Origin of the sequence: Pectobacterium carotovorum (genome assembly GCF_033898505.1) — a bacterium.
Taxonomy (GTDB): domain Bacteria; phylum Pseudomonadota; class Gammaproteobacteria; order Enterobacterales; family Enterobacteriaceae; genus Pectobacterium; species Pectobacterium carotovorum_J.
Genome location: NZ_JAXAFK010000009.1, coordinates 1 through 57,671, shown reverse-complemented (window position 1 = coordinate 57,671; position 57,671 = coordinate 1). Strand labels below are relative to the sequence as shown.

Genomic DNA, 57,671 nt, shown 5'->3' with positions numbered 1-57,671 from the left:
GCACAGACCGAGCCCCCCGTGCAGCAAACTCGCAGCCAGACGCAGGACACCGATATCATGACGGTAACGGCGGCCCGCTCGGTGAAAAACATTGCCGACATCGCCGGAACGGTTTACAGCATCGAACGCGAAGATATCGCCAGACAATCCTCAGCAGGCAGGTCTACTGCCGATATTCTCGGTCAGTTAGTACCTGGCCTGGCTACCGCTTCCGGGACCACCAGTAACTACGGTATGACCATGCGCGGGCGCACGGTACAGGTCATGATCGACGGCGTACCGCTGACCGGTTCGCGTGACGGTTCGCGGCAGCTCAACAGCATCTCACCGACAATGATCGAACGTGTCGAAGTCGTATCTGGCGCCACAAGCCTCTACGGCGCAGGCGCTACGGGCGGTATTATCAATATCATCACCCGTAATGCCGATGATGAACCTTATGCTTTCAGCAGCCAATTTGGCTTGAAAAGCGCAGATAGGCCGTCTAAATCAGGTATGGCCTACAGCGGTACGCAAACCGCTTCTTTCCATAACGATGACATCAGCGGCTTTGCCGGGCTGAACTATACCGCGCAAGGGGACATACGCGATGCCCACGGGAATCGGATCGGGCCGGAAATCGCCCAAACCGATCGCCAGGACACGACCAGTCTCGATTTCAATAGCCGACTGACATGGAATCTGGATGATAACCAGCAGTTGAGTGGCGCGTTCAGGTATTACAATGATGAGCAAGACAGCGACTACGGCCCTGATTATGGCCCCGGACTGGCCGCGCTGTTTACTCCGGCGACTTTTCAGCCCAGCCTCAAGGGCATCAAAGGGTTACAGCTTGACGACCAGCCCCGTACCCGGCATTACGGCTTCAATACCCAATACCAGAATCGGGACATACTGGGCGGCCAGCAGTTGACGGCCGAAGCCTATTACCGCAAAGAGCAATCACGCTGGTTCCCTTCTGTCTCCGCAGTAACGCACTCAGCGCTGCCTGGCGGCAGCACCTATGTGGCAATGCAATCCAATACGGATATTGATGTCTGGGGAGTGCGTACCGCATTGCAAAAAAACATGAGCCTGGCAGGACGAGATCTACAGTTAACCTATGGTCTTGACTACGAACAGGAAAAAGACAGCCAGAGTGGGCAATCCTACGGCCTCAACACCTTCATCGCCAGTAACGGCTTGCGCTATCAAGCCGAAAACCGTTACGCCATGGGCCCAGATGTTAAGGTGGACAAAACTGGTCTATTCCTGCAATCGGACTATGCGCTGACTCAACGTCTTAACCTACAGGCAGGTCTGCGCCACGAGACCATCCGCAACAAGGTTTCCACCTCAACGCCCTACAGCGAGGCCATCACTGCGGATAGGGTAGCCGGCTATCAGGCCAGGCAGCTCGAAGGTGGTCAAGTGAAGCATGGGGAAACGTTGTATAACCTGGGGCTGGTGTTCCAGTTGACCGATACCCATCAGTTATTCACCAACTTTTCCCAAGGCTTCAGCCTGCCCGACACACAGCGCATGTTGCGCGACGTACCGGCGACCTTCACCATTAACGGCGACAGTATCGATTCCATCAAGGTCAACAACTATGAACTTGGTTGGCGCATGAGGGATAACCGTGGCCTGAATGCTGGCGTTACCGCGTTCTACAACACGTCCGATAAGGTGGTGCAGTTCAACCGTGACTATAGCGTGTCAGTAGCCGACACCGACGAACGTATTTGGGGCATGGAAGGCAACCTGCAATACCCGCTGTCCGAAAGCTGGAACGTTGGCGGCACGCTTGCCTATACCCGGGGCGAATATAAAGACGCCGCTGGCGAATGGCGCGAACTGAATGCGTTCCGTGTCTCACCGCTGAAAGCCACGTTATACAGCGACTGGACATTCGCCAATGGATACGGAGTACGTCTGCAATCCCTGACCGTCGGCGGAACTGACCGCGCTTATAATGACGCCAAATCCGCTGCCGTCAGCTCGAGCATCCGCTCCACACCAGCAGCAAAAATTCAGGGCTATACCGTGTTCGACCTCATCGCTCACGCTCCGTTGCTGGGCGGCCAAGTCGGCTTTGGCATCTACAATCTGGCCAATCGTGACTATAAAACCGTCTACAGCCAACAGGCCGAAGCCACCTATGGCAAGCTCTCCAGCCTGCCAGCGCAAGGCCGCACGTTCGCTCTGACTTACTCGATTGACTATTGAAGCACAAGGTAGCCGATACGGCAGCGTGATGTTCTGCGCTGCCATTTCCTCCTCTCACACATCAACGACATGATGGGGGTTAAAACGCTCATCTACCGTTAGCCCGCCGCAATCGCGGTGCTATGCTTATTCTGCATTTATCATGTTCACGTAATTTTTTGACAGAAAATATCAAATTTATTGGTTTTCTATTCAGCCCCTAAATCGACGACACTGCCGCATTATCAATAAGCTCTTTTTGCTCACTTATGAGGTTGTCTATTATGATTTCTCAGTTGAATCAGTGGTTCACGCGTTTAACCGATCATCCTGATGCAGGTAAACTTTTACTGCGTTTAACCGTGGGTATTCTGCTGCTGTTTCACGGCGTAGCAAAAATTGAGCACGGTGTAGGCTGGATCGTACAGATGCTGCAAGGCGCAGGCCTGCCAGGTTTTATCGCTTACGGTGTCTACGTGGGCGAAGTCGTTGCTCCGATTCTGATTATTCTGGGCGTATTTACCCGCATTTCCGGCCTGATTGCCGCGCTGACGCTGGTTGTGGCTACGCTGATGGTTGGCACGGGTAAATTCTTCACCCTAACTAACGTTGGCGCCTGGGCACTGGAAGTAGAAGCACTCTATTTCTTCGCTGGCATTATCATCATGCTGGTGGGCAGCGGCCGCTACTCTGTTGCCTCTAATCCCGCTTATCGCTAATCCTTGCCATACGGCGAGCCTTTCCGATAAAAGCAAAAACCCGCGAATTTCGCGGGTTTTTTGTTTCAATCATCGACCGATCAGATTTCCCAATCGTGACTATAGCGCTTGGGTTTGAACTGAATCACATCGCCTTTCTGTAGTCCTTGCAGGCTTGCATCGTCTTTTGCGACTTCCGCTTCAATCAGTTCCGACTGTTCACCCAGCTTCAACGACAGGCGCGTTAACGCACCGAGTGGGCGAATATCGCGTACCGTCACCGCCTGATAACCTTCCTGCGCCTGAACGGATAACGACACTTCATGAGGACGGAACAGAATCGTCTCTTCCGTCTGCGCCACTTTCAACCGGTTGCTGTCGCCAAGGAAATGGTAAACAAATTCGCTGGCCGGGTTGTTATACACTTCCGCTGGCGTGCCAATTTGTTCAATCACCCCTTTGTTCATCAGCACGATGCGGTCGGCCACTTCCATCGCTTCTTCCTGATCGTGCGTAACAAATACCGATGTCAGATCGATATCTTCATGCAGCTGAGACAGCCAGCGGCGCAGTTCCTTACGCACCTTGGCATCCAGTGCGCCAAAAGGTTCATCCAGCAGCAGAATGCTAGGTTCAACAATCAGCGCACGCGCCAGCGCAATACGCTGCCGCTGACCGCCGGAAAGCTGCTCAGGATAGCGATCCCCCAACCAGTCCAGTTGCACCAGATTCAGTAGCTCATGCACTTTCTTTTCGATATCACTCTTCGACGGCCGGATATTTTTCGGCTTCATTCGCAGCCCAAACGCGACGTTATCGAACACCGTCATATGGCGGAACAGCGCGTAGTGCTGGAATACAAACCCCACGTTGCGCTTGCGCACGTCGTGGACGGACACATCCTGACCGTGGAAAATAATACTGCCGCTATCCGGCTGTTCCAGCCCGGCGATAATGCGCAGCAGCGTTGTCTTACCGCAGCCCGATGGCCCCAGCAAGGCCACTAGCTCACCGCTGTGGATCGACAAATTAATCTCGTTCAGCGCCCGAAACTGGCCAAATTGTTTATTAATATTGCGAATCTCAATGCTCATTTTTGGCCAACTCCTGTTGTTTCTGTATTTGCTTCGTCAAACGACCTTCACTCCACTGGCGCAGTAACAGCACCACCAGCGACATGATCAGCAGCAGAATCGCCACGCTGAAGGCCGCAACGATGTTGTACTCGTTATAAAGAATTTCGATATGCAGCGGCAGCGTGTTCGTCAGGCCGCGAATATGGCCGGAAATGACGGAAACGGCGCCAAACTCCCCCATCGCGCGTGCGGTACACAGCACCACGCCGTAGATCAGCGCCCACTTCACATTCGGCAGCGTGATATGCCAGAACATTTGCCAGCCGTTCGCCCCTAGCAGACGTGCGGCTTCTTCTTCCTGCGAACCCTGTTCTTCCATCAGCGGAATCAACTCACGGGCAACATAAGGCAGCGTGACGAAAATTGTCGCCAGCACGATGCCCGGCACGGCGTAAACAATTTGCAGATCGTGTTCAAGCAGGAAGGGATAAATCTTGCTTTGCGCCCCAAACAGCAGCACATACACCAGCCCCGCGACCACGGGGGAAACGGAAAACGGCAAATCGATCAGCGCTAGCAGAAAGCTCTTGCCGCGAAACTCGAATTTCGTCACGCACCACGCCGTCGCTAGCCCGAACACCACGTTTAACGGCACGGAAATGACGGTCGCAAGCAGCGTCAGCTTAAGTGCGGAAATCGCATCCGGTTCGGTAATCGCATCCCAAAATGCGCCGACGCCTTTATCCAGCCCCTGAGTGACTACCATCATCAGCGGCAGCACCAGAATCAGGAAAAAGACGACCCACGCGAGTGAAACCAGAATGTAATAGGCGGCGGGCTGTTTTTTTCTTTTAGCCGCGTTGGCCTGAGTGGAAATAACCTGTTCCATGACGACCAGCCCTTACAGTTTCGGTTGAATGCGGCGCTGCAACACGTTAATCAGCAGCAGCATAATGAAAGAAACCAGCAGCATGAACACGCCGATCCCGGTTGCTCCTTTGTAGTCATACTGATCGAGCTTGGAGACGATCAGCAGCGGCAGGATTTCGGTTTTAAACGGAATGTTCCCCGCGATGAATACCACGGAGCCGTATTCGCCAACGCCGCGGGCAAAGGCTAGCGCAAAGCCCGTCAGCCACGCCGGTAACAGCGCAGGAAGCAAGACATGGCGGAAAACCTGAAGCGGACGTGCGCCCAGGCAGGCGGCGGCCTCTTCGACTTCTTTGGGAATATCGGCCAGTACCGGTTGCAGCGTTCTGACCACAAAAGGCAGCGTGACGAAAATAAGCGCCAGCGTGATGCCAATGCCGGTGTAGGCAATTTTGAACGGAAACAGCGAGCCAATCAGGCCATTCGGCGCATACAACGCCGTCAGGGCTATCCCCGCGACTGCGGTTGGCAGCGCGAAGGGCATATCGATCATGGCATCGATCACTTTACGGCCGGGAAAGGTATAGCGCACGAGCACCCAGGCCAGCAACGTCCCGAGAATACCGTTAATAAACGCCGCCGCCAGCGCCGTACCAAACGAAAGCCGCAGGGAGAAAAGCACCTGACGGCTGGTTATCAGATCCCAAAACTGGCCGAACGTTAGTTGGCTGGCATATAAAAACATCCCCGCCAACGGAATGAGGACAATTAATCCTAAATAGCTCAGGCTAAACCCTAACGTTAGCCCGAAACCGGGAATCACTGAGGAAGAACGCTGTGACATACCGTGCCTTTAATTTTCATACTCACTACCCAGCCAACAACTGCTTGCCGACACGCGCTACCTGACGGAAGGTTTAAGGCTGCTATCCACTAATGCCGATCGTTTAAGCATCGAGATACATGAGCTTAAGTGACCAGTATTACGCTGTCGCCAGCCTTTGAACCTGAAAAAAGCCGCTAGGTGATAGCGGCCTTAATCCGTCAGACGTTAAAACTTACTTATTGATCTCTTTAAAGATTGCGTCGAACACGCCGCCATCGTTAAAGAATTTGTCCTGTGCCGCTTTCCAGCCGCCGAAATCCTTATCGATCGTCACCAGATTCACTGGGGCAAACTGATCTTTAAACTCTTCGGCAATCTTGGCGTTGCGTGGACGGTAGAAATTTTTACCGATGATGCGCTGCGCTTCATCGCTGTAGAGATATTGCAGATAAGCTTCAGCCTGTTTCTGCGTTCCCTTGCGCTCAACGACTTTGTCGACAACGGCAACCGGCGGTTCCGCCAGAATCGACAGAGATGGTGTGACGATCTCAAGCTGATCGCCACCCTGCTCTTGCAGAGACAGGTACGCTTCGTTTTCCCATGCCAGCAGCACATCGCCTAACTGACGTTGTACAAAGCTAATGGTTGCCCCACGCGCACCGGTGTCCAGTACTGGTGCATGACGATATAGCTCAGTCACAAATTTCAGCGCAGTTTCATCATTGCCGCCCGGTTGCGCTTTGGCATACGCCCACGCGGCCAGGAAGTTCCAACGCGCGCCACCAGAGGTTTTCGGGTTTGGCGTGATCACTTCAACGCCCGGCTTCACCAGGTCGTTCCAGTCTTTAATTTGCTTTGGATTACCTTTACGCACCAGAAAAACGATGGTGGAGGTATAAGGCGTGCTGTTGTCAGGCAAACGCGCCTGCCACTTAGGATCGATCAGCTGTTGATTCAGGTTTAATGCATCAATATCACCGGCCAGCGCTAGCGTCACCACATCAGCCTGCAAGCCGTCAATCACCGAACGCGCCTGCTTTCCAGAGCCACCGTGCGAGTTTTTGATGGTGATATCTTCACCGGTGGTCGCTTTCCAATGCTTAATAAACGCCGCATTGTATTGCTGATACAGTTCACGCGTCGGATCGTAAGACACGTTTAATAATTCGGTAGCCGCCGAGGCCACACCGGAAAACAACAGTGCTGCCGTAGCAACAGATAACCCCAGACGACGTATTGACATTCTTATCACTCCCTAATGCTCGAAAGTATCAGATAAAATCATGACGGATGTGACTGATTAATAACTTAAATAATTCGGCTTGCAGGGCAAAACGCGATCGTTTTGCACCGCACACATGCAGCTTGAAATAGGACGGATATATCAGGCTGACAACATGGAAGTGACAATAGTGGATATAGGGAGGGGGCAAAAATATTGTTTCGCGATAATTTATGCTATCGCGTTATATTGTTAATGGTTATGTAATAGTTTTCAATCTAAGCAATTTTATTGCAGCGGAAATATTTTTACGACGGGATATGAGGTAACCCTGATGCCGTGCGGCATCAGGTAATACGGGAAGAGGATAGACTCAGAAGTATAGCCTTAAGCAGGCAGGCACCTTTCTGCTCTATTCTTCTTCATCAAGTTGCAAAGCCACGTACAGCAGCAAACGATCGTCGAAATTCCCCAGATCTAACCCCGTCAGCTCGGAGATGCGGTTGAGACGATACTCTAGCGTATTACGGTGAATAAACAGCGCTTTCGCCGTCGCACCGGGCTGAACGTTATTACGGAACCAAGCCCCCAGAGTCCGACGCAGCAGACCATTGCCGTCCATTGCTTTAAGCTTTGAGAGTGGCCGCACCAGCTCGTTTGCCTGCCAGCCGCCGCGCAGGCTATCCAGCAGTACGGGCAGCATCAGATCCTGATAGTAATAACAGCGCTGAGCGGGCATACGCTGTTTGCCCACGCTCATGGTCGTGCGCGCCGTGCGGTAAGAACGCGCAATACTGCCGGGGCCGGCAAAATAGTTCCCCAGCGCCAGCCGCACCCGCAGCCGGCTGCTTTCCGCCATGCGCGACATCAGCGTGTCCACTCGACGCCGGTGTTCTTCTGCATCCCAGCGCCCGTGGCTGTTCAACGCCGGTTTTAGCACCACCATTTCCGTCAGCGAAACGATAGCGATCAGGTTGTCACGTTCCGGCGTGGTCAGCAGCGTCTGCAACTGCTGTAGTTCCGCCATGGCGGAATCCACCCCAAGCTGCCCGCTGTCCACCTCGATCACCGCCGCGACGCGTGGCTTATTCAGATCGATACCTAAGCGCTGCGCCCACTCCATGAGGGCGGGAGAAAGGTCGTCGGTGCGAATCAGGTTCAGTACCAGCTCTTCACGCAGGCGGCTATCCTGCGCCAGCATATGCAGCAGCCTCGCCTGTTCCAGCATCATTTCCGCCGTCATGCAGACCAGTTCGCCGTATTGCCGTAGCTGGCTGGGGTTCCCCGTCAGGCCGATGACGCCAACGATTTCACCGTCGATGCGCAAAGGTAAATTGATGCCCGGACGCACGCCGTGCAGGTGGCGCGCCACAGCGTCATCAATATCGACGACCCGTCCCTGCGAGAGCGCCAGCAGCGCTCCTTCGTGCAACTCCCCCAATCGTTCCTGATCGCCACTGCCGATAATCTTACCGCGAGCATCCATCACGTTGATATTGCTATCAATGATCTGCATGGTTCGCGCGACAATATCCTGTGCCATCTTGGCATTGAGATGATACGACGCCATTTTTACCTCTGAGAGGAACATTGACAATTGCACCAGCATACCGCCACACGGTGCGCCACACATTGTGCAAATTAACAAAGAAACGGGAATTAGGTTAAATCTGTGGAAGAACTCACAAAAGCACTTTCATAGAGAGGCGAGAAGTGGCCGATCACCTGAGTACCCGGCCAGATAAGCAACGTAACAACTTGTCTTAAAAGGTAATTATTAACTTAAACTCTGAACAATTCGATTACTGAGCCAGTAGATAAATCGTGCTTTCACCGCGACGAACGTTCAAGGCCAGAACGGCGGGTTTACTGTCCAGAATTTTACGCAGTTCGCCAATATTCTGTACCGGCTGTTGGTTAACCCCCAGAATAATGTCGTCCTTCTTCAGGCCAATTTTAGCCGCCGCGGAACCGGGTTTAACGTTATCCACCTTGACGCCTTTTGCGCCGTCCACCTGCGTATTGCTCAGCTCGGCACCTTCAATGCCAGAGTAGAGATTACCGGAAGCTACCTGAGCCTGATTGCTCTGTTGCAGCGTCACCTCAACCGTCAGCGGTTTACCCTCACGCAGCAGCCCAAGTGCCACTTTGCTGCCCACCGGCAGCGAGCCAACCTGCGCACGCAGTGCAGAGAAGCTGCTGACCGCCTTACCATTCAGCGTGACGATCACATCGCCCGCCTTGATGCCCGCCTCATCGGCTGCCGACTTCGGCCGAACCTGACTCACAAACGCACCGCGCTGTGCATCGACCTTCATCGCCTGCGCCAGTTCGGAGTTCAGCTCCGTCCCGGTAATACCCAGCTCGCCGCGCTTCACTTCGCCAAATTCGACAATTTGTGCCACGACGCTTTTCACCATATTGCTGGGGATAGCAAAACCAATCCCGATATTGCCGCCATCTGGGGCAAGAATCGCGGTATTCAGGCCAACCAGCTCTCCATTCAGGTTCACCAGCGCCCCACCGGAATTCCCTCGGTTGATCGCCGCATCGGTCTGAATAAAGTTCTCGTAGTTTTCAATATTCAACCCGCTACGCCCCAGCGCAGACACAATGCCTGATGTCGCCGTTTCGCCCAGGCCATACGGGTTACCAATCGCCACCGTATAGTCACCGACCCGCAACTGGTCGGAATCTGCAACCTTGATAGCCGTCAGATTTTTGAAGTCTTTCAACTGCACCAGTGCGATATCTGAACGCGGGTCTTTGCCTAACACTTTGCCGTCATACTTGCGGCCATCGCTGAGTCGAACCTGAATCTTATCAGCGTTATCCACCACATGGCTGTTGGTCACCACATAGCCTTTCTCCGCATTAATCACGACACCCGCACCCAGCGCCTGGAAGTTTTCCTGTTTTGGTTGCTGTTGGCCGCTGCCATCATCGTCCCCTTCTCCCTGACACATCGGCGATGACTGGAACGGCGATCCGTCCTGGCAGAAAGGCGAGTTTTCACCAAAAAATGGCTGAAGCTGCGGGGGGATACCTTCTTTTCCCGCATTGCCCGCATTGGTGGTATGCCCTTCCACGTAGATGCTCACCACGGAAGGCATGACCGTTTCCAGCATAGGGGCCAGGCTAGGGAGTTGACCCGATGACGCGGCAGACGCCGCTGACTCAGCCGCATTCGCCGTGGTGGAGCCCATCGCCATCGCCAGACTTAACGCCAGCGCACTCAGAACCAGTGATTTTCTTTTCATAGGAGTATGTCTCATAGTAATCAACACGCGAGTCTTACGGCCCGTGTACCCGACACCGGGTACACTCAGTGGTCGTGCTGTATGAGATAAATATGGACCAACAATGTTCCCGAGGGGAAGATCGTGAAGCGTAAGGAAATATTGAACGGCTTTACAAAACTCGCGATTTCCATTGCCGTCTGTTCATCGCTAATCTGCCGCCATCAGCTTGCGGTATTCGTCGTAAGCGTACAAATCCGTCATACCGCTGATGTAATCCTGAATCAGACGCGCCCGATAGTAATACTCACGGACGATTCGCTCGTTTTCGGGTAAGGCTTCCAACGCGGCAACCGCTTCGCAATAGGCCAGACAGTGCTTGCTGGACAGCTTGTGATAAAGCCGCGTTTCAATCGGATAGCGCCTGTGCGTATCATCGAGGACAAGCTGGCTGAAATCCTGATAGGGCATCTCAAGCAGCGGGCTGTAAATATCCAGCAGGCCGCGAATCACGCGATCTCCCTGTAGCTCCAGCTGTTCAACCTCATGATGGTTAAAAACGTGCTTTAAGGCGACGTGTTTGAAAATGCCTAGCAGGTGATTCTGCGGGCTGTCGTCCTCAAGCAACGCCTGATTAAACGATCCGGCATAGATCGCTGGCAGGTTATCGATAAAACGCTTCGCGGCATGCGGCACCATCTGCTGCACGGTATTAACGCGAAGATTCATGAAGAACTGATCGTCGTGACTACGCCATTTTAAACGTTCACGCTCTTTGTAGGCATGTTCAATCGTCTTGGCGAAAATGTCTTTCTCCGTTCCTTCTCCCCAATTTTCACGCAACAGGCCGTACAGTTCTTCAATCGTGAGAATCTCTTTCTCAACGGCATCTTCCAGATCCGCAATACAGTAGGAAACATCATCCGCTGCTTCCATGATGTAGCTCAGCGGATGACGATGAAATTCGCCCATATCCAGCTCTTCACGCAGTCTGGCGACAAACGCTTCTTCTGCCAGATAGTAGCCCGGCTTCTTCATCAAATAGTGGTAATCCGCCGGCAGTTCGCCGTGCCAATATGCGGGACGGGTATATTTCAAAATACAGGCAACTTGCCCGTAGGTCAGATTGAGCTTCAGCAACGTGTGTACCAGCCTGATCGCCTGTGCGTTGCCTTCAAAGTGACTCAGATCCTGTCGGATTTGCCCACGCAATTCGTCCAGCCCATCCTGCTGCATCCGCAGTGTAGGAACTTTACAATCATCGACACGTTCCGGGGATGCATTGTCCAGATAATGGCTATCCAGCAATTTTCTGAACCATTGGTTAATCGCAGATTCGCCAAAATGCCCAAACGGCGGATTGCCGATGTCATGCATCAAACACGCCATTTCGACCATGCTTTCAAACGGCGTTTGTCTGTCTTCCAGACCCAGCGACGCCAGCCGTCCATCGGCTTGCAGGCGGTGCAAAATATCTTTGGCGATATAGCGCCCCACCTGCTGAACTTCCATCGAATGGGTCAGACGGGAACGGACAGCTGCGTTACGTTCCAGCGGAAAGACCTGCGTTTTTTGCTGTAAGCGGCGGATGGCGGCGGAGTTAATAATACGACCACGATCGCTCTCAAACTGGCGCACAATCGCATAGCCATTATCAGCCGTTTTAGGTCGGCTGAAATGTCGCTGAAAGCTCATTTTTTTGGCGAAATCGATATCAGACATACGGTTCTCCCTATCATCCCGCTACAGCACAATGATGGACACTCCATCTCCTCCCGCTAGCCATGATAGACTAACGTCCGCGATATACACCTAATGCTGGTCATTTAACGATCGAGATACACGGTGCGACCACAGGGGGAGGCATCCCTGCGGGAACCTCTCCCTGTGTTTCCCCTAAAATGGGACTTCAGTGACCAGCATTAGGTATACGCCTTCCATTTATAACAGAATTTGCGGGGAACCTTATGAAAGTCGGTATTATCGGCGCGATGGAACAAGAAGTAACGCTGCTGCGCGATCGGATTGAAAACCATCAGACCTTCCAGCGTGCGGGTTGCGAAATCTACACCGGACAAATCAATGGCGTAGATGTCGCCCTGCTGAAATCCGGTATCGGCAAAGTTTCCGCCGCGCTCGGCACCACGCTGCTGCTGGAGCACAGCAAGCCAGATGTCGTCATTAACACCGGTTCCGCTGGCGGATTGGCGCCAACCTTGAACGTGGGCGATATCGTCGTTTCCGATGAAGTACGCTACCACGATGCTGACGTCACAGCCTTTGGCTATGAGCCCGGCCAGATGGCGGGCTGCCCTGCCGCTTTCCCCGCCGATGACAAGCTCATCGCGCTGGCACAGGAAACCATTGCCGATTTACAGCTGAACGCCGTGCGCGGTCTGGTTGTCAGCGGTGATGCCTTCATTAACGGCGCAGAACCATTAGCCCGTATTCGCACGACCTTCCCAAAGGCGATTGCGGTAGAAATGGAAGCGACAGCAATCGCCCATGTCTGCCACCAGTTCGCAGTGCCGTTTGTGGTTGTGCGCGCCATTTCTGATGTGGCCGATAAAGAATCACACTTGAGTTTCGATGAATTCCTGAGCGTTGCGGCACAGCAGTCAACGCGGATGGTGGAAGCGATTCTGGCTAAGCTGGCCGCACGCTAATCGTGACAGTCAGGTTCTTCTGCTGGCTGACCGGGCTACTGCTCTGCACCGCCGCTTATGCCATTCCGCAGCGTGTCATTAGCCTCGCGCCACACGCGACGGAAATGGCCTATGCGGCTGGCATGGGCGAACAGCTGATTGCGGTTAGCGCCTGGTCAGATTATCCGCCAGAAGCGAAAAAGCTGGAACAAGTGGCTTCCTGGCAGGGAATCAACCTGGAGCGGATCCTCGCCCTCAAGCCCGATCTGATTCTGGCGTGGCGCGAGGGTAACCCGCAGCGCCCGCTGGAACAACTCGCCAATTTCTCGATACCCATCGTTTATCTGGATGCGAAAACGTTAGACGATATTCCCGCATCATTGCGGCAGTTGGCGACCTATAGCCGCCATCCAGAGCAAGCCGAACGGGCTGCGACAGATTTTCAGCAGGAAATAAGCAGGCTACAGCGCGCCAGCGAGAGGAAAAACGCGGCACACGCTGCTCCGCTGCGGGTATTCATTCAATTCGGAACTCAGCCGCTGTTTACCTCTTCGCAAGCGACGCTGCAAAGCCAAATCGTTTCACTGTGCGGCGCAGAAAATATCTTTAGCGACAGTCCGGTGCCCTGGCCGCAAGTTAGCCGTGAACAGGTGTTAAGGCGGCAGCCACAGGCCATTATTGTCGGTGGAGCGCCAGATAGAACTTCCAGCGTGCAGGCGTTTTGGCAACCGCAATTAGCGGTGCCGGTCATTACTGTCAATGAAGACTGGTTTAGCCGTAGTGGCCCTCGTTTGCTATTGGCAGCCCGGCAAATTTGTTCTCAATTGGCAGAGTTAAGACCCACGTTTTCGTCAGCGAAGTGATTGTTAATTAACACGGTGAAATCGCTCTGATAACAATAACTTCATTAGTATACAAGTTGTAACACTAGCAGGCTTTTATTTCGCCAATATTTGCCGATAATCTGAGCGCAACGGTGGAATTATAAGCATCATTCATGGTGTTGATTACCACCCGGCGATAAAGCCAAAGCAACACGAAATGAGAAAACTTTGAACCGACATCGGTTCCTTTAACACCAGGTAGCTTTAACTATGAAAAATGCGTTGCTTTACGCGGGCTTACTGATGGCGGCCTGTAGCACGGCATATGCAGGGAGTCAGGGTGGGCAAATTAATGCTCAACTGACGATACTACCGGCGTGCGGCGTAACGCCTCAATCCGGTCAATATCAAATGAAATGTAACCTAGCCTCTGTACCACAACCTAAAATTACTGAGTCACGTATTCAGGTCGATCAGGCAAAATTTTCGACTTCTGCGACAAAAACCGCACAAGGTACGGAAACGCGTCTGATTACAGTCGAATGGTAATCACAGTAAAAATAGGGGACGTGTTTTTTAACACTCCCTATAATTGACTTACTGTCTGCTATAAAAAATGTCTGCTATAAAAAAACCGTGTCTCGGCAACAAGACACGGTTTTTATTTTTCAGTCGGTCAATAACCGCAATGCAGGATCAGACGCTGAAAGAGGAACCACAGCCGCAGGTGGATTTCGCATTCGGATTCGTCACGACAAAGCGAGAACCTTCCAGCCCTTCGGTATAATCCACCGCACCGCCAACCAGATATTGCAGGCTCATCGGGTCAACCACCAGCGACACCCCTTGCTTCTCAATGGTCATATCGCCGTCGTTGATTTGATCATCAAAGGTAAAACCATACTGGAAGCCGCTACAGCCGCCGCCCGTGATGTACACACGCAGTTTCAGCTCTGGGTTTTCTTCATCAGCAATCAGGTTTTTCACCTTGCTTGCCGCTGCATCGGTAAATTGCAGAGGCAGTGCTGCTATATCGTCGCTCATATTTTTACTCCCAACTCAGGGCTTATCAGGTGATAAACCCATATTCATATGCTTATTATCCGGCAGTCTGCGAAAACGTTCAAGATTTGACAGAAATTGTTGAAATAATCTGCTGCTCCTGCTCAGCCAATGCCTGCCGCTGCAGCGTCCTCGCCAGAATAGAAGAATATAACGGCTTTCCTCCCAGAAACTGCGCCAACAGTGTCGCGCCCAAACACGTCACGATCATGGGTAAGATCAACTGGTAGTTGTCAGTCATTTCCAACACCAGAACGATGCCGGTGAGCGGAGCACGAACCGATGCCGCAAACAGCGCTCCCATCCCCGCCACAGCAAATGTACTTGCTCCAATGGCATAATCAGGAAACAACTGGCTGGCCACCATACCAAACGCAGCCCCGAGCAGCGTTCCCAACGCCAACATCGGTGCAAAAATCCCCCCTGGCGCGCCCGATCCGAAACAAAGCAGCGTCATAAAGACGCGGATCATAAAGATCCCAAAAAGCATACCAATGCTGTAATGCTCCGCCGCCGCAAGGGGGATAAGCGTAAATCCGCCTCCGGTTGCTTCATGAAAAACGACAGACAGCACGCCACAGAGGCCGCCCGCCAGTGCGCCAACCAGCAGGAAGCGAGACATCTGCTTACCGTGGAAGGCCAAAAATAGCGCCTGAGTACGTAAAACCAAGGCATTAAACACCACACCGACGACGCCAAAAATAATCCCAAGCACCAAATATAACCACAGCGTCTTGAGCGGTGCAGAAGGCAATTGCCCTATATCGATCACAGCCTGTTCGCCGTTGAAGAGACGAAATACGATGCTCGACATAATGACGCCGATGAAGACCGCTTTAATCGAGATGAGGCTATAGCGGAACTGAGGCCGCATTTCCTCAATGATAAAAAGTATTCCGGCCAGCGGCGCATTAAAGGCAGCGGATAGCCCGGCCGCCGCGCCAGTAGCAAGCAATGAGTGGCGCCCGTCCTGCTGCCTTTTGGGCAACATATCCGCAACCATACCACCGATATTTCCCCCCAGCTGTACCGTCGGCCCTTCTCGCCCCAGCACCATTCCCGACCCGAGCGTGCCAATACCGCCAAAAAACTTAACGGGCAATACGCGCCACCAGCGTACCGGTCTGAGTTCTTCTAACGCGCCCTCAATCTCAGGAATCCCCGACCCACCCGCTTCTGGAGCGAATCGCCGAACCAGAAAATATCCCCACACCACGAGAACAGCTGATACCGCCGCAGCAACAAGCCAGCTCACCCCGCTTTCAGGAAAATGCGCCAAGAGTGCCATTCGCTGTTGTATAACCCAGTTCACCGTACGTTCAAATGCCACGCCGACTAACCCGGTTAACGTTCCTACTATCGCCGCCAGCAGAAGAATCAACGCGGGGGTTTTATCGCGCCGCATAAATTGTGCGATGGCAGCACGGCGCTCCGCCGCAGAAGAAACGGGAGCAGAAAGTCTGATCACAATGGTCATAACCAAAAAAGAGAAATAAGAGCCACTATGTTACCCCTTAAGGATAAAACTGCCTATTTGACCAGAACAGAAGACAAAGAGACCCGCATCTGCTGAACAGCGATTTCATAACGGCCGTCAGTTCATTAGAATACCCCTACATTTTACGATCAAGACCAGTCAGGACCGCGTAATGAACAAATCTGAAAGCCTGTATGCTGCGGCACAGCAACTTATTCCCGGCGGAGTGAACTCACCCGTTCGTGCTTTTAACGGCGTCGGTGGTACCCCGCTGTTCATCGAACGGGCTGATGGCGCTTATCTCTACGATGCTGACGAGCAAGCGTACATTGATTACGTGGGTTCGTGGGGTCCAATGGTGCTGGGGCATAATCATCCAGCGATTCGTGATGCGGTGATCGCGGCCGCAGAACGCGGCCTGAGCTTTGGCGCGCCGACAGAGATGGAAGTGCAGATGGCGCGTCTGGTGACCTCGCTGGTGCCCAGCATGGATATGGTGCGGATGGTCAACTCCGGCACAGAAGCCACCATGAGCGCGATCCGTCTGGCGCGTGGTTACACGGGCCGCGATAAAATCATCAAATTTGAAGGCTGCTACCACGGCCATGCCGACTGCCTGCTGGTGAAAGCCGGCTCCGGCGCGCTGACGCTGGGCCAACCTAATTCCCCCGGCGTTCCAGCCGATTTCGCCCGGCACACGCTGACCTGCGTCTATAACGATCTGTCATCCGTTCGTGCCGCATTTGAGCAATACCCTGACGAGATCGCTGCAATCATTGTCGAACCCGTTGCGGGTAACATGAACTGCGTTCCACCGTTGCCAGATTTCCTTCCCGGCCTGCGTGCCCTGTGCGACGAATTTGGTGCCTTGTTCATCATTGATGAAGTGATGACCGGCTTCCGTGTCGCGCTGGCAGGTGCACAGTCGCACTACGGCGTGGTGCCGGATCTGACCTGTCTGGGGAAAATCATCGGCGGCGGCATGCCAGTTGGCGCATTCGGCGGCAAGCGTGAAGTCATGCAGGCGCTGGCACCGACCGGTCCGGTTTATCAGGCGGGAACACTGTCCGGCAACCCGATTGCTATGGCGGCAGGCTTTGCCTGTTTGACGGAAGTCGCGAAACCCGGTGTCCATGAAAAACTCACCGCGTTGACCAATCAGCTGGCAGAAGGCCTGCTGGCTGCCGCGAAAGCCGAAAATATTCCGCTAGTCGTGAATCAGGCGGGTGGTATGTTTGGTCTGTTCTTCACGGATGCCGAGAGCGTCACCTGCTATCAGGATGTGATGAAGTGCGACGTCGAGCGCTTTAAGCTGTTCTTCCACATGATGCTGGAAGAAGGGGTTTATCTCGCTCCATCCGCTTTTGAAGCGGGCTTTATGTCGCTGGCGCATACGCCACAGGACATCGAACGCACCATCGAAGCCGCGCAGCTCTGCTTCTCACGCCTGTAAAAGCGTATCTCGACGGCGTCATTCACTAACGCTGACGCCGTCGCATTCCCCTCTTCTCCTCCGCCCCTACTTTTTTCAGGAGTGTTCTCGTTTGAGAATGACAAGCCGTCTCAAATTGGTTATGAGTAACTCTATGTTCCTGAAAATAGCGGAGAGATTATGTTAAAGATTCTAGGACGCACGTCGTCGATCAACGTTCGGAAAGTGCTGTGGCTGTGCGATGAGTTGGCGATTCCCTTTCACCGCGAAGACTGGGGTGAAGGCTATCAGTCACCGCAGTCACCGACATTTCTGGCGCTCAACCCTAATGCCATGATACCGGTGATTCAGGATGACGATTTTGTCATGTGGGAATCAAACGCGATTATACGTTACCTCGCCAACGCGAAGGACGGAGCCTGGCTTTACCCGCAGGATCCACGCAGCCGTGCTTCGATCGATCAATGGATAGACTGGCAGGCCAACGAGCTCAATCCTTCATGGCGTTACGCCTTTATGTCGCTGGTGCGCCAGTCTCCCGCCCATCAGGATCCGCAACTGCTGGCAGCCTCCTGCAATCTTTGGTCACGCACCATGGGCATTTTAAATCAGCAGCTGGAGCGAACCGGTCACTACGTTGCAGGAGAAGCGTTTACGCTGGCCGATATTCCCATCGGGCTATCGGTAAACCGCTGGTATGAAACGCCGCTGGAGCACACGGACTATCCCGCCGTCCGCGCCTACTATGAGCGCTTAAGCGAACGCACAGGCTACCTGACCTGGGGACGAAACGGCACGCCATAAGGCTATGTTCATAAGGATAAGACTACGTTGCGCTACCCGGCCCGATACCGCTCATCTCACACGCCAGCGCCCCTGCGCGCTTAAGCGCATACGTGTAGCGTTCATCAAATGGGTAGCAGCACGAGAGCCGAAGCCCGTGCTTACAGCGACCGCTCAGCGTGTAAAGCTCGCCGGGCGTGACGCAAATCTGCTCTTGCAGCAGGCGATGGAACAATTCAACACCATCCACCCCACCCGGTAATTCCAGCCAGAAGACAAAACCGCCCTGTGGCTGCGTCGCGCGTGTCCCCTGCGGGAAATGTCGGGCAATCAACCCACGCGCCTCATCCATCTGTGCGGCATAGCGACGGCGCAGCGTACGCAGATGGTGATCGTAACCGCCGGACTCCAGAAACTGTGCCAGCGTTTCCGATAGCAGCGCCGATTCCGCCATTGACGAGACCGCTTTCAGCCGCGCCACTTTGGCACGGAAACGGCCTGACGCCATCCAGCCAATGCGAAAATCCGGTGCCAGCGTTTTCGTAAAGCTGGAGCAGTAAATCACCCAGCCTTCGCGATCGAAGGCTTTTACCGTCGGCGACAGCGGCCAGATAAACTGCAGTTCGCTGTATAACCCATCCTCAATAAGCGGAACCTGATAATCATTCACCAGCTTTGCCAGCCGCTTTTTATCCGCCAGCGTCATACTGCACCCCAGCGGATTCTGGGCATTCGGCATCGCGATAATCGCCTGTAGCCGCCCTTCTGACAGCAACAGCTCCAGCGCATCCAGCGCGAGGCCACGTTGTGGATCGGTGGGAATCTCCACCGTTTTCAATCCCAGACTGGCCAGCAGAGGAAAGAGATAAAAGTAGGTTGGCGTTTCCAGCCCGACACAGTCGCCCGGCTGCGTCACCGTGCGCAATGCCAGCTGTAGCGCCTCCATACAGCCGTGGGTGATCGTGATGTCTTCACGAGTCAATGTCATGCCCAAATCCATGGCTCGCCGCGCCACTTCGCGCCGCAGTCGCTCACTGCCCGGCGGTAACGCATAGCGACCAATCAGGTCGGGCTGCCGCCGCAGCAAGGACGCGGTAATACGGCTGATCTTTTCGGTCGGATAGAAATCGGCATGCTGTGGGCATGCTAAAGAAATGTTGGTGTAATCCGGGTGTGTCTGGGCAGCAAACACGGTATCAATCAGATCCAGTTTCTCACTGCCCGGCACAATCACCTGCGCACGATGCGGCTTACTTTCCGTCAGCGACGGCAGACGACCTCGCACAAAATAGCCCGACTGCGGCCGCGCTTCGATCAACCCGCGATCTTCGAGAATACGCCAGGCATTCAACACCGTGTTGACACTCACCTGATGCGATCCGGCGACGCGACGAATAGAAGGCAAGCGGCTTCCCGGCGCTAACGTCCCTTGATGAATCGCCGTGGCGAAGGTTTCCGCGAGCTGTTGATAGAGCGTACTTTCTTGTGAGTCGATGATGGACACAGTTCCCCCGCCAGCCGATGAGTACAGTTAACGATTAATGCAATTTGTACCCATTACAATAATCGTTTTGTGTATCTGTAACCATTTCTTTTTTCTGCCTACTATAGTGCTCTTCCCCATCACCAGGATAACACCATGCTCGACCCTTCTTTTTTCAGCTACGTCACCGTCATGTCCATCACGCCGGGACCCAATAATCTGCTGCTGGCAACCTCAGGCGTCAATTTTGGCCTGCGCCGTACGTTACCGATGATGGTGGGAATTACCGTTGGCTGTGGGGTACAAACGGCACTGATGGGTATGGCCCTGGAACTTCTGCTGAGCTGGATGAGCGTTATCCGCCTTCCTCTTACCGTGCTGGGGTGCGTCTATCTGCTGTGGCTATCGTGGAAAATCGTGCGCTCATCGGCACCGGAACTACAAGGGCGAGTACAGCCGATGACTGCACTGCAAGGGACGCTCTTTCAAGCGGTGAATCCGAAGACCTGGCTAATGGCAAGCAACATCGCGCTGCTTTATACCGCCAGCGGTGGCCTTTTCACCACGGTCATCGCCTTTATGGCACTCAATCTGCCCTGCGTTTTAGTCTGGGCAGCGCTCGGCGATCGCATCGGCAAACATCTTCAGGAACCGTGGAAACTGAAAGCCTTCAACGGCATTATGGCGTTCTCTCTGCTACTCACCACATGCTGGATGCTGGCTGAAGCCATCAATCTCTCCCGCTAATCACACGGCTGAGGCGGTTTTTTCTTCTCGCCTCAGCCTGCGTTACCGTTATTTCACCCGCTTGCGGAGCAGATAAACAAAGTAAGGCGCACCGATAAACGTCGCGAGCAGCCCCGCCGGAACCTGTGCCGGAAAGAGGATCATTCGGCCGCACCAGTCCGCAATTACCATCAGCGCGCCGCCAATCAATGCCGAACTGGCGATTTGCGGCAACACGCGGTTAAAGCCCAACATCCGCGCCATGTGAGGCGCCATTAACCCGACAAAACTCATCGGCCCAACCATCAGGGTTGCCATTGCGGTCAGCACTGATGCCAACAGCAAAACCAGCAGACGAACTGGCGTGACAGCTACGCCAAGCGATCTGGCCGTCGTGGCGCCAAGCGGCAGAATACGCAACCAGCGCTGGCACAGCGGGACAATCAACAGCAGCAGAACGGCAATCACCGCCGTGCGTATTGCGTCTGCCGGCTCGACCGCATAGGTTGAGCCCGACAGCCAGGTCAGCACGGTACCCATGCGTGGATCGCCACTGGCCAACAGCAGCGCAATCACGGTGGAGAACGCCATACTCAGTGCGATCCCCGCCAGCAGCATACGCTGCGTGGAGAAACCACCGCGTCCGGCAATAATCACCATGACCAGCAGCGTTAACGCCGCGCCCGCGCTACCGGCCGGAAGCAACCACACGAACGCATTGCCGGGAACGAAGAACAGCAAAATAATGACGCCAAACGACGCGCCGGAGCTAATCCCCAGCACTTCCGGGCTTCCCATCGGGTTGCCCGTCAGTTTCTGTATTAACGTTCCCGCCACCGCCAGCATCACCCCGGCCGTTAGCGCCGCCAGTACCCGCGGCCAGCGCCATGAGAGCAACTGCGCTAGCACATCGCCACCGCCCCACTGCCAGCCTTCGGCATCTTTCCCTACCATCAGCGCCGCGATCACGACCATTCCCAGCAGCATGATGCCGAGTACCAGCCACGCTCCCCACAGGCGACGTTCAGCCGTCGGCGTGCTGTTGCTGTCGATCATCGCGGGCTGGCCGCTATTGCGCAGGCGCGGCAGCAGCCACAGTAACAGCGGCGCGCCAATCAGCGCCGTCGCGGCCCCCGTTGGGACGTCAAGCCACACGCGGCTCAGCCAGATAACGCCCTGATCGGCAACGCCGAGCAGCAACGCCCCGAGCAACGGCGCTAATAAAAGACGATGAAGTAACCGCCGTGCGCCCAGCATTTTCGCCAGCAGCGGCGCAAACAGGCCGATAAAACCGATAATGCCCGCCGCATTCACCAACTGGGCACACAGGAAAATCCCCAACCCAAGCGCGCTCAAACGCGCCAGCGACAGCCCAAGCCCCAGATTACGCGCGACGCCGTCATCCAGCCCTAGCAGCGTTAGCGGGCGAATCAACAGCAGCGCCAGACAGAAACACGCCAGAAGACGCGGAAGCACAAACTGTACATTGCTCCAATCCTGCTGGCTCAGTACACCGCTGCTCCACAGGAACAAGCCCTGAAGCTGCTCATGATGGAAGATCACCAGCAGCTGATTGACCGCGCTACAGTAGAAACTCAGCACCAGCCCCGCCAGTATCAGCGTCACCGGCGATAAACGCTTACCCCAAGCGACGCCAAACACTAACGCACCAACCACCAGCGCGCCAATCATAGCCGCGGCCTGCTGGAGCCATGCACCACCAGGCAGCGCCCACAGCGTGACAACCGTGATCCCGAGCTGCGCCCCCGTGGCGATCCCCAGCGTTGACGGCTCGGCCAGCGGATTACGCAAGACCTGCTGGAATAACACGCCGCACAGCCCCAGCCCCGCGCCAATCAGCAGTGCCAGCACCATGCGTGGCAACAGACTGTAATGGAACAGAAGCTGTTGCATATTGTTCAAGACAGGCTGAGTCAGCCCTTCAACCCATTGTGATGCCGGTAATTGCTGCTGCAAATTGTAGCTGCCCATCCCCAGAATCACGATCAGTAGAAAACCAATCACGACCACCGGCAGCACCAGCGGATGACTCACGCGTTGATGCGCGGGTGAGGAACCAACAGACAGAGGATTAGCCATGATTTCTCGCCTCCAGAGCCTGATTCAATACGCGGCAAAAGCGCATCGCCGAGAGCGTTCCGCCATACAGCCAGACAGCGGGCACGCGCTGCACACGCTGTTGACGCACAAACGGCATCGCCTGCCAGAGCGGGTTCTTATCAAGCTGCGCGCTGATGGCGCTATCACCGTGCTCAAAACAGAGCACGTTGGCATCGCCAATTTCCGCCAGGCTTTCAATGCCCACAATCGTACTGCCCCAGAAGCTGGTTTCACCACGCCAGGCATTCTCTATCCCGATATGATCCATGACTTCCTGAAAAAGACTGTTCTTGCCAATCACCAGCACATGGCGGCTGTCGACCAGCGTGATCAGCAACAGAGGCCGCTGGGTATAGGGTTGAAGGGTGATTTTTTCCTGCTGGAGAAACTGCGCCAGTTCCGTCAGGTGTCGTTCCCCGGCCGCCTTCATATTTAGCGCATCAGCCAGTTTCATGACTGAGGACTGTGCCACCGTCAGCGGTTTTCCCTGTTCGCTGCTAAAGCCAAAGCCCAGCATAGGAGAGATGCGGGACATTTTTGCGACCGAAGGGCCGTAGCCTTCAGAGTAAAGAATCATGGACGGACGAATCTGCGTCAGCAACTCCAGATTCGGCTCGGTACGCAGCCCCACATCAATCACTGAGTCAGGCAGCGCAGGCTCTTTCACCCACAGGTTATAGTTATGTTTATCCGCGATCGCAAAGGGGGTAATGCCTAACGCCAGAAGCAGCTCAACGGGCAACCATTCCAGCGCCACGATACGGTGTAGATCGGGAAATGTGGCCGTGGCTCCTCTGCTCGCCGCCGAATACACCAGCGGCGACAGTAGCAGCGCCGTCAGCAAACGACGGCGTAGCGGATCGGGAGAGGATGGAGAAGAAAAACGTTCAGGCATCATGAGCAGAAAAACCGAGTTAACAAACGAAGCTGACCGGTGCGCCACCAGCCGGATGAGGCAAAATGCCCATGGGAATGCCGTAGATGTTTTCGAGCACATCCCCTTTCATCAGCGCGACAGGCTCACCCTGTGCAATCATCTTGCCACCGCGCAGTGCCACCAAATGATCGCAGTAGCGGGCAGCCATATTGATATCATGCAGCACCGCAATGACGGTGATGCCGCGCTCGCGGCTCATGCGCTGAATCAGCGCCAGCACCTCAACCTGATGGGCAATATCCAATGCGGAAGTTGGTTCATCCAGTAACAGACAGCGGCTATCCTGCGCCACCGTCATCGCCAGCCAGGCTCGCTGCCGTTCCCCGCCGGACAGGCTATCCACCAGACGGTTGGCGAACGGTTTCAGCCCTACCAGCGTGATGGCTTCTTCGACCTTTTCCCGATCGGCGCTGCCGAAACGGCCTAATGCGCCATGCCACGGGTAACGCCCTACGGCCACCAGCTCACGCACGGTCATCCCCTCGGCGGCGGGAAGCTGCTGCGGTAAATAAGCCACCTGACGGGCGAATAATTTGCTATCCCAGCTTTCGGTAGCCTGTTCCCCCAGCAATGCGGTTCCGCTGCTGGCGGGCTGGTGACGGCCCAGAATTTTGAGCAAGGTCGATTTGCCCGAGCCGTTATGCCCAATCAGACCGCATACTTTCCCGACAGGGAACGTGATAGAGAGCGGGTGTAGCAACGTGCGTCCGGCGACAGAAAAGCTGACGTCGTCCAGTCTGAAGGTGGTATCAGGCAGTACAGTTTGATTTTGCATAGCGTTTTTGGTTTGTAATGTCACCGAAGGAAAGGGGTGAGCAGAATTCACTATTCCCGTAATCGTCAGTCTAAAAGAGAACGATAATGATTACGATAGAGGCAGCATGATAGGCGCAACGGAATGCCAATCGCAAGACTTTTACCTGTCAGCGTTAGAGCGACGTGGCCGGAAAAGTGGTATCAGGCAGGGCGTGGTGCTCGACTCAAAATAGCAGGCACAAAAAAATACCCCCAAATTAATCCTGTCCCTTATACACAAGTCTAGAAGTATCGCGGTTTTTGCCGTGGTCAGGCGTAAAAAATTATGCTGAGGAGGTAGCTGGCTTCGGATGAGCCGCAGGACGCGGCGAAAGCTTGCGCCACGTAGGGAACGTGTCGCAAGCGGTCCGCTAAGCCAGATACCGACGAAGGTACCGCGTCAGCGGCATAATTTCCGCCGAAAGCCTGGGGTCACGGGGCGGCGGCGTTTGAGTCGCCTCGTGTCGGGCGCGTGCTACGCGGTAGCATAAAATAACCGTATTGTAAGCGCACGAAACCGTCTCTCAGTCTGCATAAGATATAGCTAAGAGACGGCAACCCGTTGAAGCAACGATAGATTATTGACCAAACATTTGTTTGATCCAGTCGGCGACGCCTTCTCCATCTTGCTGTCCCTGCTGTGCGGAAGGCTGCGGCTGGCTGGCCTGACATAGCGCCTGCGGGTTATCCGTCCAGACCGGCAATACACGTCCTGCGCTGCTGCCGTTACAGATGAAGTTACCGCTGGCATCCACCGTCATCGTCGTGATGCCTTCCGGCGGCGTCAGCATTAACGGCAGCGGCGTTTGGTTTTCCAGATAGCGACGATAAATCGTCAGCGCACCGTTCGCCCCAGTCAGCTTGGCCGGGCCGTTGTTATCGCGCCCTACCCAGCTAATCGCCACTTCTTTACCGTCGATCCCCGCAAACCAGCTGTCACGCAGGTCATTGGTGGTACCGGTTTTCGCCGCCAGGTGATAATTCGGGAATTTCACCGCCAGCGAACGCGACGTACCGCGTTCGACAACCTGCTGCATACCATACAGCGTCAGATAGGCCGCCTGCGCCGGAACCGCCCGTTCGGCCTGCGGGAAGCTCTGATACAGCACCGTACCATCTTCCGCAATCACCGAACGCAGTGAGGAAAGCGGTGCACGGTTGCCGCCGCTGGCGATCGTCTGGTATTCCTGCGCCACTTCCATCGGCGTCAGACTGATCGCCCCCAGCAGCATCGCCGGTACAGGCTGAATCACGTTTTCTGGAATCCCTAAACGCTTCAACGTTTCCGTGATCTGATTCAGCCCCACGGCCATCCCCAGATTGACGGTCGGGACGTTCAGCGAGTTCGCCAGCGCATCAACCAGCATGACGCGGCCGCGGAACTCACGATCGTAGTTCTTCGGCTGCCACAGTTGCCCGTTCGGCTGTTTGATCGACAGCGGCTCATCCGCCAGCCAGGTATTCAGACGATAGGTGTCCGGCTGGCTCAGCGCGGTCAGGTAGGTCGGCGGCTTCGCCAGCGATCCGACGGGACGACGCGCCTGTAACGCTCGGTTAAACCCGGCGTACTGCGTTTGAGAACCGCCGACCATCGCGCGAACTTCGCCGCTAAAACGATCGACAATCACCATCGCCGCTTCCAGATCGCTGACGTTACGGCCTGCGCGCAGTGCCGGCACCCCGACTTCCACTGCTTTTTCCGCCGCATCCTGCGAGACCGGATCGAGCGTGGTAAAGATCTTCACGCCGGAGAGATCGTTAACCTTGTCGCCAAGCCGCTGTTGCAGTTCCTGACGCACCAGTTGCATAAACGCAGGCTGAGGGCTGATGACACCGCCTTTCGGCTGTACGCCCAGCGGACGCGCACTCAGCATGTTGTACAGATCGGCATCAATAACCTGCTGATTCTGCAACAGACGCAGCACCAGATTGCGTCGTTCTAACGTAAGCTGCGGGTTACGCCACGGGTTATACAACGATGCCCCTTTCACCATACCCACCAGCAGCGCCTGCTGATCGAGGCTCAGTTCATTCACCGGGCGACCAAAGTAATACAGGCTGGCAAGCGGGAAGCCGCGGATCTGATCGTTACCGCTCTGACCGAGATACACTTCGTTGAGATACAGCTCAAGGATACGATCCTTGCTGTAGCGATAATCCATGATCAGCGCCATATAGGCTTCGTTGGCTTTACGCCACAGCGAACGCTCGTTAGTCAGGAACAGGTTCTTAACCAACTGCTGCGTCAGCGTACTGCCGCCTTGTACCGCACGTCCCGCTGTGATGTTGGCTAAAAACGCACGGCCAATGGAGTACAGGCTGATGCCATCGTGTTCATAAAAGTGACGGTCTTCGGTCGCAACCAGCGTATCAACAAGCAGATCGGGGAAACCGGAACGCGGCACGAATAAGCGCTGTTCGCCATTCGGCGATTGCATCATGGTGATCAGTTTCGGATCGAGACGGAAAAAGCCGAAGTTGCGCTGGTTGTCCAGATTCTGGATCTGCGACAGGCGATCGTTGGCAAACGTCAGACGCGCCTGAATCTGCCCTTCTTTCCCATCAGGGAAATCAAAAGGCCGACGCAGCATGTCGATGCTGTTGCCACGCACGCTGAATTCACCCGGACGGGTAATACGGCTCACCTGACGGTACTGCATACCTTCCAGCAGGCTGATCATCTCTTTCTGGCTATAGGCCATACCCGGCTCAAGGTTGACCATACGGCCATAAACCGCGGCAGGCAGTTGCCAGACTTTGCCTTCAATACGGCTGCGGATCTGGCTGTCGAGGTACACGCCATAGATCGCCATCGCAACGGCAAAGATCAGGAACAGCTTGATAGCCAGCCCCAGCCAGCGCCGTTTTCTCTGCGATTTACGCGTCATCGTATCATCGCCATCGTAATCATCATCGTCGTCATAGTCGTCCTGATAATCATCGTAGTCATCATCATCATAGTCGTCATCCCTGCGACGTCGTATGGCCTGTTTGCGTTCAGGCTTACGTTTTGGCGCTTTCCCTTTACGTCCGATAGGTTCGCGGTCATCCCGAGACATTACAATAACTTCTCCATCAGGTTGTTCACGGCTATCTGCTCTGCGCTCAAGCCGCCTACTCTGTTTCCAGCCCCTTTTTTGGGAAAGCGGAAACGTCTGAAATTAGTGATTCTGATATTTCTTGGTACGTCTCGTCGGAGCCGTATTCGCCGGATCGTCCGGCCAGACATGCTTGGGGTAACGCCCCTTCATCTCTTTTTGCACCTCGCGGTAAGCGCCTTGCCAGAATGCCGCTAAATCCCGCGTAATTTGTAGTGGACGCTGAGCTGGCGATAAAAGTTCCAATACCAGCGCCACACGCCCCTCTGCCAGCAGCGGACTCTGCTGCTCACCGAACATTTCCTGCATCCGCACCGACAGCACCGGGGGTTTATCGTCATAATAGGCGATAGGCAAGCGACTGCCGCCGGGTGCTGTATAGTGCGTGGGCAGCGCGCTATCCAGCCGCTGGCGCAGCGACCAGTCCAACAGTCGCAGCAGCGCATCGCTCAAATTAATCTGGTGCAGCGCCCGTAAATCACGCACGCCGGACAGTGATGGCTGTAGCCAGATTTCCAGCGTTGCCAGCAGCGTATCGTCATCCACCAGCGGCCAGTCAACCTCAGGCAGCCACTGGCGAGCGCACTGTAGCCGGGCGCGGAGCTGTAACGCCGCAGCGTCCCAGTTTAATGCCTCAATCCCCTGCTCCCGAACCCAGGATAACAGCGCCTGCTGTAGAGCTTCATCGGAAGGCTTATTCAACGGGCGCGTTCGTAGCGTCAGGCAGCCTATCTGGTCACGCTGGCTGGCGCGCAGAGTACCCTTTTCTTCGTCCCAGTGCACCACGTTACGCTCATTTATTAATCCGGGTAGCCGCCGTTCCAGCCGTTCAATATCCAGCGGCAACGCCAGCAGGATCCGCGCATCTCCGTTCTGATTGTTTTGTGCTGATCGATCGTTTTGCAGCAGTGCCGGAGCCAGCAACCACTCCGTACCTGACAGCGCTTCATCAGCCGACATCATCGCACCGCTGCCGTTAGCAAGCTGGTAGCGCCCATCCTGACTGCGCCGCCGGGCGATGCGATCGGGAAAAGCCTGTGCCAGCAGCCAGTCGGCTTCTCCGCTGTCAATACGCCCCGAAGCCGTCGATAAACGGCGTGTCAGCTGTTTTGCCCGCCGCAGCCAGTGCGGCAATGGGCGATGCAGCCAGTCGGCCAGATTAATCGACCCGCTACGCGGCGGCTCTTCGAGGATCGCCGCCAGACATCCGGCGGTCGCCAACGCATCTGAATTTTGCTGTGACGCGGCATATAACATCGTCGCCAAACGGGCATCGCTGCCTAGCGCGGCGATCTTGCGCCCCTCTGCGGTCAACCGATCCTGTTCATCGGTAATGCCAAGCTGGCGCAGTAGCTGGCGTGCGGCATACAGCGCGGGGGCAGGTGGCGTATCCAGCCAGGTTAACTGCGCCACATCGGTACAGCCCCACTGTAATAAGTCCAGCCAGACGCTGCTTAAATCGCTGTTCAGTATCTCAGCTTCGCTTTGCGCCGCTGCGCGTTCTGCCTGTTCACGCGAGCACAGATGCCAACAAATTCCGGGGCTTAAGCGCCCGGCTCGTCCGGCGCGCTGCACCATCGACGCCTGACTGATTCGCTGTGTCACCAGTCGGGTGATGCCGCTTTTCACATCAAAGCTGGCGACTCGTTCAAGACCGCTATCCATCACCAGCCGGATGCCTTCAATCGTCAGGCTCGTTTCAGCAATATTGGTGGCTAACACTACCTTACGACGACCGGGTTCAGCAGGCAGAATCGCCTTTTGCTGTTCTGCCAGCGTCAATGCGCCGTATAACGGGCAGAGATCCGTCTCGCCCGACACGCTATTTTCCAGCAGCGCCTGCACACGGCGAATCTCCGCGACGCCGGGCAAAAACAGCAGCAGCGAACCGTCTTCTTCACTGAGCAAACGTCGCACCTGTCGCGCAACGCCCTCTTCCAATCGCTCCTGATTATTCAGCGGCACATAACAGCGCTCAACCGGATAGCTGCGACCTTCGGAAACCACGCAGGCGGCTTCCGGCAGCCGCGCCGCCAGCCGCGCATTGTCGAGCGTCGCGGACATAATCAGCAGTTTTAAATCGTCACGTAGCCCTTGCTGCACATCAAGCAGCAGCGCCAGTGCCAAATCAGCCTGCACGCTGCGTTCATGAAACTCATCGAGGATAATCAGCGCCACGCCTTGCAGCTCCGCATCCTGTTGTAACAGACGGGTCAGCATCCCTTCGGTGACGACTTCTAGCTTCGTTGCGTCACTCACGCGGCTTTCTGACCGCATGCGATAACCTATCGTCTGTCCCGGTTCCTCACCGAGTTGCTGCGCCAACCGCCAGGCTACGCTCTTCGCCGCCAGACGACGCGGCTCCAGCATGATGATGCGCCCGTTTAAATTACCCTGTTGCAGCAATTGCAACGGCAGCCAGGTCGATTTTCCCGCCCCTGTTGGGGCATTAAGCAGCACCTGAGGCGCGGTATGTAGCGCCGTTATGACATCATCCAGCACGGCGCTGACGGGCGGTAAAATCACAGACATCTCCGTATAAAGTTAACTTTCAGCGACGAGCATTGTAGCATCATGATGAATGTAGCATCGGATGGAATCAGAACAGAGAGATCGCCATGTCAGCCCCCCGCCGCCTGTTTTTTGCCCTATCACTGCCGGAAACCACACAGCAAGAGATTATCCGCTGGCGTGCTGAGCGCTTCGCCCCGGAAGCGGGTCGTCCGGTCGCGGCGGCCAACCTTCATCTGACGCTGGCTTTTTTGGGTGACGTGAGTGAACAAAAAGCGCAGGCCTTACAGACATTGGCGGGCCGCATCCGTCAGCCCGCCTTTTCCCTTACGCTGGATGACGCCGGACACTGGCCGCGTCCCGGCGTGGTCTGGCTGGGCTGCCGCCGTGCACCGCGTGGGCTGCTACAGCTCGCGGAACTGCTGCGCTCTCAGGCAGCACGCAACGGCTGTTATCAAACGGCATTACCTTTTCATCCACACATTACGCTATTGCGCGGCGCGACTCGTCCCGTTGCGATTCCCCCCGCCACCTTCAGTTGGCAGGTCGACATGACGCAATTTTCGCTTTACGAATCACTTTTCGACAATGGCAAAACCCGCTATCAACAGTTAGAAAGCTGGTCATTTATTCAATAAGAGACCACGCGGATAAACAATAGAATAGGATACGCATGGACTATACCCCACGTTTACAACCTGCCCGGTTGATTAAACGTTACAAACGCTTTTTGGCCGATGTCGTGACCCCGGAAGGCGAGACACTCACGCTGCACTGTGCCAATACCGGCGCGATGACAGGCTGCGCAACGCCCGGTGATACCGTCTGGTACTCCACATCCGATAATCCCAAGCGCAAGTATGCCCAGAGCTGGGAACTGACTGAAACGCAACAAAATCACTGGATTTGTGTCAATACTCTGCGTGCCAACACATTATTGTACGAAGCCTTATTGGAGAATCGCATAGAAGAGCTGTCGGGCTATTCGGACGTAAAAAAAGAAGTGAGATACGGTACGGAAAATAGCCGAGTCGACCTGCTTTTGCAGGCGCCAGACAGGATTGACTGCTATATTGAGGTGAAATCTGTCACATTATTGCAACATGAATGTGGTTACTTTCCCGATGCAGTGACGCTCAGAGGGCAAAAGCATCTGCGTGAACTGCAACAGATGGTTTCCAATGGAAAACGCGCAGTGCTGTTTTTCGCCGTGCTCCATTCAGGAATCCAACAGGTTTCTCCCGCCCGGCATATTGATGCACGCTATGCAGAATTATTTACAGAAGCACAACGGGCAGGGGTTGAAATTTTATGTTACGGCTCCACATTATGCCCTGACGGTATTAAATTGACGCATAAGCTACCGTTGTTGGGATGACGAACAAGCATTGCATAACACGCCGAACGCACCATCAAAGGCGTAACACATTGTTTATTATTTAATGTAAGCAGGTTGTTCCTCACACTTTATCAGGCCGGTGTCAGGAAGCATTGCCAACCCCATCTTCATCTGCTATTTATAGCGGCCTGTTTTTTCCCCCCTTTGGGGGCCGATATACCCAGATAGCTGAAGTTATGGCCAACAACGCCGCAATTTCACTGCATAAAAGGGTATTATGCGTGTCGTGTTATGTAGGAGAAGCAACATGCAAGAAGGGCAAAACCGTAAGACATCTTCTCTGAGCATTCTCGCAATTGCCGGAGTAGAGCCGTACCAGGAGAAGCCGGGCGAAGAGTATATGAACGACGCTCAGCTGGCTCATTTCAAGCGTATTCTTGAAGCATGGCGCAACCAACTCATGGATGAAGTGGATCGTACGGTATCGCACATGCGCGATGAAGCCGCTAATTTTCCCGATCCCGTGGATCGCGCAGCGCAGGAAGAAGAGTTCAGTCTCGAACTGCGTAACCGTGACCGTGAGCGCAAGCTGATCAAGAAAATCGCCAAAACGCTGGTAAAAATCGAAGATGAGGATTTCGGATTCTGTGAATCCTGTGGCGTCGAGATTGGCATCCGCCGTCTGGAAGCACGTCCGACTGCCGATCTGTGTATTGACTGCAAAACACTGGCAGAAATACGCGAAAAGCAAATGGCAGGCTAATTTTCCTGCTCAGAATCGGCTCCTGCCCGTCGCAGGGGCCGACTCCAGGCACTCTACCGCTGATGAATAATGATGTTCATCACGCTATCTTCTGTCTGGATAAAACGCTGACGAGATAGCACTGACCCCCTATGTCTGGAACAGTTTGTTTTACACAAAAAAGTCGTTTTACCGAAACTAACCCTTCTCCTGAAGTGAATCCCTTTACTGAAACCGACCGCTATGTCGGGCGTTTTGCGCCCTCTCCTTCTGGTGACCTGCATTTTGGTTCACTGATTGCCGCACTGGGTAGTTATCTGCAAGCTCGTTCCCAACAAGGGCGCTGGCTGGTACGCATTGAAGACATCGACCCACCACGAGAAATTCCCGGCGCAGCCTCCCGTATCCTTGCCCAGTTAGAACACTACGGCCTGTATTGGGATGGCGAGGTGATTTATCAGTCACAGCGCCATGCACGTTACCGTGAGATTCTTCAGCAGTTGCAACAGCAGGGAATGAGTTATTACTGCACCTGTACGCGTAGCCGTATTCAGCAGCTAGGCGGGCACTATGACGGCCATTGCCGAACGCGTAACCTGCCTGCCGACAACGCCGCGCTACGCCTGCGCCAGACAACGCCAGTATTTCACTTTCACGATAGGCTGCGTGGCGAACTGTATGCCGACACGGCGCTCGCGCAGGAAGATTTTATTATCCACCGCCGTGACGGGCTGTTTGCCTATAATCTGGCCGTCGTGATCGACGATAACGATCAGGGGGTTACGGAGATCGTGCGCGGCGCCGATCTTATTGAGCCGACCGTTCGGCAAATTTCGCTTTATCAGAAGCTGGGCTACGCGATCCCTACCTATGTTCATCTGCCGCTGGTGCTGAATACAGAGGGAAATAAACTGTCCAAACAGAATCATGCACCGGCCCTGCCGAACAGCGATCCGCGTCCCGTGCTGCTTGCCGCACTGCAATTTTTGAATCAACCGCTGCCGGAAAACAGTCAGGATATGACGCTTTCCGCACTTCTGGCATGGTCTGTCGCGCACTGGTCGCTTGATATCGTTCCGTTGCAAGCGGCAATAAACGCGTCCGCGATCACATCAGCATTCTCAAAGGGGCATTGGTGAGCTATGATTAGCCGCTATTTTTAGTGACGCGCCATCCTTAGCCGTCACCTTTGCAGGCCATCGCCGGGGCGATGTCAAAAATGTCTCCCGGACGTTTTTTGCTGTGCCGTTGATTTATCCATCACTATCGAGGTGTATTATCTTTTCCCGAGTTGCTAATTTTTGCCGTAAAGTACTGAATCGTGAGAACGAAATGGTCGAATCAGAGGAACCACATCAGCATCTGACGGTGATTCCGCGTGACCAACACACTATTTCACGCAGCGACATCAGCGATAACGCGCTGAAAGTACTTTATCGCCTGAACAAAGCGGGCTACGAGGCTTATCTGGTTGGCGGCGGCGTACGCGATCTGCTGCTGGGCAAAAAGCCGAAGGATTTTGATATCACCACTAACGCCACGCCCGATCAGGTGCGCAAGTTGTTCCGCAACTGTCGTTTGGTTGGACGTCGTTTCCGTCTCGCCCACATTATGTTCGGGCCAGAGGTGATTGAAGTTGCCACGTTCCGTGGTCACCACGATCAGCATCAGGAACAGCAGGAAACCAAGAATTCTTCTCAGCAGGCCCAGAGCGGTATGCTGCTGCGCGACAATATTTTCGGCTCGGTTGAAGAAGACGCCCAGCGCCGCGATTTTTCGATCAATAGCCTCTATTACAGCATTTCTGATTTCAGCGTTCGTGACTACACCGGTGGTCTGAACGACCTGCGTCAGGGCGTCATCCGTATGATTGGCGATCCCGAAACGCGCTACCGTGAAGACCCGGTGCGTATGCTGCGCGCCGTCCGTTTCGCCGCCAAGCTGAACATGACAGTCAGCCCGGAAACCGCCGAACCGATTCCTCGTCTGGCCTCATTGCTGCACGATATTCCTGCGGCGCGCATGTTTGAAGAGTCGCTGAAGCTGCTTCAATCAGGGTATGGCTATCCAACCTATAAAATGCTGTGTGAATACCAGCTGTTCCAGCCGCTTTTCCCGCTGCTGAGCCGCTACTTCACACCAAACGGCGATTCCACGCTGGAGCGTATGGTTGCACAGGTGCTGAAAAACACCGATCAGCGCCTGCAAAATGACATGCGGGTCAATCCAGCATTTTTATTTTCCGCCATGCTGTGGTATCCGCTGGTTGAGCATGCGCAAAAGCTGGCTCAGGAAAGTGGTCTGGCTTACTTCGATGCCTTCTCGCTAGCGATGAACGATGTACTGGATGAACAGTGCCGTTCTCTGGCAATTCCTAAGCGCATTACGTCTTTAGTTCGTGATATTTGGCAGTTGCAAACGCGTCTGTCGCGTCGTCAGGGTAAACGTGCTTATAAGCTGATGGAACACCCTAAATTCCGTGCCGCGTATGACCTGCTTTGCCTGCGTGCCGAAATCGAAAATCATCAGGAGCTGCTGCGCCTGGCTCAGTGGTGGGGAGAATTCCAGGTTGCCGCACCGCCGCGTCAGCAAAACATGCTGAAATCGTTGGATGATGGCCCGACGCCACACCGACGCTCCCGCCCTCGCCGGTCGCGTAAACCGACTACGACACGCAGGGATCAAGCCTGATGGCACGAGTGTATCTGGCGCTGGGCAGCAACCTTGCCCAGCCTTTGCAACAGGTACGCGCTGCACTGGCTGCGCTGGATGCGATTCCACAAACCAGCGTCGTTCACTGCTCCTCGTTTTACCGTAGCCGCCCGCTCGGCCCGCAGGATCAGCCAGACTATCTCAACGCCGTCGTTGAACTGGAAACCGCATTAGCGGCCGAATCGCTGCTGGATCACACACAGGCTATCGAGCTGGAACAAGGTCGCGAACGCAAGGAACATCGCTGGGGCCCGCGCACGTTGGATCTGGATATTCTGCTGTTCGGCGATGTCGTCATCCAGACTGAACGTTTGACCGTGCCGCATTACGACATGAAGAATCGTGAATTCATGCTCTATCCGCTCGCGGAAATCACCCCTGAACTGACATTCCCCGACGGTGAAACACTCACCCAACGATTAACCCATGTCGACCGCAACGGTCTGACCTTATGGGACAATAAAGAGTGGGATGACGAGAAGCCGACCGGAACATTCGGTTCCCCATAGCCATCACATCTGTAACTTGAAGCGCGACGGGTATATCGCTACACGTCGGCTTACATTAGAATGTCCCCCTCAATTCTTCGCCCTATTGACATAGGAATACCGTCATGAAACCGACGACTATCTCCCATTTGCGCCAATGGAAACAAGAGCAGCGAAAATTCGCTACGATTACCGCTTACGACGCCAGCTTCTCTCGCCTATTTTTCGAACAAGGCATCCGCGTGATGCTGGTGGGTGACTCATTGGGAATGACCGTGCAAGGTCACGATTCCACCTTACCCGTGACCACCAACGACATCGTTTACCACACACAGTGTGTTCGCCGTGGCGCACCGCTGGCGTTGGTTCTCTCCGATATGCCTTTTATGACCTATGCCACGCCGGAACAAACCTTCAGCCAAGCCGCAGAACTGATGCGCGCAGGCGCAAATATGGTGAAATTGGAAGGCGGAAGCTGGCTTGCCCCAACGGTAAAAATGCTGACCGAACGCGCCGTGCCAGTTTGCGGTCATTTGGGTCTGACGCCGCAGTCCGTTAACATCTTCGGCGGCTATAAAATTCAGGGGCGGAGCGAAAGCGATGCCAATCAACTGCTGGCTGATGCCCTCGCGCTTGAAGAAGCCGGTGCGCAGCTGCTCGTGCTGGAATGCGTCCCTGTCGCACTGGCTAAACGCGTAACGGACGCGCTGTCGATTCCGGTGATCGGCATTGGCGCAGGCAACGTTACCGACGGACAGATTCTGGTCATGCATGATGCTTTCGGCATTACTGGTGACAACACGCCTAAGTTCGCCAAGAACTTTCTGGCACAAAGCGGGGGCGATATCCGCGCGGCAGTACGTTTGTATGCACAAGAAGTCGAACAGGGTATCTATCCGGCCGAAGAGCACTCGTTTCATTAAGAACAGTCATTTCATTAAAAAACGAGCATTCCGTTAATCGGGCTTATACCCTAAATAATTCGAGTTGCAGGACAAAACGTTAACGTTTTGAACAACGCAAAGCGTTGGCCCCTTTAGGGCGAGGCTCATTTATGGGCCTCGTAACGCGGCAAGAGAAAGAATCCCGATGAGCTTACTTGAGTAAGTGATTCGGGTGACTGACAAATCTGCCACAGGCAGATTTGAACGCTGCTTGCAGCGGCCCCTACGGGGCGAGGTCCACGCAAGTGGGCCGAGTATCGTAGCCAACGCACATGCAGCTTGAAGTATGACGGGTATATTTTTTAGGAGTACGAGTGTGTTAATTATCGAAACCCCTCTGCTGCTGCGCCGCGAAGTCCGCCGCTGGCGTCAGGAAGGGAAACGCATTGCTTTGGTTCCCACTATGGGTAACTTGCATGACGGACACATGACGCTGGTCGATGAAGCCAAGGCTCGCGCCGATATCGTTATTGTCAGCGTTTTTGTCAATCCCATGCAGTTTGAGCGGCCAGATGATTTAGCCCGCTACCCTCGGACATTGCAGGAAGACTGCGAGAAATTGAATCGCCGCGGTGCCGATCTGGTTTTCGCACCGAGCCCGGATGTGATATACCCCAATGGGCTGGAGTCGCAAACGTTTGTCGATGTGCCCGGCCTGTCTTCCATGCTGGAAGGCGCCAGCCGTCCCGGCCATTTCCGGGGTGTAGCCACCATCGTCAGTAAGCTGTTCAATCTGGTACAGCCGGATGTCGCCTGCTTCGGTGAGAAAGATTACCAGCAGCTAGCGCTGATTCGGCAGCTTGTCCGCGATATGGGCTATGACATTGATATCATCGGCGTCCCTATCGTGCGTGCCAACGACGGTTTGGCATTGAGTTCGCGTAATGGCTACCTCAGTGCTGAAGAACGCCAACTGGCACCAACACTTTATCAGCTCATGATGGCGCTTTCCGCGCAGTTGGACAACGGCGATCGCCAGATAGACACATTGCTGGAACAAACGGCAGAGCAGTTACGCGAAGCGGGCTTTACGCCTGATGAACTGTTTATCCGCGATGCTGATACGCTACAACCGCTGAACGCTGCCAGCACGCGTGCAGTGATTTTGATGGCTGCCTGGTTAGGCAAGGCCAGATTGATTGATAACCACCAGGTCGATTTGACTGTATGAACCGAGGTAACAAAGCGATGATACGTACCATGCTGCAAGGCAAGCTGCACCGGGTCAAAGTGACTCAGGCTGACTTGCATTATGAAGGCTCTTGCGCCATCGATCAGGATTTTATGGATGCCGCTGGCATTCTGGAATACGAAGCGATTGATATCTACAACGTTGATAACGGTCAGCGTTTCTCTACTTACGCCATTGCAGGCGAAAGAGGTTCACGCATTATCTCCGTAAACGGTGCCGCCGCTCGCTGCGCCTGCGTGGGCGACAAACTGATTATCTGTTCCTACGTACAAATGTCCGACGAGCAAGCCAGAAGTCACAACCCTAAGGTTGCCTATTTCTCTGGCGATAACGAGCTGCAACGTCAGGCCAAAGCGATTCCGGTTCAGGTTGCCTGATCGCTTTAGATAAGCAAAAGGCGGTGTTACCACCGCCTTCTCATTTACCAACTATGTCCGCAGCCCGCGTCCGCGTTCAATCAGCCACCAGACCAACAGATAAAACACCACGATAAAGGCAATCAGCACTGACATCGTAAACAGCAGCGGCACGTCCTGAATTCCGAGAAAACCGTAGCGGAAGCCACTGATCATGTACACCACCGGGTTCAGTTTAGACACCGCCTGCCAGAACGGCGGCAGCAGCGTCAGTGAGTAAAAGACTCCGCCCAGATAGGTCAACGGCGTTAACACAAACGTCGGAATCAGACTGATATCATCAAAGGTTTTCGCAAACACCGCATTCAACAGCCCCGCCAGAGAGAACAGCATTGCCGTCAGCAATAGCGTCAGAACAATGACCCACCAGGCATGAACATGAAGCGGAACAAAGAACAGCGATATTGCCGTTACCAGCACCCCCACACACAGGCCGCGTGCGATACCACCGCCAACATAGCCTGCGATGATCACGTGAGTCGGTACTGGCGCAACCAGCAGTTCCTCAATATTGCGTTGAAACTTGGCGCTGAAGAAGGAAGAGGCTACGTTGGCATACGCGTTGGTGATCACCGCCATCATGATCAAACCCGGCACGATAAACTGCATGTAGGTAAAACCGTGCATTTCACCGATACGCGAGCCAATCAGGTTACCGAAAATAATAAAATACAGCGTCATGGTGATCACTGGCGGCACCAGCGTCTGAATCCAGATACGCCCAAATCGAGTGACTTCTTTCACCCAGATACTCTGTAGCGCCACCCAATATAAATGCATCATGCTTTTTCTCCCTTACCGCCTGTCCCATTCACCAGCGTGACAAACAGCTCTTCCAACCGATTCGCTTTATTACGCATACTTAATATCGTTATCCCCTGTGCATTTAGCTGGCTGAATAGCGCATTCATGCCTTGCTCGCGCATCACATCCACTTCCAGCGTTGACGTGTCCGTCAGGCGGAACGCGTAGCCTTCAAGCTGCGGTAGCGGGCTTTTCGCCGCCAGATCGAAAATAAACGTTTCTGATTTCAGCTTGGCAAGCAGCTGCTTCATTGAGGTATTTTCCACCAGCTCTCCCCGCTGGATGATCCCGATGTTGCGGCACAGCATTTCTGCTTCTTCCAGATAGTGCGTCGTCAGGATAATCGTGGTGCCCTGCGCGTTCAGCTCCTTCAAGAAACCCCACATGGAACGGCGTAACTCGATATCCACACCGGCGGTCGGTTCATCAAGAATCAGCAGCTTAGGTTCATGCATTAACGCACGCGCAATCATCAGGCGACGCTTCATCCCACCGGACAACATCATCGCTTTTTCGTTGCGTTTCTCCCACAGATCGAGCTGTTTCAGGTATTTTTCCGCACGCTGCAAGGCATCCTGACGTTTCACGCCATAGTAGCCCGCCTGGTTAACCACAATCTGTAATACCGTCTCGAAAGGATTGAAGTTAAATTCCTGCGGGACCAGCCCTAGCTGGCGTTTCGCATTCACTTTATCCAGCTCAAGGTCATAGCCGAAGACGCGAACTTTACCGGCGGTTTTGTTCACCAGCGAGCTGATAATCCCAATCGTGGTGGATTTTCCCGCGCCATTCGGCCCCAGCAGCGCGTAGAAATCCCCCGCTTCCACGTTCAGGTCGATCCCCCGTAACGCCTTGACGCCTCCCGGATAGGTTTTGGTTAATTGCGCCAGTTCCAGTGCATATGTCATAAGAAATGGATTGCCTTATTATCAGTGAGTTCTACAGGTTCGAAGTGTGACAAATAAATACTCTAAATAATTCAAGTTTCAGGACAAAACGTTAACGTTTTGAACAACGCGAAGCGTTAGCCCTTTAGGGCGATGCTCAACCATGAGCATCGTAACGCGGCAAGAGAAGGACAAATTCGTCGGGAACGAATTTGACCAGCCAACGGCTGGCCTCCGGTGAGAGACAGGATGTCTCTCATTTCATCCCGATGAGCTTACTCAGGTAAGTGATTCGGGTGAGTGAACGCAGCCAACGTACATGCAACTTGAAGTATGACGAGTATAAACTATCGTTTTTCAAACGACGCATGTTGCCTTATATTACTCCTCACTGCCCCTTGTTTGTTACAGGTCATTTACTTTCATGAAAGAAATTGAAACGCTCATCGCGAACAACCAGCTTTGGTCTAAAACGATGGTGGAAGAGGATCCTGGCTACTTTGAACGTCTGGCGCAGGCACAACGACCCCGTTTTCTATGGATTGGATGCTCGGACAGTCGCGTACCTGCGGAAAGTCTGACCAGCCTTGAGCCTGGTGAACTGTTTGTTCACCGCAATGTCGCCAACCTGGTTATTCACACCGACCTCAATTGCCTGTCTGTCGTGCAATATGCCGTCGAAGTTCTCGAAGTCGAACACATCATCATCTGCGGCCACTACGGCTGTGGCGGTGTTCAGGCGGCGGTGGAAAACCCGGAATTGGGTTTGATTAACAACTGGCTGCTGCATATCCGTGATTTGTGGTACAAGCATAGTTCGCTGCTGGGGGAATTGCCTCCCGAACAGCGCCTGAACACGCTTTGTGAAATCAACGTTGTCGAGCAGGTATATAACCTCGGCCACTCCACTATCATGCAGTCCGCATGGAAGCGTGGACAGAAAGTCACGATCCACGGTTGGGTGTACGGTATTCAGGATGGCCGTCTGCGCGATCTGGAAGTGACAGCGACCAACCGGGAGACGCTGGAACAGCGTTATCGCCGCGCGATTTCCTCTCTGCCTTGATTCACTGCCTGACGCCCATTCGCTGGGCGTCACTCACGGCATCGGCCTTATCTTGCCATTATTCCTGCGGAACAACCTTGCCGACGTAAGGTAAGTGGCGATAGTGCTGGGCATAGTCGATGCCGTAACCCACAACGAACTCATCAGGAATCGAGAATCCAACCCACTCGACTTTTACCGCCACTTCACGGCGCTCTGGTTTGTCCAGCAGCGTACAGATAGCCAGTGATTTCGGCTCACGCAATTGCAGAATTTCCCGCACTTTGCTCAGCGTATTGCCTGAATCGATAATGTCTTCAACGATCAACACGTCTTTACCGCGGATATCCTCATCCAGATCTTTCAGGATCTTCACATCGCGCGTACTGTTCATACCGCTGCCATAGCTGGATGCCGTCATGAAATCCACTTCATGAGGAACGTCGATCGCCCGGCATAAATCGGCCATAAAGATAAACGATCCGCGTAATAGTCCCACCAGCACCATATCGCTGCCGCTATCACGGTAGTGTTCGCTGATCTGTTGCCCCAGTTCGGTAACCCGCGCCATCACTTCCTGCTCAGAAATCATGACTTCCACGGTATGTTTCATCATACTGATAACTCTTTGAAGTAAGGTATTCAGCACCATCGGCAGAATGACAGACTCATTATCGATGATGCGCCAATGCTGATGTTTAAATCAGTCTGGGCAATGCCCAGGCGCGCGAAGTATATCAGAAACCACACCATGAAGGAGACATCATGAGCACACCACCAGTGGATGTTTGCTACAAAGTGAACGCCCCGCTTTCCAGCCAGCAGTTCGTTGAGCTGTTGGCAAAAACCTCATTGGGGCCACGTCGTCCGCTGGATGATGAGACGGCGATTGCGGGTATGCTTAAGCATGCCAATCTGCTGGTTTCCGCATGGCAAGGGGAGACGCTGGTGGGTATTGCGCGCAGCGTGACGGATTTTCATTTTTGCTGCTATCTGTCCGATCTGGCGGTGTCAGAGGACTGTCAGCATGCGGGAATAGGCAAAAAACTGATTCAACAAACCGCTCAGCAGCTTGAAAAAGGCTGCAAAATCATTTTGCTGGCCGCGCCGCTGGCGGTGGATTACTACCCGAAATTAGGGTTTGAAAAGCACAATAGCACGTGGCTCATGCCAGCAGCAGACCTGCACGAGGCGTAATCATTGCTTTTCAGGGCCGTCAGCCGGAATGCTGGCGGCGGGTAAAGCAGGATACAAGACCGGTGGATCCGTCTTAATGCTTAACCGTATCTGCTGCCCTGGTTCAAACCAGTTGCCGGTCTGCACCAACAGCATCAGTTCTCCCAGCTTCACCCGATACAAGTTTGACGTGCCCATAAACAGCCGATCTTCGATCGATGCCGGGCCATCGGGATCGAGTGCCAGCGCCACGTCTGCCGGTCGTACCATCCAGTCGCACTGTGAATCGATCGGTTGATTGAGCGGATGTGCCGCATGGTGATCGCCCAATGGGCTTTGCCATTGATGGTCGCTCATGATTTTCACAGGCAAATAGTTCGTATTCCCCATAAAATCAGCCACAAAGCGGCTATTCGGGCGATGGTACAGCTCGGATGGATAGCCCTGCTGCATAATCTTCCCTTCATCCAGCAGAATCAGATGGTCGGCGCAGGCAAAGGCTTCCTCCCGGCTGTGCGTAGCGAAAACCGCCGCAACATGACGCTGTTTGAGAACCTGCCGCAATTCGGTGATCAGGCGATAACGGGTCTGGCTGTCCAGTCCGGGAAATGGTTCATCCAGCAACAGCAGTTTCGGCTCACAGGCCAGCGCGCGGGCAATCGCCAAACGCTGCTGCTGTTCATTTGATAGCTCGTGTGGATAACGTGCGGCAACCTCATCCAGCTGCAAGAGCGTCAGCATCTCCGCACAGATTGGTTTCACCTCGCTTTCCGGGCGGCCATATAAACCAAACGCAATATTGCCTTCCACCGTCAGATGCGGAAAGAGCGCATAGTCCTGAAAAATCAGGCCAACCTGACGCAGCTCAGGCAGGACATACTCTTGCGGTGAGCTGACGGGTTCACCCTCCAGCAAGATCTTGCCCTGAGTAATCGGCAGCAGGCCAGCGATCACCTGTAATAGCGCCGTTTTACCGCAGCCGTTTTTACCCAGCACGCAGATCGTCTCATCATCGCGCACGGCAAATGAGATGTTCTCCAACACGGGAGACTGCTGTAGCGTACAACTTACCGCCTGAACGCTCAGAATATCTATCGACGCGGCCATGTCATTATCCTTTTATATTCAGTGCGCGATTCAGCCAGAAAACAGGGATTAGCCCTACCGCCACCAGCACCAACGCAGGAAAGGCAAATGACGCAATCTGCTCACTCGCCGTAAAGCGAAAAACATACGTCGCCAACGTATCAATCCCGAAAGGGCGCAGCAGCAGCGAAACATTCAGCTCTTTCATGCTTTCCGTGAAAATCAGCAGCGCCCCGATGAACAGGCTGCGGCGCAACAGCGGAATATGCACGCGTGACCAGCGGCTGAGGGGAGAAGCGCCCAGCACAAGGCTCGCACTGTCCAGCGAGCGCGGAATGGCCTCCATGCTGCGCTCAAGGCTGTCCAGCATCAGACGCCCGAATTTAACGCTATAAGCGAGGATGAGAATAAACAGCGACCCCGCCAGCAAAGCATCGGCGGTAGGCAACCCCGCAGTGCGGGCAAACAGGTTAATTCCGCTGTCCACCAGCGACAGCAAGGTAAACAGTCCGACAGCCAGTACCGCGCCGGGCAAGGCAAAACTCAGGCTGACCAGCCGAACCGGCGTCTGATTGGCAAATATCCCAGCCGTACGCGTGTAGAAAATAAACGATAGCGCCATCAGCGTAATGATGACTGTCGCGATGGCAGACGCCAACAGGCTATTCATTACCGCCTGAAGGAACGCCATATCCCATACGGACATCATGTGCCGGAGAGCCAGAAATAACAGATACACCAGCGGGAACAGGAACGACAAACAGACGATTCCCCAGCAGTAGCCACGCACCACCCTGCTGCGCCACCCGCTCAACACAGGCGGAACCACCTGGGAAGCATTCGCTTGAGCTTGATAAATTTTCTGCTTACGACGCCAGAGGTTAACCAGAAACATCAAGAGGAAGATCGCAGGCAAGATCAATACGCCAAGGCGTGCTGCTGCACCGATATCGCCCTGCTTCTGCCAGATATCCAGCACCTGTGTCGTCATGGTTGGAATATCAAGGTAAGACGCCGCGCCATAATCACCCAGCGTCTCGACCACCACTAGCGCGCCACCGCAGGCAATCGCAGGCAGCGCAATAGGCAAACATAAGCGGCGGAATACCTGAGCGCGCGTCTGATTCAGTAAGCGAGCCGAATGAATCAAACTGGCGGGCTGTTTCACCAGCGCCTCGCGTACTAACAGGTAAATGTAGGGATACAACACCAGCGCCAGCACCAGACTCACGCAACCGAGAGAAACAGGCAGCCCGGCAATATGGGTATCTTCCCACGACGATGCTATCTGTAGCCCGCCTTCCCGCAACAACTGGGACAGGTGCCGTAACACATCGGTATAAAGGTAAGCGAGCAGGAACGCAGGCATCGCGATTGGCAAGCAAAGCGCCCATTGCAGTACACGATGACCGGGAAAGCGATACATGGCGATAAACCAAGCCGAAGGCAACCCAAACAGTAAGCTGAAGAAAAGCGTACCAATCACGATGACCGCAGAATGTATCAGGTAGGTGGGTAACCCGATGTGCCACAGTGGGGCGAATCCCAGCCCATCTGCAAAAAAAGCCTGATAAAAAACCGTTGCTAAAGGAAGCAGCAACAGTCCCGCCAACAACCAACTACTGACGCGCCAGACACCGGAGATCATAGAATTAAAACTGTATTGGATGAGATCGCTGCTATTAATAACAGAGCCTGACGGCGGCGTCATCGTATCAAACAACGATAAATGGGCTTTAATCCTGCGATTAACCCGAGGCGATTTCCATCACCAACCGTCACTAAAATAAAACCCCAAAATTTCAATAGATTGCGATTATTGGTTTTCCACCTTTTCGCCATTCGTTTTTTATCGCAGCCCCTAAATAATTCGAGTTGCAGGCAGGCGGCGACACAGCGACAAATTCGTCAGGAACGAATTTGACCAGCCAGCGGCTGGCCTCTGGTGAGAGACAGGATGTCTCTCATTCATCCCCAGGAGCTTACATAAGTAAGTGACTGGGGTGAGCGAGGACAAATCAGCTTAGCAGATTTGAACGCCGCAAGCGGCGGCCCGCTAGGGCGAGGCTCATAAATGAGCCGAGTATTGCCAACGCACATGCAGCTTGAAGAATGACGGGGATATCAGATGTTTCCCGTAAGAAAACTTGGAACCGCATAGGATATCTGTGATAACGTCATCTGACGATATTTGGAACAGGTTCAACCATGAAAAACTCTGCGCTGGCTCTGCTCCTGCTAAGCCTGATGAGCTTCTCTTCCGCCAGCAAGGCGCTGAATGAATTTGAAGCGGAAGATCTGGCCGATCTGACCGCGATCTTTGTTTATCTGAAAAATCACTGTGGCTATCAAGATCTGCCGAATGAACAGATTCGTCGGACGCTGGTCGCCTTTGCACAGCAAAACCGCTGGGATCTCAGCAATTACAGCGCTTATGACATGACGGCAATGGGTGAAGACAGTTATCGCGATCTCAGCAAAATCGCTATCCCTACCCCGAAGAAATGTCAGTCCCTGGCACGCAATTCACTCGGTTTACTCTCCTACGCGCAGTAATTCCCCTCCTCCTCCGCGCTGACTGAAATTTGACCGTGCATGCGGCAAAAGAGTCGGCTATGATGGCGCGCCAATTTTCATGGCTGTTATCGCGGAGGAAGCCCTAACATGTCCCAGAAAGAAATTTGGTATGAAACCCTGCATGCCAACTTTGGCCAGTATTTTTCGGTTGATCGCGTGTTGTATCACGAGAAGACCGATCATCAAGATCTCATCATCTTTGAAAACGACGCATTAGGCCGCGTGATGGCGCTCGACGGCGTGGTACAAACCACCGAACGCGACGAGTTCATCTATCATGAAATGCTCACCCACGTTCCCCTTCTGTCACACGGCAACACCAAACGCGTCCTGATTATCGGTGGCGGCGATGGCGGTATACTACGGGAAGTCAGCCGACACCACGGCGTCGAACATATCACGATGGTAGAGATCGATGCGGGCGTGGTGGAGTTCTGTCGCCAGTACTTGCCCAATCACAGCGCCAGTAGCTATGACGACCCGCGTTTTAATCTGGTGATTGATGACGGCGTTAATTTCGTCCGACAGTGCAGTGAAAAGTTTGACGTCATTATTTCCGATTGCACCGACCCCATCGGCCCCGGCGAAAGCCTGTTCACCTCTGATTTCTATCAGGGTTGCGCCCGCTGCCTGAATGAAGGCGGAATTTTCGTCGCGCAGAATGGCGTGTGTTTCCTGCAACAGGATGAAGCAGTCGGCAGCCATAAAAAGCTCAGCCGCTATTTCAGCGATGTCAGTTTTTATCAGGCGGCAATTCCGACTTACTACGGCGGCATTATGACGTTCGCCTGGGCCAGCAATAACCCGGCATTGCGCCAGATAGACGCCGCTACGCTGCGCCAGCGCTTTGCGCAATCAGGGATTACCTGTCGCTATTACACGCCTGATGTTCACATCGGCAGTTTTGCTCTGCCACAGTACCTGCTGAACGCGCTACAGAATGCGCAATAATCCATCACTTAGGGTAATCACACAACCACAAGGGGGTGACGTAAATTGCACAAGCTGAAACTACACGGCTTTAACAACCTGACGAAAAGCCTGAGTTTTTGTATCTACGATATCTGTTACACCAAAACGGCCGACGATCGTGACGGTTATATCGCCTATATCGACGAGCAATATAACGCTAACCGTTTAACAGAAATCCTCACTGAAACCTGCTCAATTATCGGTGCCAATGTCCTTAACATCGCACGTCAGGACTATGAACCACAAGGTGCTAGCGTGACCATTCTGGTCAGCGAAGAACCCATCGATCCGCGAGATGTCGATACCTCAGAACACCCTGGGCCGCTGCCCAATTCCGTCGTCGCGCATCTGGATAAAAGCCATATCTGTGTTCATACCTATCCAGAAAGCCATCCGGAAGGCGGGCTTTGTACCTTCCGCGCAGATATCGAAGTGTCTACCTGTGGCGTGATTTCACCGCTGAAGGCGCTGAACTACCTCATCCACCAGCTTGAATCCGATATTGTGACCATCGACTACCGCGTGCGGGGATTTACCCGTGATGTCAACGGCATAAAGCATTTCATCGATCACCAGATCAATTCGGTTCAGAACTTCATGTCCGAGGATATGAAAGCGCTCTATCACATGATGGACGTGAACGTGTATCAGGAAAATATCTTCCATACCAAGATGCTATTGAAAGACTTCGACCTGAAACACTACCTGTTCAACGTCAGCCCTGAAGAACTCAGCGCTGCTGAACGGAAAAGAATCACCGATCTGCTGTATCACGAAATGCAGGAAATCTATTACGGCAGAAATCTACCTGTCCTGTAATCAATACATATAGGGTGTATCTCTTAGTCACAAATATAAGGGCATCAAGGATTTTGCCGTTATCCGGCGTGAAAATTATGCAGCGGTGCGCTTGACCGCCGAGTGAGCGACAGGACGTCGCGAAAGCCAGCGCCATGCCGGGAGCATGTCGCTGGCGGCTCGAAAAGCGGGCATGGGCACCGATGGAACCGCGTAGCGGCATAATTTAGCCGGAAGCCTGGGTTCGCAGGGCGGCGGCGACTGAGCGCCCTGCGTCGGGCGCGTGCTATGAAGTAGCATGAAAATGCTGGTTTCATTGCGCACGAAATTGTCTCTTAGTCAGCATAAAAAAGCGTTACTAAGAAGCCACCTTTTACCAAAGGAAAGCTGGATTAGTCATGTTGGCTTTTGTCTTTCCCACATTACCCTTCATTTCGTCGCACACTATTTCGTCAAAAATGATGCGCATCACATTTATTTCTTTCTGCATTTTTTACTTGCATTCTCTACCAGCCTTGCTGCATCAGGGTTTGCGTCAATTTGTATAAGGCCAACTAAAAATCATATATCTTGTGTGGTTGAAATTTAAAACACCCACATCTAGTATTCTTTGTGTGGCGCTCGCGTAACGCGTCGCTACCCAGTGGATCGGTTCGGGTGCACATACCCTGAAGATAGCCGCTCCGACATACTTCTTTCACGCCAAAGGGTAAATACGAATCATGCGTATTACTATTTTCACTAAGCCAGATTGTGTTCAATGCAACGCCACATGTCGTGCGCTGGATAAGCAAGGAATTCACTATCAACTGGTGGACTTAACTGAAGATGAACAGGCGTTACAGCAGGTAAGAGCGTTGGGCTATCAGCAAGTGCCCGTCGTGATGACGGCCGACGATCATTGGAGCGGTTTCCGCCCGGATAAGATCAGTACTCTGAACGCCGCCCTGCAATTGCAGTAAGGGGGCAATATGAACCCGCTGGTCTATTTCTCCAGCCAGTCGGAAAACACGCATCGCTTCATTTCCAGGGTTGGCTTGCCAGCCCTGAGAATTCCGATAGCGACAGAACAGCCTGCATTGAAAGTTGATCGCCCCTATATTCTGGTTGTCCCCAGCTACGGCGGAGGCAGCACGAAAGGGGCTGTGCCGCGTCAGGTCATCATCTTTCTCAACGATCCGCACAATCGCGCTTACCTGCGCGGCGTGATTGCCGCAGGCAATACCAATTTCGGTGCAGCGTACTGCATCGCCGGCGACATCATTGCGCAGAAATGTCAGGTGCCTTACCTGTACCGCTTTGAATTGCTCGGCACGGCAGAAGACGTTGCAAACGTGCGTAAGGGAGTAACTGAATTTTGGCAACAACAGACCACGTGAGTGCAAAGGCAACCAAGGCCGAAGCGGATGCCCACTCGCTCGATTACCATACACTCGACTACCATGCGCTGAACGCGATGCTAAACCTCTACGACGCAGAGGGAAATATCCAGTTCGACATGGATAAGCTCGCGGCACGCCGTTATTTCCTACAGCATGTAAACCAGAACACCGTGTTCTTCCACAACCTGGAAGAAAAGCTGCGTTATCTGGTGGAAGAAGGTTACTACGAAGCAGACGTGCTGGACCAATATCAGTTCGATTTCATCAAAAGCCTTTTCCAGCAGGCTTACGCTCACAAGTTCCGCTTTCAAACCTTCTTAGGTGCGTTCAAATACTACACCGGCTATACGCTGAAAACCTTTGACGGCAAACGCTATCTGGAGCGCTACGAAGATCGCGTCTGCCTCGTGGCACTGACCCTCGCCAAAGGAGACACCGCACTGGCTGGCGCGCTGGTCGATGAAATCATCAGCGGGCGCTTTCAGCCCGCGACCCCCACGTTCCTCAACTGCGGCAAAAAGCAGCGCGGTGAACTGGTCTCCTGCTTCCTGCTGCGCATTGAAGACAATATGGAGTCGATTGGCCGAGCAATTAACTCCGCACTCCAGCTTTCAAAACGCGGCGGCGGCGTAGCTTTCATGCTCAGCAACATCCGCGAGACCGGTGCGCCGATCAAGCGTATCGAAAATCAGTCATCCGGCATTATTCCTATCATGAAAATGCTGGAAGATGCGTTCTCCTATGCCAACCAGCTTGGGGCGCGTCAGGGCGCGGGGGCGGTGTACCTCAACGCACACCATCCAGATATTCTGCGTTTTCTGGATACCAAGCGGGAAAATGCCGATGAGAAAATCCGCATCAAGACGCTGTCTTTAGGCGTGGTCATCCCCGATATCACATTCCAGTTGGCGAAGAATAATCAGGTGATGTACCTGTTCTCGCCCTATGATGTCGAACAGGTTTATGGTGTGCCGCTGTCAGAAATTAGCGTCACCGAAAAATACCATGAGATGGTAAACGACAAGCGCATCCGTAAATCCCAAATCAAGGCGCGCGAATTCTTCCAGATCCTCGCCGAAATCCAGTTCGAGTCCGGTTATCCCTATATGATGTTTGAGGATACGGTGAATCGCGCGAACCCGATTCACGGCCGCATTAATATGAGTAACCTGTGCTCTGAAATTTTGCAGGTCAACGACGCCAGCCTGTACGACGACGATCTTGGCTATCGCCACATTGGCAAGGACATCTCCTGTAACCTTGGATCGATGAATATTGCCAACGCGATGGCTTCGCCCGATTTCGGCCAGACGGTTGAAATGGCGATCCGCGCGCTGACCGCCGTTTCCGACATGAGCCACATCCGCTCCGTACCGTCCATCGAGAAAGGCAACGACGAGTCACATGCGATTGGTTTAGGACAGATGAACCTGCACGGCTATTTGGCGAAAGAGCGTATCTTTTACGGTACAGAAGAAGCCGTCGATTTCACCAATATCTATTTCTATATCGTTGCTTTCCACGCGATTCGGGCATCGAATGCGTTAGCAATAGAGCGGAACCAGCGCTTCTCAGGCTTCGAGCACTCCAAATACGCCACGGGTGAGTATTTTGATAAATACGTTGAACAGCGCTGGGAACCCACAACAGCGCGCGCCCGTGAACTGTTTGAACAGGCTGACATCCACATTCCCACTCAGCAGGACTGGGCGGCGCTACGCGAATCCGTTATGGCACACGGCATTTATAACCAGAACTTGCAGGCCGTTCCACCGACCGGTTCGATTTCGTATATCAACCACTCGACGTCCAGTATCCACCCGATTGTGTCACGCATCGAAATTCGTAAAGAGGGCAAGATCGGCCGCGTCTACTACCCTGCCCCTTACATGAATAATGACAACCTGGAGTATTACCAGGATGCCTATGAAATCGGACCGCAGAAGATCATCGACACTTATGCCGCCGCCACGCAGCACGTCGATCAGGGGCTATCGCTGACGCTGTTTTTCCGTGATACCGCCACCACGCGTGACATCAATAAAGCGCAGATCTACGCCTGGACTAAAGGCATTAAGACTATTTATTACATTCGCATACGGCAGATGGCGCTGGAAGGCACCGAAGTTCAGGGCTGTGTGTCCTGTGCGCTATAAGCCATCGCGGAAGGAAATCGAAGCATGACCGCACTCACTCGCGTCCAGGCGATTAACTGGAACAAAATTGAAGACGACAAAGATTTGGAAGTCTGGAACCGGCTGACGTCTAACTTCTGGCTACCGGAAAAGGTGCCGCTTTCCAACGATATTCCATCCTGGAGTACGTTGAACGCCCGCGAGCGTCAGTTGACGATTCGTGTGTTTACCGGTCTGACGCTGCTGGACACCATCCAAAATACGCTGGGCGCGCCGACGCTCATGCCTGATGCGGTGACGCCACATGAAGAAGCTGTGCTGTCTAACATCAGCTTTATGGAAGCGGTGCATGCCCGTTCATACAGCTCGATTTTCTCGACGCTGTGTCTGACCAGCGAAGTGGATGATGCCTATCGCTGGAGTGAAGAGAACCCGGCACTACAGAAGAAGTCCGACATTATTCTGTCGCACTATCGCAGTGACGATCCGCTGATGAAGAAAGTCGCCAGCGTGTTTCTGGAGTCGTTCCTATTCTATTCTGGATTCTACCTGCCGATGTACTGGTCAAGCCGCGCCAAACTGACCAACACGGCGGATTTGATCCGGCTTATCATCCGCGACGAAGCGGTACACGGTTACTATATCGGCTACAAATTCCAGCGCGGGTTGGCGAAGGCCGATCCTGCTCGTCAGCAGCAGGTGAAAAATTTCGCCTACGATCTGCTACAGGATTTGTACGACAATGAGGTGTTGTATACGCAGGAACTCTATGACGGCGTAGGCTGGACGGAAGATGTGAAGAAATTCCTCCACTACAACGCGAACAAAGCGCTGATGAATCTGGGTTACGAAGCGCTGTTCCCCGCCAGCATGACGGATGTGAATCCCGCAATTCTCTCGGCGCTATCGCCAAACGCGGACGAGAACCACGATTTCTTCTCTGGCTCCGGCTCATCTTATGTCATCGGTAAGGCCGTCAATACCGAAGATGAAGACTGGGACTTCTAAAAAAACGGCCGCTGCTTTTCGGGTGGCCGCATTTTCTACAAACGCGTCTCTACAGTCTTTTTTTGATAAACCCAGAAATGAAAAAACCCTGAATCATTGCTGATTCAGGGTCTTCATATAAGTGGCGGAACGGACGGGGCTCGAACCCGCGACCCCCTGCGTGACAGGCAGGTATTCTAACCAACTGAACTACCGCTCCACTCGTGCTCATTGAGCGGGATGAATACTAAGATGATGGCACTATTACGTCAATGCTTTTTATAACTAACCGTTTCTGTTTGCTTATAATTTCATCTTAGTGATTATTCTCTCACCTGCGATGCGATCTCCCTCGCCGTTTTGCAACATCAGGGTGACACTCCGGCGGCATTATTCAGCTCGCCACAGGCAACTACCACCTTTTTTAGCAATCAAATCCAGACGCTGTTCATGCGCTAATAGCTCTGCCTCATCAGCGTAAAGCACCTTTAACGCCGATTGAGGGCGGACAATTCTCTGGATTGTTTCGGTATTCTCGTTCTTCTGTTGCGTTTCTCCTTCCATCGAGAAAGTCAGAGACGTTTGGCCACCGGTCATCGCCAGATAAACTTCAGCCAGAATCTCGGCATCGAGCAATGCGCCGTGCAGCGTACGCTTGCTGTTATCTATCTGATAGCGATCGCAGAGCGCATCCAAACTGTTACGCTTCCCGGGAAAGATCTTCCGCGCCATAAACAGGCTATCGGTAATCTTACAGAACGTCTCAGTCTTGGGGAGATCCCGGTTCAGTAACCGAAATTCGTAATCCATAAAGCCGATATCAAACGTCGCGTTATGAATGACCAGTTCCGCGCCACGGATAAAATCGAGAAAATCATCCACGATGTCCGCATACGTCGGTTTGTCAGCAAGAAACTCATCGCTGATACCGTGTACGTTATACGCTTCGGGATCGACTAAACGATCGGGTTTGATATAGACGTGAAAATGGCGGCCAGTCAGGCGGCGGTTAATTACTTCGACCGCACCGATCTCGATAATTTTATGCCCTTCGTAGTGAACCCCCAGCTTATTCATACCGGTGGTTTCTGTATCCAGGACGATTTGTCGCGTAATTTCAGTGCTCATCGTTTTCGTTTATGTCAGACTTGCCGTTTTTACCATAAGGGAGAGTCTACCAGAGATGCGCAAACAGGTAGAAATTTTCACCGACGGATCTTGCCTCGGTAATCCCGGCCCCGGCGGTTATGGCGCCCTTCTGCGCTACAAGCAGCACGAAAAACCGTTAAGTGCAGGCTATCGTCTTACGACGAATAACAGAATGGAGCTGATGGCCGCGATTGCAGCGCTTGAAACGCTGACTACCGAGTGCGATGTGGTGCTCTGCACTGACAGCCAATATGTTCGTCAAGGGATAACCAGCTGGATTCATAACTGGAAAAAGCGGGGCTGGAAAACCGCCGACAAAAAACCGGTCAAAAACGTCGACCTTTGGCAAAGGCTGGATACCGCGATTCAACGCCATTCCGTGCGCTGGGAATGGGTAAAAGGACACGCCGGGCACCCGGAAAATGAGCGCTGTGATGAACTCGCTCGCGCCGCCGCGAGTGCGCCAACGCTTGATGATACGGGTTATCAGGCTGAGTAAATCACCGTAGGCGTCCGCCTCATCTCCGATATATCTTTGTTGCGCCCACCGTGCGGCGCACAGATGCTTTACGCAACCGTGTCCTCATAGGCGTAAACGTCAGTGGAATCGTGCGCTTTCGGGCAATAATCAGCGTCAGGCACCCTAGCATCGGAATATGTTTATTCAACTTCCCTTTATTTCTTCGCCATGGCGTAACGTGAAAATGCGTCTGATGGATAACCTCGTAGTTCAGGAGCCCCAGCCAGTCCGTTATGCGCATTTGAGTAAACATGCGGCTGCAATAGGGATGCTTTTTATTGAGTCTGGGGATCAGTTTACCCAAGCCAACCAGACTGATCGGATTAAACGTGCTCAGAATTAACCAACCATCATCGACCAAAACACGGTCAACTTCGCGCAAAACACGATGCGGATCAGACGAATAAGATAGTGTTTGAGCGAGCAGGCAGGCATCGATCGACTTTTCAGAGAAAGGTAATTGATGAGCATCAGCCACGACTTGAAGATTATCACCGTGTGGAGCCACGTTAACCTGATGCGCAATCGCGCACTCCGTGATATGGATTTCCGCACTCAACGCCCCGACTTTAATAAGATGGAAGCCAAAGAGCTTTGGCCACCATGGCAACAAAGCCAGCTCAAGCGACTCGCGATAAAACTGCCCACAGGTGATATCATCCCATGAATCAGGTGCAACAATGGTCTGAGGGATTTGTGCCGATTTCATCTTCTGTTCTCGTCCTCAGGCTGCTCGCAAAAAGAGGTGATGAATGAATCTTATCAGTATCCCCGCACTTCAGGACAACTACATTTGGCTATTGAGCAATAAAGAAAACCACTGCGTGATCGTCGATCCCGGTGAAGCGACACCAGTGCTTGAAGCGCTCGATCAACACGCACTTTTTCCTGAAGCTATCTTACTCACTCACCACCATAACGACCATGTGGGGGGCGTCAATGAACTCCTGAAGCACTACCCTAATCTGCCTGTTTTTGGCCCAAAAGAAACCGCTAAATGTGGCGCAACCTGCCTAGTTGAGGAAGGAAACACCGTCTCTTTGTTAAATTCGGAATTTTCTGTAATTGAGGTTCCAGGACACACATCTGGTCATATTGCCTACTATAACGCGCCATTTTTGTTCTGTGGCGATACCCTGTTTTCAGCGGGATGCGGTCGTATTTTTGAAGGCATGCCAAAACAAATGTATGAATCAATTCAAAAAATAGCAGTTCTTCCTGATGATACGGTAGTGTGCTGTGCGCATGAATACACGCTATCAAACTTAAGGTTTTCTAATACTATATGGCCTGAAGATCAGAATATTGAAGCTTATCTCCATGAAATCAGTCAGATACGAGAAAAATCGCAGTCTAGTTTACCAACAACATTAGGACTGGAGAGAAGAATCAACCTATTTCTTCGCTGTCATGAATTTGATTTAAAAAGGAAATTATCAAAAGAACCTGAAAATATAGAGAATTGGCAAGTTTTTGAGATGCTACGCAGCAAGAAAGACTGCTTCTGAAGGTTTAGGTTGTGCTATTCCTCTAATCAAAGTATCCTTGCTCGTCTTTTAAGCAAACTATTGACCAACATATGAAGGCTAAAGCGATAATCATCGCCTCAGTCTTGCTGGCGGGTTGCCAGGTTTCACCACATGACACCTCGCAACCCAAGCAGCATGCACAGAGTTTGTCTTCGGCAAGTCAAAGTGAAGCAGGAAAGTACACAGATGGTCGAGAGGCCTCAGCGCGATGGTTAGATGACGATAGCCTTGCGCAACGAGATCTGTGGAACTTCATTGGCGACGAGCTGAAGATGGAGGTTCCGGATAACGCCCGGATCCGCGAGCAAAAAACGCGTTATTTGAAAAATAAGAGCTATCTCCACGATGTAACATTACGGGCAGAGCCGTACATGTACTGGATAGTCGAGCAGATTAAGCAACGTAAAATGCCGATGGAACTGGTACTGCTACCCATAGTGGAGAGCGCTTTTGATCCAAGTGCCACATCATCCGCCAATGCCGCAGGGCTATGGCAGATTATCCCTGGTACAGGACGTAATTATGGTTTGAAACAGAACCAGTGGTACGACGGACGTCGTGACGTAATTGCGTCTACGACGGCTGCGCTGGATATGATGCAGCGACTCAACACCATGTTTGATGGCGATTGGTTATTAACCGTTGCTGCTTATAACAGTGGTGAAGGTCGTGTCATGCAGGCCATGAAAGCGAATAAAGCGAAAGGGAAATCAACCAACTTCTGGGCACTGGCGTTACCGCGTGAAACGTCAATTTATGTTCCTAAGATGCTGGCCTTGAGCGATATTCTAAAAAACAGTAAGAAGTACGGCGTGAGTCTGCCGCAACCTAATGAAAGCCGAGCATTAGCAAAGGTTGAACTGGGGCAGCAGATAGAATTGACACAAGCCGCTGAGATGGCTGGTCTGTCGCTGAATAAGCTGAAGAGCTATAATTCGGGCTATAAACGTAATGTCACCGCACCAAATGGGCCACATTACATTATGGTTCCTAAAGCTCACGTTGAGCAGTTGAAAGATTCACTTGCTGATGGTGACATCGCCGCGATTCAACCAACACGCTTAGCGCAAACGCAGCCGACACCAGCATCACAGCAGTATAAGGTACGCTCGGGTGATACCTTATCAGCAATTGCGGCACGGCTTAATGTCAGCACGAAAGATTTGCAGAGTTGGAACAATCTGCGTAGCGCCGGTGCGCTCAAGGTTGGTCAGACGCTACAAGTTGCCAAAGCTTCAGGCAATAGCAGTTCTATCACCTATCAAGTTCGGAAAGGTGATTCGCTGGCAAGCATCGCTAAGCGCCATGGCGTAAATATCGCTGATGTGATGCGCTGGAATACGGTTATCAACAAGAATGCCAACATCCAGCCAGGCGATCGTCTGACGCTTTATGTTAGCAGCAATATAAAGCCTGATTCTTAACGTCATATCTGAATCAGTAACAAGAACAGCCCTCCTACAGATGTAGAGGGCTGTTTTTTTATGGCGATTAAACCAGGCTAAACTCGACGAGCAGTGGGTTGTGATCTGAAGCTTGAGTCACCAAGACGGAAGACTGGTTTACGGCCAGTTCACGGTAAAAGACGAAATCTAGCGGTCGACCAAATGCCTTGCGCCGCTGGTCATCAACGAAATGTACTTCCTGCAACCCCATCCTTGCCGCAAACCGATTAAGTGCGTTAATACGCTGCTGACTCCACGCATTAAAATCCCCAGCCATAATAGCTGGCCCCTGATGATGTAAGAGCTGTTCCCCAATTGCAGCCAACTGCTTGGTATACACCTCAACACCAAAACTAAAGTTAACCGCATGGATATTAATCACCATCAGTCTTTGGCCATTTTGAAGCGCGTAGACCGTCACCAAAGAGGACTTAGCCAAACGCAACAAGGGTTCCCTTTCACGTAAAGGACAGCAATATACTGGCTGAGCTGCCGATAGCGTCATCACACCAGATGGATGTTGTGGGAGAATAATAGCAGGAACCTGATCGGCAGAAAGGTAGTTAGTGGTTGCAAAACGGATGAGTTCTGGCGTGCTTTGCGCTTCCTGCAACAGGACTAACTGAGTGCCTTTGCCAAAATTTTGCAATACGGAAAGCCAATTCATTCGTTGCTGCTTAAAAATGTTCCACACCATTACACGTAAAACATCTCCCTCCAGCAACAATGAGCCTGTCGGTAGCACTTGCCCCGGATAATGCATTTCCCCGGGAGGAAAGATACGTTCAGCTGGTTGGCCGGCAACATACCTCATTGCATAGGTTTTTTTCCGCACGCCTCATCCACTATCAGTTTCAATACACCAAATACCCTATCAAAAAAGAGCCCACTTCCGTTATAAGAATTTTATCGCAGACTTGCAATGTACGCCTGAAGATAGGGAAGGGAAGGGAAGGGAAGGGAAGGGAAAAATAAATGGTGGACAAAAACAAAAAGTAAGAGAAGAGAGGGATCCATCTAAAAACGCTAATGTCTGAATATGCAAAAAGCCCTAAGCGTTAACTTAGGGCTTTTTGCATAATAAGTGGCGGAACGGACGGGGCTCGAACCCGCGACCCCCTGCGTGACAGGCAGGTATTCTAACCAACTGAACTACCGCTCCACCGAGTTTCTTTACAACCACCAGATTGCTCCGGTTTACTGCTTAATTTGATGCCTGGCAGTTCCCTACTCTCACATGGGGAAGCCCCACACTACCATCGGCGCTACGGCGTTTCACTTCTGAGTTCGGCATGGGGTCAGGTGGGACCACCGCGCTATCGCCGCCAGGCAAA

The 57,671-nt window shown here is 53.3% G+C and carries 52 protein-coding genes, 2 tRNA genes and 1 rRNA gene (1 of these 55 running past the window's edge); 29 read left to right on the top strand and 26 right to left on the bottom strand.

Going from position 1 to position 57,671, the window contains the following annotated elements:
• Together R9X49_RS22710 and R9X49_RS22705 are read left to right on the top strand one after the other, a co-directional pair.
• Positions 1-2,208 carry the 3' portion of a TonB-dependent receptor gene (locus R9X49_RS22710; RefSeq protein ID WP_319850526.1) on the top strand. Its footprint begins 66 nt before the window's first position, so the window shows 2,208 of its 2,274 coding nt (coding positions 67-2,274); its start codon lies beyond the left edge, outside the window; its stop codon occupies positions 2,206-2,208.
• Positions 2,209-2,471: 263 nt separating this feature from the next.
• Positions 2,472-2,906, top strand: coding sequence for a DoxX family protein (locus R9X49_RS22705; RefSeq protein ID WP_319850525.1), 435 nt, complete (start codon positions 2,472-2,474; stop codon positions 2,904-2,906).
• Between the two features lie 80 nt (positions 2,907-2,986).
• Here R9X49_RS22705 and R9X49_RS22700 read toward each other — a convergent pair whose 3' ends face one another.
• From R9X49_RS22700 to dgt, 7 genes are all read right to left on the bottom strand, one after another.
• Positions 2,987-3,979, bottom strand: a complete 993-nt coding sequence (locus R9X49_RS22700) for a sulfate ABC transporter ATP-binding protein (protein WP_319850524.1) — start codon at positions 3,977-3,979, stop codon at positions 2,987-2,989.
• A complete protein-coding gene (gene cysW / locus R9X49_RS22695) occupies positions 3,969-4,850 on the bottom strand; it encodes a sulfate ABC transporter permease subunit CysW (protein ID WP_271876754.1) in 882 nt (293 codons plus the stop codon). The genes R9X49_RS22700 and cysW overlap by 11 nt, the downstream gene beginning before the upstream one ends.
• A gap of 12 nt (positions 4,851-4,862) precedes the next feature.
• On the bottom strand, positions 4,863-5,675 hold the full coding sequence (cysT, locus tag R9X49_RS22690) for a sulfate ABC transporter permease subunit CysT (RefSeq protein WP_010280704.1): 813 nt from the start codon (positions 5,673-5,675) through the stop codon (positions 4,863-4,865).
• 214 nt (positions 5,676-5,889) lie between these two features.
• Positions 5,890-6,894: a sulfate ABC transporter substrate-binding protein gene (locus tag R9X49_RS22685; RefSeq protein ID WP_369987577.1), complete on the bottom strand. Its 1,005-nt coding sequence runs from the start codon at positions 6,892-6,894 to the stop codon at positions 5,890-5,892.
• 397 nt (positions 6,895-7,291) lie between these two features.
• Positions 7,292-8,449, bottom strand: a complete 1,158-nt coding sequence (locus R9X49_RS22680) for a CdaR family transcriptional regulator (RefSeq protein WP_039360836.1) — start codon at positions 8,447-8,449, stop codon at positions 7,292-7,294.
• Between the two features lie 232 nt (positions 8,450-8,681).
• Entirely contained in the window at positions 8,682-10,139 is a 1,458-nt protein-coding gene (degP, locus tag R9X49_RS22675) for a serine endoprotease DegP (RefSeq protein WP_319850522.1), read from the bottom strand.
• Between the two features lie 189 nt (positions 10,140-10,328).
• Complete coding sequence (gene dgt, locus R9X49_RS22670; RefSeq protein ID WP_319850521.1) at positions 10,329-11,840, bottom strand: dGTPase; 1,512 nt, start codon at positions 11,838-11,840, stop codon at positions 10,329-10,331.
• 245 nt (positions 11,841-12,085) lie between these two features.
• Here dgt and mtnN point away from each other — a divergent pair, with 245 nt between their 5' ends.
• The 3 genes from mtnN (at position 12,086) to R9X49_RS22655 (ending at position 14,136) form a co-directional block, all read left to right on the top strand.
• Positions 12,086-12,784 carry a 5'-methylthioadenosine/S-adenosylhomocysteine nucleosidase gene (gene mtnN, locus R9X49_RS22665; RefSeq protein WP_319850520.1) on the top strand — a complete coding sequence of 233 codons (699 nt, stop codon included), beginning with the start codon at positions 12,086-12,088 and terminating at the stop codon, positions 12,782-12,784.
• A gap of 2 nt (positions 12,785-12,786) precedes the next feature.
• Positions 12,787-13,626 carry a vitamin B12 ABC transporter substrate-binding protein BtuF gene (gene btuF, locus R9X49_RS22660; protein WP_319850519.1) on the top strand — a complete coding sequence of 280 codons (840 nt, stop codon included), beginning with the start codon at positions 12,787-12,789 and terminating at the stop codon, positions 13,624-13,626.
• Positions 13,627-13,857: 231 nt separating this feature from the next.
• The gene (locus R9X49_RS22655; protein ID WP_319850518.1) at positions 13,858-14,136 is read left to right on the top strand and encodes a hypothetical protein; all 279 of its coding nucleotides are present in this window, start codon (positions 13,858-13,860) and stop codon (positions 14,134-14,136) included.
• 147 nt (positions 14,137-14,283) lie between these two features.
• On the opposite strand, the gene erpA is transcribed toward R9X49_RS22655, so the two are convergent.
• Positions 14,284-14,631 (bottom strand): iron-sulfur cluster insertion protein ErpA, encoded by a 348-nt coding sequence (erpA, locus tag R9X49_RS22650; protein WP_015841270.1) that lies wholly within the window; start codon positions 14,629-14,631, stop codon positions 14,284-14,286.
• A gap of 79 nt (positions 14,632-14,710) precedes the next feature.
• Positions 14,711-16,126: a H(+)/Cl(-) exchange transporter ClcA gene (gene clcA, locus R9X49_RS22645; protein ID WP_319850517.1), complete on the bottom strand. Its 1,416-nt coding sequence runs from the start codon at positions 16,124-16,126 to the stop codon at positions 14,711-14,713.
• Positions 16,127-16,298: 172 nt separating this feature from the next.
• Here clcA and hemL point away from each other — a divergent pair, with 172 nt between their 5' ends.
• Both hemL and R9X49_RS22635 read left to right on the top strand, forming a co-directional pair.
• Positions 16,299-17,579 carry a glutamate-1-semialdehyde 2,1-aminomutase gene (gene hemL / locus R9X49_RS22640; protein WP_319850516.1) on the top strand — a complete coding sequence of 427 codons (1,281 nt, stop codon included), beginning with the start codon at positions 16,299-16,301 and terminating at the stop codon, positions 17,577-17,579.
• A gap of 159 nt (positions 17,580-17,738) precedes the next feature.
• Complete coding sequence (locus R9X49_RS22635) at positions 17,739-18,362, top strand: glutathione S-transferase (protein ID WP_319850515.1); 624 nt, start codon at positions 17,739-17,741, stop codon at positions 18,360-18,362.
• Positions 18,363-18,384: 22 nt separating this feature from the next.
• On the opposite strand, the gene R9X49_RS22630 is transcribed toward R9X49_RS22635, so the two are convergent.
• A complete protein-coding gene (locus R9X49_RS22630) occupies positions 18,385-19,845 on the bottom strand; it encodes a PLP-dependent aminotransferase family protein (RefSeq protein ID WP_319850514.1) in 1,461 nt (486 codons plus the stop codon).
• A 135-nt stretch (positions 19,846-19,980) separates the two neighbouring features.
• Here R9X49_RS22630 and R9X49_RS22625 point away from each other — a divergent pair, with 135 nt between their 5' ends.
• The gene (locus R9X49_RS22625) at positions 19,981-20,571 is read left to right on the top strand and encodes a LysE family translocator (protein ID WP_319850513.1); all 591 of its coding nucleotides are present in this window, start codon (positions 19,981-19,983) and stop codon (positions 20,569-20,571) included.
• Positions 20,572-20,619: 48 nt separating this feature from the next.
• On the opposite strand, the gene fhuB is transcribed toward R9X49_RS22625, so the two are convergent.
• From fhuB to hrpB, 5 genes are all read right to left on the bottom strand, one after another.
• Complete coding sequence (gene fhuB / locus R9X49_RS22620; RefSeq protein ID WP_319850512.1) at positions 20,620-22,650, bottom strand: Fe(3+)-hydroxamate ABC transporter permease FhuB; 2,031 nt, start codon at positions 22,648-22,650, stop codon at positions 20,620-20,622.
• Entirely contained in the window at positions 22,643-23,569 is a 927-nt protein-coding gene (fhuD, locus tag R9X49_RS22615) for a Fe(3+)-hydroxamate ABC transporter substrate-binding protein FhuD (protein ID WP_319850511.1), read from the bottom strand. Before fhuD ends, fhuB begins: the two co-directional genes overlap by 8 nt.
• Before the next feature lie 16 nt (positions 23,570-23,585).
• On the bottom strand, positions 23,586-24,383 hold the full coding sequence (fhuC, locus tag R9X49_RS22610) for a Fe3+-hydroxamate ABC transporter ATP-binding protein FhuC (RefSeq protein ID WP_319850510.1): 798 nt from the start codon (positions 24,381-24,383) through the stop codon (positions 23,586-23,588).
• 598 nt (positions 24,384-24,981) lie between these two features.
• Positions 24,982-27,462, bottom strand: a complete 2,481-nt coding sequence (gene mrcB, locus R9X49_RS22605) for a bifunctional glycosyl transferase/transpeptidase (protein WP_319850509.1) — start codon at positions 27,460-27,462, stop codon at positions 24,982-24,984.
• 102 nt (positions 27,463-27,564) lie between these two features.
• Positions 27,565-30,027: an ATP-dependent helicase HrpB gene (hrpB, locus tag R9X49_RS22600; RefSeq protein WP_319850508.1), complete on the bottom strand. Its 2,463-nt coding sequence runs from the start codon at positions 30,025-30,027 to the stop codon at positions 27,565-27,567.
• Between the two features lie 92 nt (positions 30,028-30,119).
• On the opposite strand from hrpB, the gene thpR reads away from it, so the two are divergent.
• The 9 genes from thpR to panD all read left to right on the top strand — a co-directional run bounded on the left by thpR (position 30,120) and on the right by panD (position 37,806).
• Positions 30,120-30,650, top strand: coding sequence for an RNA 2',3'-cyclic phosphodiesterase (thpR, locus tag R9X49_RS22595; RefSeq protein WP_319850507.1), 531 nt, complete (start codon positions 30,120-30,122; stop codon positions 30,648-30,650).
• A 35-nt stretch (positions 30,651-30,685) separates the two neighbouring features.
• Positions 30,686-31,390: a DNA/RNA nuclease SfsA gene (gene sfsA, locus R9X49_RS22590; protein ID WP_319850506.1), complete on the top strand. Its 705-nt coding sequence runs from the start codon at positions 30,686-30,688 to the stop codon at positions 31,388-31,390.
• 268 nt (positions 31,391-31,658) lie between these two features.
• Positions 31,659-32,114 (top strand): RNA polymerase-binding protein DksA, encoded by a 456-nt coding sequence (dksA, locus tag R9X49_RS22585; protein ID WP_005969032.1) that lies wholly within the window; start codon positions 31,659-31,661, stop codon positions 32,112-32,114.
• A gap of 131 nt (positions 32,115-32,245) precedes the next feature.
• Positions 32,246-33,232: a tRNA glutamyl-Q(34) synthetase GluQRS gene (gene gluQRS, locus R9X49_RS22580; RefSeq protein ID WP_319850505.1), complete on the top strand. Its 987-nt coding sequence runs from the start codon at positions 32,246-32,248 to the stop codon at positions 33,230-33,232.
• 139 nt (positions 33,233-33,371) lie between these two features.
• The gene (pcnB, locus tag R9X49_RS22575; protein ID WP_319850548.1) at positions 33,372-34,784 is read left to right on the top strand and encodes a polynucleotide adenylyltransferase PcnB; all 1,413 of its coding nucleotides are present in this window, start codon (positions 33,372-33,374) and stop codon (positions 34,782-34,784) included.
• The gene (folK, locus tag R9X49_RS22570; protein WP_319850504.1) at positions 34,784-35,314 is read left to right on the top strand and encodes a 2-amino-4-hydroxy-6-hydroxymethyldihydropteridine diphosphokinase; all 531 of its coding nucleotides are present in this window, start codon (positions 34,784-34,786) and stop codon (positions 35,312-35,314) included. Before pcnB ends, folK begins: the two co-directional genes overlap by 1 nt.
• Before the next feature lie 104 nt (positions 35,315-35,418).
• Positions 35,419-36,216 (top strand): 3-methyl-2-oxobutanoate hydroxymethyltransferase, encoded by a 798-nt coding sequence (gene panB, locus R9X49_RS22565; protein ID WP_107168748.1) that lies wholly within the window; start codon positions 35,419-35,421, stop codon positions 36,214-36,216.
• Between the two features lie 337 nt (positions 36,217-36,553).
• A complete protein-coding gene (gene panC / locus R9X49_RS22560) occupies positions 36,554-37,408 on the top strand; it encodes a pantoate--beta-alanine ligase (RefSeq protein WP_319850503.1) in 855 nt (284 codons plus the stop codon).
• 17 nt (positions 37,409-37,425) lie between these two features.
• Positions 37,426-37,806 carry an aspartate 1-decarboxylase gene (gene panD, locus R9X49_RS22555; protein ID WP_048261641.1) on the top strand — a complete coding sequence of 127 codons (381 nt, stop codon included), beginning with the start codon at positions 37,426-37,428 and terminating at the stop codon, positions 37,804-37,806.
• A gap of 51 nt (positions 37,807-37,857) precedes the next feature.
• Here the strand turns inward: panD and R9X49_RS22550 are convergent, their stop codons facing one another.
• Together R9X49_RS22550 and R9X49_RS22545 are read right to left on the bottom strand one after the other, a co-directional pair.
• Positions 37,858-38,628 (bottom strand): ABC transporter permease, encoded by a 771-nt coding sequence (locus R9X49_RS22550; RefSeq protein ID WP_319850502.1) that lies wholly within the window; start codon positions 38,626-38,628, stop codon positions 37,858-37,860.
• Positions 38,625-39,557 carry an ABC transporter ATP-binding protein gene (locus R9X49_RS22545; protein ID WP_319850501.1) on the bottom strand — a complete coding sequence of 311 codons (933 nt, stop codon included), beginning with the start codon at positions 39,555-39,557 and terminating at the stop codon, positions 38,625-38,627. Before R9X49_RS22545 ends, R9X49_RS22550 begins: the two co-directional genes overlap by 4 nt.
• A gap of 403 nt (positions 39,558-39,960) precedes the next feature.
• On the opposite strand from R9X49_RS22545, the gene can reads away from it, so the two are divergent.
• On the top strand, positions 39,961-40,602 hold the full coding sequence (gene can / locus R9X49_RS22540; RefSeq protein WP_010280785.1) for a carbonate dehydratase: 642 nt from the start codon (positions 39,961-39,963) through the stop codon (positions 40,600-40,602).
• 58 nt (positions 40,603-40,660) lie between these two features.
• Here the strand turns inward: can and hpt are convergent, their stop codons facing one another.
• On the bottom strand, positions 40,661-41,194 hold the full coding sequence (hpt, locus tag R9X49_RS22535) for a hypoxanthine phosphoribosyltransferase (protein ID WP_172644812.1): 534 nt from the start codon (positions 41,192-41,194) through the stop codon (positions 40,661-40,663).
• A gap of 152 nt (positions 41,195-41,346) precedes the next feature.
• Here hpt and R9X49_RS22530 point away from each other — a divergent pair, with 152 nt between their 5' ends.
• A complete protein-coding gene (locus R9X49_RS22530; protein WP_095700309.1) occupies positions 41,347-41,778 on the top strand; it encodes a GNAT family N-acetyltransferase in 432 nt (143 codons plus the stop codon).
• Here the strand turns inward: R9X49_RS22530 and R9X49_RS22525 are convergent, their stop codons facing one another.
• Positions 41,779-42,864: an ABC transporter ATP-binding protein gene (locus R9X49_RS22525; RefSeq protein WP_319850500.1), complete on the bottom strand. Its 1,086-nt coding sequence runs from the start codon at positions 42,862-42,864 to the stop codon at positions 41,779-41,781. It lies immediately after the preceding gene.
• Between the two features lie 4 nt (positions 42,865-42,868).
• The gene (locus R9X49_RS22520; protein WP_319850499.1) at positions 42,869-44,554 is read right to left on the bottom strand and encodes an iron ABC transporter permease; all 1,686 of its coding nucleotides are present in this window, start codon (positions 44,552-44,554) and stop codon (positions 42,869-42,871) included.
• Positions 44,555-45,051: 497 nt separating this feature from the next.
• Between R9X49_RS22520 and R9X49_RS22515 the strand changes: the two genes are divergently transcribed.
• The 7 genes from R9X49_RS22515 to nrdF all read left to right on the top strand — a co-directional run bounded on the left by R9X49_RS22515 (position 45,052) and on the right by nrdF (position 51,715).
• Positions 45,052-45,399, top strand: a complete 348-nt coding sequence (locus R9X49_RS22515; protein WP_010280797.1) for a YacC family pilotin-like protein — start codon at positions 45,052-45,054, stop codon at positions 45,397-45,399.
• Between the two features lie 108 nt (positions 45,400-45,507).
• Positions 45,508-46,371: a polyamine aminopropyltransferase gene (gene speE / locus R9X49_RS22510; RefSeq protein WP_319850498.1), complete on the top strand. Its 864-nt coding sequence runs from the start codon at positions 45,508-45,510 to the stop codon at positions 46,369-46,371.
• 45 nt (positions 46,372-46,416) lie between these two features.
• On the top strand, positions 46,417-47,211 hold the full coding sequence (gene speD, locus R9X49_RS22505) for an adenosylmethionine decarboxylase (protein WP_319850497.1): 795 nt from the start codon (positions 46,417-46,419) through the stop codon (positions 47,209-47,211).
• Between the two features lie 701 nt (positions 47,212-47,912).
• Complete coding sequence (gene nrdH, locus R9X49_RS22500) at positions 47,913-48,152, top strand: glutaredoxin-like protein NrdH (protein ID WP_039352306.1); 240 nt, start codon at positions 47,913-47,915, stop codon at positions 48,150-48,152.
• Positions 48,153-48,161: 9 nt separating this feature from the next.
• Positions 48,162-48,569 carry a class Ib ribonucleoside-diphosphate reductase assembly flavoprotein NrdI gene (gene nrdI, locus R9X49_RS22495; protein ID WP_010280810.1) on the top strand — a complete coding sequence of 136 codons (408 nt, stop codon included), beginning with the start codon at positions 48,162-48,164 and terminating at the stop codon, positions 48,567-48,569.
• Positions 48,566-50,728, top strand: coding sequence for a class 1b ribonucleoside-diphosphate reductase subunit alpha (gene nrdE / locus R9X49_RS22490; protein ID WP_319850496.1), 2,163 nt, complete (start codon positions 48,566-48,568; stop codon positions 50,726-50,728). Before nrdI ends, nrdE begins: the two co-directional genes overlap by 4 nt.
• 24 nt (positions 50,729-50,752) lie before the next feature.
• Complete coding sequence (nrdF, locus tag R9X49_RS22485; protein ID WP_015841298.1) at positions 50,753-51,715, top strand: class 1b ribonucleoside-diphosphate reductase subunit beta; 963 nt, start codon at positions 50,753-50,755, stop codon at positions 51,713-51,715.
• A gap of 122 nt (positions 51,716-51,837) precedes the next feature.
• Here nrdF and R9X49_RS22480 read toward each other — a convergent pair.
• Both R9X49_RS22480 and dnaQ read right to left on the bottom strand, forming a co-directional pair.
• Positions 51,838-51,914 (bottom strand) — tRNA-Asp (locus tag R9X49_RS22480).
• Positions 51,915-52,084: 170 nt separating this feature from the next.
• Positions 52,085-52,822 (bottom strand): DNA polymerase III subunit epsilon, encoded by a 738-nt coding sequence (gene dnaQ / locus R9X49_RS22475; RefSeq protein WP_319850495.1) that lies wholly within the window; start codon positions 52,820-52,822, stop codon positions 52,085-52,087.
• Here dnaQ and rnhA point away from each other — a divergent pair.
• Positions 52,776-53,342 carry a ribonuclease HI gene (gene rnhA, locus R9X49_RS22470; protein WP_256598819.1) on the top strand — a complete coding sequence of 189 codons (567 nt, stop codon included), beginning with the start codon at positions 52,776-52,778 and terminating at the stop codon, positions 53,340-53,342. The genes dnaQ and rnhA overlap by 47 nt on opposite strands.
• 19 nt (positions 53,343-53,361) lie before the next feature.
• Here rnhA and R9X49_RS22465 read toward each other — a convergent pair whose 3' ends face one another.
• Positions 53,362-54,072 (bottom strand): class I SAM-dependent methyltransferase, encoded by a 711-nt coding sequence (locus R9X49_RS22465; RefSeq protein WP_319850494.1) that lies wholly within the window; start codon positions 54,070-54,072, stop codon positions 53,362-53,364.
• Positions 54,073-54,115: 43 nt separating this feature from the next.
• On the opposite strand from R9X49_RS22465, the gene gloB reads away from it, so the two are divergent.
• Both gloB and mltD read left to right on the top strand, forming a co-directional pair.
• Entirely contained in the window at positions 54,116-54,871 is a 756-nt protein-coding gene (gene gloB / locus R9X49_RS22460; RefSeq protein ID WP_319850493.1) for a hydroxyacylglutathione hydrolase, read from the top strand.
• Positions 54,872-54,942: 71 nt separating this feature from the next.
• A complete protein-coding gene (mltD, locus tag R9X49_RS22455; RefSeq protein ID WP_319850492.1) occupies positions 54,943-56,316 on the top strand; it encodes a murein transglycosylase D in 1,374 nt (457 codons plus the stop codon).
• A gap of 67 nt (positions 56,317-56,383) precedes the next feature.
• Here mltD and R9X49_RS22450 read toward each other — a convergent pair whose 3' ends face one another.
• The 3 genes from R9X49_RS22450 to rrf form a co-directional block, all read right to left on the bottom strand.
• Positions 56,384-57,172: an endonuclease/exonuclease/phosphatase family protein gene (locus R9X49_RS22450; RefSeq protein ID WP_319850491.1), complete on the bottom strand. Its 789-nt coding sequence runs from the start codon at positions 57,170-57,172 to the stop codon at positions 56,384-56,386.
• A gap of 250 nt (positions 57,173-57,422) precedes the next feature.
• Positions 57,423-57,499 (bottom strand) — tRNA-Asp (locus R9X49_RS22445).
• Positions 57,500-57,551: 52 nt separating this feature from the next.
• Positions 57,552-57,667, bottom strand: a 5S ribosomal RNA gene (gene rrf, locus R9X49_RS22440).
• Positions 57,668-57,671 lie beyond the last annotated feature (4 nt).

Excerpts from the sequence above, each read along its gene's own strand:
- panB (WP_107168748.1), top strand. The coding sequence starts at position 35,419 with ATGAAACCGACGACTATCTCCCATTTGCGCCAATGGAAACAAGAGCAG.
- folK (WP_319850504.1), top strand. The coding sequence starts at position 34,784 with ATGGCACGAGTGTATCTGGCGCTGGGCAGCAACCTTGCCCAGCCTTTG.
- cysT (WP_010280704.1), bottom strand. The coding sequence starts at position 5,675 with ATGTCACAGCGTTCTTCCTCAGTGATTCCCGGTTTCGGGCTAACGTTA.
- dksA (WP_005969032.1), top strand. The coding sequence starts at position 31,659 with ATGCAAGAAGGGCAAAACCGTAAGACATCTTCTCTGAGCATTCTCGCA.
- R9X49_RS22680 (WP_039360836.1), bottom strand. The coding sequence starts at position 8,449 with ATGGCGTCGTATCATCTCAATGCCAAGATGGCACAGGATATTGTCGCG.
- nrdF (WP_015841298.1), top strand. The coding sequence starts at position 50,753 with ATGACCGCACTCACTCGCGTCCAGGCGATTAACTGGAACAAAATTGAA.
- R9X49_RS22655 (WP_319850518.1), top strand. The coding sequence starts at position 13,858 with ATGAAAAATGCGTTGCTTTACGCGGGCTTACTGATGGCGGCCTGTAGC.
- nrdI (WP_010280810.1), top strand. The coding sequence starts at position 48,162 with ATGAACCCGCTGGTCTATTTCTCCAGCCAGTCGGAAAACACGCATCGC.
- thpR (WP_319850507.1), top strand. The coding sequence starts at position 30,120 with ATGTCAGCCCCCCGCCGCCTGTTTTTTGCCCTATCACTGCCGGAAACC.
- mtnN (WP_319850520.1), top strand. The coding sequence starts at position 12,086 with ATGAAAGTCGGTATTATCGGCGCGATGGAACAAGAAGTAACGCTGCTG.
- fhuD (WP_319850511.1), bottom strand. The coding sequence starts at position 23,569 with ATGATGCCTGAACGTTTTTCTTCTCCATCCTCTCCCGATCCGCTACGC.
- hemL (WP_319850516.1), top strand. The coding sequence starts at position 16,299 with ATGAACAAATCTGAAAGCCTGTATGCTGCGGCACAGCAACTTATTCCC.
- gloB (WP_319850493.1), top strand. The coding sequence starts at position 54,116 with ATGAATCTTATCAGTATCCCCGCACTTCAGGACAACTACATTTGGCTA.
- clcA (WP_319850517.1), bottom strand. The coding sequence starts at position 16,126 with ATGACCATTGTGATCAGACTTTCTGCTCCCGTTTCTTCTGCGGCGGAG.
- dnaQ (WP_319850495.1), bottom strand. The coding sequence starts at position 52,822 with ATGAGCACTGAAATTACGCGACAAATCGTCCTGGATACAGAAACCACC.
- mltD (WP_319850492.1), top strand. The coding sequence starts at position 54,943 with ATGAAGGCTAAAGCGATAATCATCGCCTCAGTCTTGCTGGCGGGTTGC.
- R9X49_RS22700 (WP_319850524.1), bottom strand. The coding sequence starts at position 3,979 with ATGAGCATTGAGATTCGCAATATTAATAAACAATTTGGCCAGTTTCGG.
- sfsA (WP_319850506.1), top strand. The coding sequence starts at position 30,686 with ATGGACTATACCCCACGTTTACAACCTGCCCGGTTGATTAAACGTTAC.
- R9X49_RS22625 (WP_319850513.1), top strand. The coding sequence starts at position 19,981 with ATGCTCGACCCTTCTTTTTTCAGCTACGTCACCGTCATGTCCATCACG.
- panD (WP_048261641.1), top strand. The coding sequence starts at position 37,426 with ATGATACGTACCATGCTGCAAGGCAAGCTGCACCGGGTCAAAGTGACT.
- fhuB (WP_319850512.1), bottom strand. The coding sequence starts at position 22,650 with ATGGCTAATCCTCTGTCTGTTGGTTCCTCACCCGCGCATCAACGCGTG.
- R9X49_RS22530 (WP_095700309.1), top strand. The coding sequence starts at position 41,347 with ATGAGCACACCACCAGTGGATGTTTGCTACAAAGTGAACGCCCCGCTT.
- R9X49_RS22635 (WP_319850515.1), top strand. The coding sequence starts at position 17,739 with ATGTTAAAGATTCTAGGACGCACGTCGTCGATCAACGTTCGGAAAGTG.
- degP (WP_319850522.1), bottom strand. The coding sequence starts at position 10,139 with ATGAAAAGAAAATCACTGGTTCTGAGTGCGCTGGCGTTAAGTCTGGCG.
- gluQRS (WP_319850505.1), top strand. The coding sequence starts at position 32,246 with ATGTCTGGAACAGTTTGTTTTACACAAAAAAGTCGTTTTACCGAAACT.
- fhuC (WP_319850510.1), bottom strand. The coding sequence starts at position 24,383 with ATGCAAAATCAAACTGTACTGCCTGATACCACCTTCAGACTGGACGAC.
- R9X49_RS22465 (WP_319850494.1), bottom strand. The coding sequence starts at position 54,072 with ATGAAATCGGCACAAATCCCTCAGACCATTGTTGCACCTGATTCATGG.
- dgt (WP_319850521.1), bottom strand. The coding sequence starts at position 11,840 with ATGTCTGATATCGATTTCGCCAAAAAAATGAGCTTTCAGCGACATTTC.
- can (WP_010280785.1), top strand. The coding sequence starts at position 39,961 with ATGAAAGAAATTGAAACGCTCATCGCGAACAACCAGCTTTGGTCTAAA.
- R9X49_RS22705 (WP_319850525.1), top strand. The coding sequence starts at position 2,472 with ATGATTTCTCAGTTGAATCAGTGGTTCACGCGTTTAACCGATCATCCT.
- mrcB (WP_319850509.1), bottom strand. The coding sequence starts at position 27,462 with ATGTCTCGGGATGACCGCGAACCTATCGGACGTAAAGGGAAAGCGCCA.
- R9X49_RS22550 (WP_319850502.1), bottom strand. The coding sequence starts at position 38,628 with ATGATGCATTTATATTGGGTGGCGCTACAGAGTATCTGGGTGAAAGAA.
- cysW (WP_271876754.1), bottom strand. The coding sequence starts at position 4,850 with ATGGAACAGGTTATTTCCACTCAGGCCAACGCGGCTAAAAGAAAAAAA.
- R9X49_RS22515 (WP_010280797.1), top strand. The coding sequence starts at position 45,052 with ATGAAAAACTCTGCGCTGGCTCTGCTCCTGCTAAGCCTGATGAGCTTC.
- nrdH (WP_039352306.1), top strand. The coding sequence starts at position 47,913 with ATGCGTATTACTATTTTCACTAAGCCAGATTGTGTTCAATGCAACGCC.
- erpA (WP_015841270.1), bottom strand. The coding sequence starts at position 14,631 with ATGAGCGACGATATAGCAGCACTGCCTCTGCAATTTACCGATGCAGCG.
- speE (WP_319850498.1), top strand. The coding sequence starts at position 45,508 with ATGTCCCAGAAAGAAATTTGGTATGAAACCCTGCATGCCAACTTTGGC.
- R9X49_RS22520 (WP_319850499.1), bottom strand. The coding sequence starts at position 44,554 with ATGACGCCGCCGTCAGGCTCTGTTATTAATAGCAGCGATCTCATCCAA.
- R9X49_RS22545 (WP_319850501.1), bottom strand. The coding sequence starts at position 39,557 with ATGACATATGCACTGGAACTGGCGCAATTAACCAAAACCTATCCGGGA.
- R9X49_RS22525 (WP_319850500.1), bottom strand. The coding sequence starts at position 42,864 with ATGGCCGCGTCGATAGATATTCTGAGCGTTCAGGCGGTAAGTTGTACG.
- hpt (WP_172644812.1), bottom strand. The coding sequence starts at position 41,194 with ATGAAACATACCGTGGAAGTCATGATTTCTGAGCAGGAAGTGATGGCG.